Genomic DNA, 52515 nt, shown 5'->3' with positions numbered 1-52515 from the left:
GGGGCGTTAGCTCAGTTGGTAGAGCAGTTGACTTTTAATCAATTGGTCGCAGGTTCGAATCCTGCACGCCCCACCAAATTTAGACAAAGGCGCCTTCAAGGCGCCTTTGTTGTTTCTGCAATAGCAAATTCCTCACGACAATTCCCTCATAATTCGCTATCTTGTTTAGCATACAAAACAACTTTGGCCATTTCTGGCAAAACTCGCCGGAATAATGCTAATTTGGTTAAGTCAGGAAAACGAGAAAGCACTATGAGCGTAATGTTCGATCCAGAAACAGCTATTTATCCCTTCCCACCTAAACCACAGCCCTTAAACCCGGACGAAAAGCAATTCTACCGTGAGAAGATCAAGCGCCTGTTAAAAGAACGCAATGCTGTGATGGTGGCCCACTACTACACCGACCCTGAGATTCAGGCGCTAGCAGAAGAAACGGGCGGGTGCATCTCTGATTCACTCGAGATGGCGCGTTTTGGGGCTAATCATTCAGCATCTACGCTTTTGGTAGCGGGGGTGCGTTTCATGGGCGAAACCGCGAAAATCTTGAGCCCGGAAAAAACCATCCTGATGCCAACTCTGAATGCAGAGTGTTCATTGGATCTCGGTTGCCCCATTGAGGCGTTCAATGCTTTTTGCGATCAACATCCCGACCGTACTGTTGTGGTCTATGCTAATACTTCTGCGGCGGTGAAGGCGCGCGCGGATTGGGTGGTCACGTCAAGCATTGCAGTTGAATTAATTGAACATCTTGACAGTCTTGGCGAGAAAATTATTTGGGCACCGGATCGTCATCTTGGCAATTATGTACAAAAGCAGACGGGTGCTGACGTGTTGTGCTGGCAGGGCGCCTGCATCGTGCATGATGAGTTTAAAACCCAGGCATTGGCCCGTATGAAAGCCCTGTACCCTGATGCTGCGATTCTTGTACATCCTGAATCACCGCAAGCCGTGGTGGATTTGGCAGATGCTGTTGGGTCTACCAGCCAACTTATTGCGGCAGCGCAAACATTGCCGAATAAGCAACTGATTGTGGCGACCGACCGTGGCATTTTCTACAAAATGCAGCAGGCGTGTCCGGATAAAGAATTGTTCGAAGCACCGACAGCGGGTGAAGGTGCAACTTGCCGTACCTGTGCGCATTGCCCATGGATGGCGATGAACGGCCTCAAAGCTATCGCTGAGGGCCTCGAGCAGGGCGGAGCGGAACATGAGATTCATGTTGATGCTGCGCTGCGTGAGGGGGCTCTGGTGCCTTTAAATAGAATGTTAGGCTTTGCCGCCGAATTGCGACGCAACATAAAGGGCAACGCGTAAGGATTTTACGTTCAGGAGCTAATATGGATTTTTTTAGCACGCAGAATATTTTAGTCCACATCCCCATCGGAACGGGTGGATATGATTTATCGTGGATTGAAGCGATTGGAACCCTTGCGGGTTTGCTGTGTATCTGGTTGGCAAGTCTTGAGAAAATAAGCAATTACGCGTTCGGTTTAATTAACGTCACGCTTTTTGCGGTCATTTTCTTTCAAATCCAACTCTACGCGAGCCTGCTGTTGCAGCTGTTTTTCTTTGCAGCCAATATTTACGGTTGGTACGCGTGGTCGAGACAGACCAACGAACATCAGGCAGCTCTTCGTATTCGCTGGTTACCGCTACCCAAAGCGTTTGCCTGGATTGCGATTTGCGTTGGCGCAATTGGATTAATGACGGTATTTATTGACCCTGTATTCGCTTTCCTTACCCATACGGCGGTTTCGGTAATGCAGGCGCTGGGCCTCAATGTGACCATGCCAGAGCTTCAGCCAGATGCATTTCCATTCTGGGATTCCTGCATGATGGTGTTATCGATTGTGGCGATGATTCTAATGACCCGCAAATATGTCGAAAACTGGCTGCTGTGGGTCATTATTAACATGATTAGCGTGGTGATCTTTGCCTTGCAAGGCGTCTACGCGATGTCGCTGGAATATTTGATCCTGACGTTTATTGCGCTCAACGGTAGTCGGATGTGGATTAACAGTGCGCGCGAACACGGCTCACGCGCCTTGTCTTAATTAGTGATGGTGATGAGCATGGCCTTGGTGGTCATGCTCATTTAAATCGCAATCCTGACCGTGGCAAAGCTGATACTCCATTTGTACCGTGGCATGTTCAATCTGATATTCATCTTTTAGAAAATGGTGAATACGTTCCAGCAGAGCATCATGATCGTGTGGCGGCACCACCTGAACATGTAGCGTCATCAGTGGTTTTTCACCTACTAACCAGATGTGCACATGATGAACATTGCGCACTTCGGGAATCGTTCTGGTGAGTTTGCGTTTCAACACTGGAATATCAATGGCGTGAGGTGCACCTTCGAGAAGCTCATTGACGCTTTCTTTAAGTAAACTCCACGCACTGCGCAAAACCAGACATGACACCAGTACCGAAAGAATCGGGTCAATTGGCGTCCAGCCAGTCCACAGAATAATTAGCGCTGCTGCAATGGCGCCCACCGAACCTAACAAATCCCCCAGTACGTGCAGGGCGGCGGCGCGAACGTTAATATTCTTTTCTTCATTTCCGCGATGCAAAATCCAGAATGAAAACAGATTCGCTAGCAATCCGGCAAACGCGATAACCAGCATCGTCCGACCGGCGATAGGTTGCGGATGATAAAAACGGGCTACCGCTTCCCAGACAATTAAGACCGTAATAACCACCAGAGCAATCGCGTTCACAAAAGCAGCGAGTGTGGTCAGCCTCAACCAACCGAAGGTATGGCGAGCATTGGGTGGGCGACGGGCAAATTTTACTGCGAGTAAAGCAACCAGCAATGCCGCCGCGTCGGTCAGCATATGGCCTGCATCGGCAAGCAAGGCTAATGAGCCTGAAAGTACACCGCCAATGACTTCGGCCACCATAAAAGTCGCAGTGATGACAAACGCCCATAACAGACGTCTGGAGTTTGTATCGCTCGAGGAATGTTGATGTGTATGCGCCATGGTTTCTCAGTTTTGGAAACAATAATGCGCTAATTATAACCACTAACGCTGATTAACTTATTGAATAAAGCCCGTAAAAATAAAAAAGGAGAGCCTGAGCTCTCCTGGTTTCGAACCGGGCAATATTATTGCGATGTACCATCTACTTTCGTATCCACATCATCACCACTACCGGTTTCAACCTTTTTGTTAGTGTCAGGACATTTACCGTCTTTACACATCGAGTTTTTATGAATTTCATCTTTGCTCATGCCATCCCCCGTCATACCACTACTGCTGGTTGAGCCATTAGGGTGAAGCATTGTGCCGCCACTATTAATATTGCTGTTATCGACGCCTTTAGGTGCGATATTCTGATTTGCATCAGGGGCGACCTGTCCTGCTTCGGCACTTGCATTTGCCTGGCCGTTATTGGAACCGCCTGTCTCTGCGGCTATTGCAAGACTGCTTGTGGCGCAAAGGGTTGCTGTCAGGAAAAGTGCGGTTAATTTATTCATCTGAATGCTCCTGTTCTGGTCGTTATTGCTGGATAACTTCTTCCAACAGTGCACTTGTTTTATTCTGAGCGTGCGGCGTTTATCGGATAAACATGTCGGTGATAAAACCCAAGTCAGAATACAATTTTGCTAAATGACTACTTTTCAGTGTTAACAATTAAAAATTGTAGCGACAAATGGGTGTTTTACCATTTTTTGACGCCTTTTAGGCCGTTTTCAGGAATATTCTGCCTGAAGTGTAAAAGCCCGTTTACACTTCAGGCTTGAAGCGATAGATTGAAGGGATTGCAACTAAGTTAAATCTCAAGGCCATTTCCGGAAATCTCATGAATTATCAGAACGACGACTTACGCATCAAAGAAATCAACGAACTTCTACCTCCAGTAGCGTTGCTCGAAAAATTCCCCGCCACTGAAAAAGCAGCCGCAACGGTATCTGGCGCACGTAAAGCGATTCATAAAATTCTGAAAGGAAATGACGATCGCCTACTGGTAGTCATCGGCCCATGCTCTATTCACGATGTTAAGGCGGCGAAAGAGTACGGCGCGCGTTTACTGACTTTGCGTGAAGAATTGCAAGGTGAGCTGGAAATTGTTATGCGTGTTTACTTCGAAAAACCACGCACCACGGTTGGCTGGAAAGGGCTGATTAACGATCCGCATATGGACAGCAGCTACCAGATCAACGATGGCCTGCGTATCGCTCGTAAACTGTTGCTAGACATCAATGACTCAGGCCTGCCGGCAGCGGGTGAGTTCTTAGATATGATCACCCCGCAGTACCTGGCGGATCTGATGAGCTGGGGTGCCATTGGCGCACGTACTACAGAATCTCAGGTTCACCGCGAACTGGCATCAGGTTTGTCATGTCCGGTTGGCTTTAAAAATGGCACCGACGGCACGATGAAAGTGGCGATTGATGCGATAAATGCGGCTGGCGCGCCACACTGCTTCTTGTCTGTGACGAAGTGGGGCCATTCTGCCATTGTTAACACCAGCGGGAACGGTGACTGCCATATCATTCTGCGTGGTGGTAAAGAACCAAACTACAGTGCTGCTCACGTCGCACAAGTTAAGACTGATTTGCAGAAAGCAGGGCTACCAGCACAGGTTATGATCGACTTCAGCCATGCTAACAGCAGTAAGCAGTTTAAAAAGCAAATTGAAGTCTGTACCGATGTTTGCCAGCAAATCACGAGTGGCGACAAAGCCATTACTGGTGTGATGATTGAAAGTCACCTTGTTGAAGGCAATCAGAATCTTGAGAGTGGTGAGCCATTAGTTTATGGCAAGAGCGTGACTGATGCGTGTATCGGTTGGGAAGACACTGAAACTGTACTGCGCCAACTGGCAGAGGCAGTGAAAGCTCGTCGCGGGTAATCCATACGTGGCAACATAAAAAAGGCGTGGTTTTCACCACGCCTTTTTCACATCTAACGAATTACTTCGCTTTGCCCTGATTTGCTACCGCTGCGGCTTTTGCTGCAATTTCATCAGCATTGCCCAGATAGTAGCGTTTCAGAGGTTTGAAGTTCTCATCGAACTCATACACCAATGGCACGCCAGTTGGGATATTCAGTTCAAGAATTTCTTCTTCGCTCAGGTTATCAAGGAATTTAACCAGTGCACGCAAAGAGTTACCGTGAGCTGCAACAATCACGCGCTCGCCGCTTTTCATTCGTGGCAGAATGGTTTCGTTCCAGTAAGGAATCACGCGATCGATAGTCAGCGCCAGGCTTTCAGTTACCGGCAGCTCTTTATCGGTCAGGCTTGCATAACGTGGGTCATGGCCTGGGAAGCGTTCGTCATCACGAGTCAGTTCTGGAGGCGTGATAGCAAAGCCACGACGCCATTGTTTCACTTGCTCATCACCGTATTTTTCTGCGGTTTCCGATTTGTTCAGACCCTGCAGTGCACCGTAGTGACGCTCATTCAGCTTCCAGGATTTCTCAACTGGCAGCCAGGCCTGGTCCAATTCATCGAGGATATTCCACAGTGTATGGATGGCACGTTTCAGCACTGAAGTGTAAGCAAAGTCGAAGGAGTAGCCTTCATCTTTCAGCAACTTACCTGCAGCTTTTGCTTCAGTTTGACCTTTCTCAGACAGATCAACGTCATACCAACCGGTGAAGCGGTTTTCGTTGTTCCACTGGCTTTCACCGTGACGAACCAGAACCAGCTTAGTAACAGCCATAGTTTACTCCTTAATAAGCTTGCGATTAATGATAACGATTATCATTATATTGCCGCGAAGGGGCCAGCGGCAATGCTAAACGTTTAACATAGCGAAAAAGAGTGTGAAGTGTAAGGTGAGTGTGAATGGTTGTTATATTTTTGTCGCTAAATGGCGGGAAATCCAGCGATTTGAATAAGACTTGCCCTCCATAGAGGAGGGCAAGAAATTTATAGCGGAATGAACTCGTATTCCGTGACGCTCAAATATTCATCACCCGGCTGCAACCAGCAATCTGGCTGCGGCCATTCCGGATGATTTGGGCTGTCCGGTAGGAATTCACTTTCCAACGCCAGGCCTTGGTAAGCGTTGTAAGTACCTTGTTCCCTGGCAGGCGTTCCGTCCAGGTAGTTGCCGCTATAAAACTGCAATGCAGGGGCTGTGGTATAGACCGTCATTTGCAGTTTGTTATCGCTCGACCATACATGAGCTGCGGGTTGACTGGCATCGCCCTGCGTCTGCAACAAGAAAGCGTGGTCATAACCTTTCACTAACACTTGATCGTTATCGCGCAGGAAATCTGCGTCGATAGTCTTTGGCGTCCGGAAATCAAAACCAGTGCTGGACACATCTGCCAGCCCGGCTTGTGGAATACCATTACTGTCGACCGGCAGATAGCGGTCAGCGAAAAGTTGCAGGCGATGCTGGCGAATATCGTTTTGATTACCATCAAGATTGAAATAAGCATGATTGGTCAGATTCACCGGGCACGGTTTGCTGGTTCTGGCGCGGAACTCAACGGTAATGCAGTTATCTTCGGTTAGTGCATAACGTGCAGTCGCACGCAGCTCACCTGGGAAACCCTGGTCACCGTCCTGAGAATCGAGGGTATAAAGTACTTCTTGTTCGTTCTGGCGCACAATACGCCAGCGACGCTTGTCAAAACCATCTGGCCCACCGTGCAACTGATGCGCACCCTGATTCGCAGTCACGTTGATGGTAACGCCATTCCGCTCAAACTGGCTGTTCGCAATCCTGTTGGCGTAACGCCCAACTGTTGCACCCAGATAAGCGGCCTGATTCAGATAATCTTCCGGCGTTTCGCAGCCGAGCAGCGTTTCGCGAACGGTTCCGTCCTTCATCGGTACACGACAAGACAACAGAGTTGCGCCCCAGTCCATGACCGTGACAACCAACCCTGCGCTATTACGCAGGGTAGAAATGCGAAAGGGCTGCCCATCGGGTGCGAGCTGTGGAGTTTCTTTTAGCATTGGCCAGCACCCTCCGAAGCTTTGCATACATAGAAGGTTTCTTTGATGCCAGTTTTTGCTTCGTACTGCTTTTCGACCGCTTGCTTAACCACAGGCACTAAATCTTCTGGGATCAACGCAACGATACAGCCGCCAAAGCCGCCACCGGTCATACGCACGCCGCCTTTATCACCAATAGTCGCTTTAACGATTTCAACTAAGGTGTCGATTTGCGGCACCGTAATTTCGAAATCATCACGCATTGAAGCATGAGATTCAGCCATTAATACGCCCATACGTTGCAAATCGCCTTTTGCCAGTGCGTCTGAAGCTTCAACGGTGCGGATATTTTCGGTCAGCACATGACGCACGCGTTTCGCAACAATTGGGTCAAGTTCATGTGCCACGGCATTAAATTTGGACAGCTCAACATCACGCAGTGCTTTCTGAGTAAAGAAACGCGCGCCAGTTTCGCATTGCTGACGGCGAGTATTGTATTCACTGCCCACCAGAGTGCGTTTGAAGTTACTGTTGATGATGACAACGGCTACGCCTTTTGGCATTGAAACGGCTTTGGTGCCGAGCGTGCGGCAGTCGATTAGCAACGCGTGATCTTTTTTACCCAACGCTGAAATCAGCTGATCCATGATCCCGCAATTACAACCAACAAATTGGTTCTCTGCTTCCTGGCCGTTTAGGGCAATTTGCGAGCCATCAAGCGACAAGTGATAAAGTTTCTGGAACACGGTACCTACAGCCACTTCAAGCGATGCGGATGAGCTGAGCCCTGCACCTTGTGGTACGTTGCCGCTGATCACTAAATCTGCGCCGCCAAAGTTTTTATCGCGCTTTTGCAGATGTTTAACGACGCCACGAACATAGTTAGACCACTGTTGCGTATCGTGGCTCAGGATCGGTTTATCCAGCGAAAACTCGTCTGCTTGATTGTCATAATCAGCTGCAATAACGCGTACCATGCGGTCGCTACGTTTCGCGCAACTGATCACGGTTTGATAGTCGATAGCGCAAGGCAGTACAAAACCGTCATTGTAATCGGTGTGTTCGCCAATCAGATTAACGCGGCCCGGAGCCTGAATTGTGTGGGTTGCCGAATAACCAAACTGTTCGGCAAAGAGGTGTTGGGTTTTATCTTTCAGACTCATTTTTATTCTCCGGATTGGCGAAAGTGGATATCGGATACGGCACGCAAGCGTTCTGCGGCTTGCTCTGCGGTTAAATCGCGTTGGGTTTCAGCCAGCATTTCATAGCCGACCATGAATTTTCGCACAGTTGCACTTCGCAACAGTGGTGGATAGAAATGGGCATGCAATTGCCAGTGACTATTTTCTTCACCGTTAAACGGTGCGCCGTGCCAACCCATGGAATATGGGAATGAGCACTGGAAAAGGTTGTCGTAACGGCTAGTCAGTTTTTTCAGCGCCAGCGCCAAATCACTGCTTTGCTCTGAACTCAGATCGGTGATACGCAGGATATGTGTTTTTGGCAGCAGCAGTGTTTCGAACGGCCAGGCAGCCCAGTAAGGCACGACGGCAATCCAGTGCTCGGTTTCTACAACCGTGCGGCTGCCATCTTTGAGTTCGCGCCCAGCGTAATCAACCAGCATCTGCGAACCGTTTTCGGTAAAGTATTCACGCTGCAACACATCTTCACGCGCTACTTCGTTTGGCAGGAAACTGTTTGCCCACACCTGGCCGTGCGGATGCGGGTTAGAGCAACCCATTGCCGCGCCTTTATTTTCAAAAACTTGCACCCACGGATAGGTTTTCCCTAAATCTGCAGTCTGCTCTTGCCAGGTTTTAACCACTTCTTCCAACGCCGTTACGGAAAGCTGCGGCAGTGTTTTGCTATGGTCGGGTGAAAAACAGATAACCCGGCTGGTGCCACGCGCACTTTCACAACGTAAAAGTGGATCGCTGTTTTCAGGCGCATCAGGGGTGTCCGTCATCAGTGCGGCAAAGTCGTTAGTAAAAACAAATGTGCCGGTGTATTGCGGATTTTTATCGCCAGTTACGCGTGTATTGCCAGGGCACAAGAAACAATCTGGGTCATGCACCGGTAATGTCTCTTTTGAGGCTGTTTCCTGTGCCCCTTGCCACGGGCGCTTAGCGCGATGTGGGGATACCAGAATCCATTGCCCTGTCAGTGGGTTATAACGGCGATGTGGATGATCCACCGGGTTAAACTGCTCCATCACATTTCCTTAGTCTGGATAACCTTGAGGATGGCGAGACTGCCAGCGCCAGGTATCATCTGCCATTTCTTGCAGTGTACGGCTGACACGCCAGTTAAGTTCTTTGTCGGCTTTCGTGGCATCAGCCCAGTAAGCGGGAAGATCACCATCACGACGCGGGGCGAAGTGATAATTCACGGGTTTTCCGCAAGCGGCGCTAAAGGCGTTGATAACGTCAAGCACGCTGCTGCCGATACCTGCGCCGAGGTTATAAATATGCACGCCTGGTTTACCTTGTAGCGTTTGCATTGCTGCAACATGGCCATCGGCGAGATCCATAACGTGAATGTAGTCGCGTACGCCAGTGCCGTCTTTGGTTGGATAATCGTTACCAAAAACAGCCAGCGAATCACGACGCCCTACAGCAACCTGCGCGATGTAAGGCATCAGGTTGTTTGGAATACCTTGTGGATCTTCCCCCATATCCCCTGATGGATGAGCTCCCACCGGGTTGAAGTAACGAAGCAGCGCCACGCTCCAGTTTGGCTGGGCTTTTTGTAAGTCAGCCAGAATCTGTTCAACCATTAGCTTACTGTGGCCATATGGGCTTGCAGGTGTGCCGGTTGGAAAACTTTCCAGATAAGGGATTTGCGGTTGGTCACCATAAACGGTGGCGGAAGAACTGAAGATAAAATTGGTGACATTAGCTGCGCGCATGGCAGAAATCAGACGCAAAGTACCGACAACATTGTTGTCGTAGTATTCCAGTGGTTTGCTAACCGATTCACCAACTGCTTTGAGTCCAGCAAAATGGATAACGGCATCAATCTGGTGATCGTGGAAAATCTCGGCCAGCAGCGCTTCATCACGAATATCGCCGTCAATGAACAACGGATGCTTACCGCCAAGACGCTCAATCACCTGTAGCACACTACGCTTGCTGTTACACAGATTATCCAGAATGACGACGTCGTGGCCATTTTGCAGCAGTTGCACGCAGGTATGACTACCAATGTAACCGCTACCACCTGTTACCAATACTCTCATTTTTCGCTCCATTACGCGTATGGTATGTAATAAACATAGCATAACAGAGATGTCAAAAGTGTGACACGGGCTAAATTAGTGGAATCGCTTACACTAATGTTTCGGTAGCAGTTATCATCTGAAAATATGATTATAAAACAGAGCGTAGGGGGAGTGATGCTGCGGGTTGTCTGAAAATGGGTGCTGCCCTGAGCATCACATGAATGTCGGATGTTTGATTGGTGCTTTATTTGGCTTGCGGCAAGTCTTCAAACTGATAGCGATAAGCCTCGCCATCAGCTACAAAGGTTAGCCGTTTGGTGATGCACTCTGGCGCGTCTTCTGCATGGTGAGAGACAAACAGCAACTGGGTTTCCCCTTCGCCAATCAAAATATCAATGAAACGACGCACTAGCTGGCGATTTAGCGGGTCCAGCCCTTGCAGCGGTTCATCCAGAATCAACAGCGTTGGGTGTTTCACCAATGCACGTGCGATAAGTGCGATACGCTGCTGCCCCCATGAAAGACTGTGGAATGCTGCATCAGCAATAGCGTTGTTCATGCCGAGCATATTTAGCCATTCGCGGGCAAGTTTTTGCTGGCGGTCAGAAACAGCCTGGTAAATCCCAATCGAATCAAAATATCCAGACAAGATAACGTTTCGCACCGTGGTACTGACGCGGTAATCCAGATGCAAATTGCTGCTGACATAACCGATATGTTTTTTGATATCCCAGATGGTTTCACCACTGCCACGACGTCGACCAAATAGCGTCAGGTCGTTACTGTATCCTTGCGGATGGTCACCGGTTACCAGACTCAGTAATGTCGATTTACCTGCACCGTTTGGGCCAACGATTTGCCAGTGTTCACCGGGATTTACCGTCCATGAAAGCTTATGCAGAATAGGGCGGTCGTTATATTCCACCACGCCATCACGCAAGACGATGCGCGGCTGGTTTTCTGGCAGAGTGTAACGCGCACTTGGATCGTCTGCTTCAGGAAGCGCAACGCCCGCTAGTTTTTCGCTGTGAGCAAGTTGTGCAATCAGTGCCTGTTCGAGCAACGTTTGCTTCTCGCCAACTTCAATCAGCGCACAATCGGCTAGCACGCCAGCATGTTGTACAAAATCAGGAATTTCATCAAAGCGGTTAAGTACCAGCACGATGGTATAACCTTGCTTGCTCAGTTCACCCAATAAACAGGCCAACTGTTCGCGGGACTTCACATCCAGCCCGTCAAAGGGCTCATCAAAAATAAGCAAATCAGGATGTGGCATCAGTGCCTGGCAGAGCAAGGTTTTGCGTGTTTCACCAGTCGAAAGGTATTTAAAGCGACGGTTAAATAATGGAGTGATGCCAAAAAGTTCAGCTAATTGCTGGCAACGAGTTTCATTTTTGACTTCATCCTGAATAATTTCTGCGGTAGTGCGGCCAGTATCGTCTTCGTCAGGGCCCAATAAATCAGTGTTATTACGCTGCCATTCATCGCTGACTAACTTTTGCATTTGCTCAAATGATAAATGAGCGATGCGTGCAAACGTACACTGACATTCGCCTTTTTGCAGCGGCAGGGCACCGGCGAGCGCGCGGGCAAGGGCGGATTTCCCACTGCCGTTAGCACCCACAAACGCCCAGCTTTCACCGGCGTTAATCGTTAAATCATTGAGAGTAAGCGTTCGGGTGTCGCTTAGGTGAAATCTACCTTGCGAAATTTGCAACACAGACATATATCATCCCATTTTTTGCAGTGATTATTCACAGAGTTACGGATTGCCTGCGTTGTTGTCAATTCACAAAAAGGTTTTAGCACAGAGTGGCGATAATCACGCGGTCGGCATTGAAAAATGCTATGACTTCAGCACCTTCTACCAGCCCCTGGATTTCTACTACGCTATTCGGAACGGTGGCACACAGCGTTTGCCCGTCCGGCAATTGCACCAGAACTTCACTTTGTTCGGCACCTTGTTGAATATTGCTGATGGTGCCGGTGAGCTGGTTGTCTGCACCGCTGGCGCGCTGAGGATCCGTGGTGATTTCCACCCATGGCGCTTTAATCAGCACCAACACTTCTTTGCCTTCGCTCAGCCCCAGGCGTTCGGCACTTTGACGCGTAATTGCGGCTTGCAAACGCGTTGAACCATCAGCCAGTAAGATATCAACGTGTTGCTGAACTTTTTCACTATCGCGGTGCAGCACGGTGCCAAAAAGCTGGTTACGGGCACTGGTTTGCAGAGAGAAACGTGAAATTGCGGCGAGCAGGCTATCAAGTGGGAGCGCATCATCACGCAGCACATCAAACGCTTTTTGTTGGATTTGCGCTAACAGTTCATACAACTGGATGAGGCGTTCGCCATAGCGAGTAATCACCGCACCACCACCACCTTTGCCGCCCGTTGCACGCTCAACCAAAGTCTCATCGCTTAACTGATTCATCTCATTGATGGCATCCCAGGCGCTTTTATAGCTGATGCCTGCGAGCTTCGCACCCTGGCTAATTGAGCCGGTATGTTGTATTTGTTTAAGTAGCGCGATACGACGTGGGTCGGCGAACAGCCGCTGCTGGAGTTTCAGCGTCAGTAAAATTTCAGCTTGCATAACCTCTCCGCAATAATGAAAACGCCATTTTCCTCTATTGCGAGGGGTTGGGCAAATCGCACAAAAGGAGAGTGCGTTTTTCTGTCAGGTCGTTAGAATAGCTGCTCTCACTTTTGTTGGAGGCATCCATGTTAGAGTTATTGAAAAGCTTGGTGTTTGCCGTGATCATGGTGCCAATCGTTATGGCGGTGATCCTCGGTCTTATCTATGGATTGGGTGAAGTCTTTAACGTCTTCTCAAAAGTCGGTCATAACGACCAACCAAAACAAAACCATTGATTCTCTAGCGCCCGCTTATGCGGGCGTTGTTTTATGCTCTCCTCAAGAACACTCCCGCCAGTTTCATCCCACCACTTAGAAATGTAGCAAAGGTAGTACCGAAGGTATCTGTGACAGCAGGTAAAGCATCAGTCCGATTGAGCCACCAACCAGCGTGCCGTTAATGCGGATAAACTGTAAATCTTTGCCGATATTGAGTTCGATTTGCCGCGACATATCCTGTGCATCCCAGCTTTTGACCGTATCGCTAATATGGCGGGTCAGAAACGTGGCAAATTCCGGCGCGATTTTTTGCACGGCTTGTTCCAGATGCTCATTGAGTGAAGTACGCAGTGCACTATCCGCAACCAGTGTTTCCCCCAACCAAAGTCCTGCTTCCGCAATCCGTTGTTTCAATCGCGAGTTATCAGAATTGACGTCAACTTTCAGCCACTGGCGCAGATCGCCCCACAGTTCGCCAATATAGCGGTTGAAAGCCTCATCTTCTTTCAAATAGCTTTTAATACTGTCTGCCTTCTCGGCCATTTGTGGGGAATTTTTGAGATTATCAATTAGCTTTAATGTTGCACGATCAAAAGCCTGTCGAATCTGGTGGCCCTGGTCGTGGCTAACGTCGTCAAGAAACGAATTTACCGCATTGGAAACGAGTTCGGCGCTATGTTCACTTAGCCATTCCGTTGGCAGTACTTTAGCTTTGCGCGGGTGTTCCGTTTCCAACCAGCGTACGATTTGACGGGCGATAAAAGCACGAGTGCTTTCACGTTTCATCAGTATCAACATCTGTGCAATAACAGAATCGAGTAATTCCTGATGGCGATTGTTTTTGGTCAGACTTTCTAGCAACAGAGCGCTGGAATGCGTTAAATCGACTTTATCTATAGCCTTGTGAACGGCCTGGCGGATTAAACGCTGAATACTTGCATCGTCTGTCAGATCCAAAAATCCGCTCATCACCTGTAATAGATGTTGCCCGACTCGCTGGGCATTATCACGATTGCTAAACCACTTACCAATCATCTGTGCCGGTTCATTGCGACGAATTAAGGTAATCAGGGATTGCGTGTCGAGAAACTTCTCTTGTACAAAAACACCCAAATTTTCGCCAATTCTATCCTTGTTGCGCGGGATAATCGCTGTATGGCGGGATATAAAGGGAATCGGTACACGATGAAAGAGTGCTGCAACAGCAAACCAGTCAGCAAGTGCGCCCACCATGGCTGCTTCGGCGATAGCTTTTATACCGCTAACCCAAAACCCTGGTGGCAAAAAGAGGGTAGTCACAAACGTTACAGCAGCAATCAGCAGTAAGGAAAGCGCAAGGCGCTTGGTGCGCTTTAGTTCAGTCATTTTCTCCATCAGCTAAGCATAGAACGGCAAGCGCCGAAGCGGTAGGGTAAATTTGAGCTGCGATTCATCCGGTTCTGAGCTGAATATATTCCCGCTAATCCATGTTGATGTTTCGTCTAATTACAGCAAAGCAATCATTGAAGGGTATTTACGACAACTTCACGTCAATTTTTTTACGCCAACAAGAAGTAAAGTCATTAAATTTCCGAAAATAATCTTATCGAAAAGAAAATATTGCATTTGGCATTAAAGTAAATTGATGTGAGTAATATAGGGGTTAGTTTAACATTACAGCGAAGTCAACATGTTCCCATCACCTCATGACTATCTCTTTTATATATATGTTATGCTTCATTTTGTTTTTTTTGTGGTGATTTTTAGCCATCGGTGAGAGAGTAGACAATCCTCTGTAAACTATGATGTTTAGCTAGCTAATGGGATATTAAAAATAATAAATACTCCTTACTCAGTGTTTTTGTTCAATATTACTTAATGTAGCAATAATGAATTAACATTAATCTCCCTTGTCTCATGTAGCGAGAAATAATTACTTCATTATACATAATGGTAAGAGGTGCGAACTGGTACACGAGACAACCTCACTAAGGAAGCTTCACAGCAGACCGTTTGAATGACAATGGCTAAGAGATTGAATCAATGGTTATTGCAAGTACCTTGTAATTGGAGAGCATCCCATTGTAATGTGGAAAAATACACATTTTGCGCAATTTATTTAATTATTTTTACATTGTACTCTAGCCTATGGGCATGATTCCAAAGCGTTAATTAAATGAAAATAATGTTAAAATCTTTAGATGAAAATGATAGGTATGTAGTCATAACCTTAAACCATAAGAAATCTATCTTTGGTAGGAGGAAATTAAAATCTATTAGTGTATTTTTATCTGATCCCCCTACATCATTAGTTGAATATGCTTTCAGAGGTGCAGTTATAATAAATGACAATGAATTTGATTTGGTTTTTCATCATGATGATATTGTAACATTCTCTTTATTTAATCGTGAAACTATGAAGCATGTTTCTACCAACCCCGTATCAAAAGTAAACGATGAACAGTACCATAAAAGAGTATTACAGTAGTTTTTGAAGGTCGTGAAGTTGCTTTAGCCCCTGATTCAGGTGGTCGTTATAACCTTAATACTTTACATAAAACTTCGGGATATGTTGAGTCAAACAAACCGTCTAATTGGCTTCGTTTATACGCTGCATCTGTCACGGTGGAAGAATACTCGTTAGAAAAGATGTATCTTCAATGGGTATATGCACACTTTTCATAAACAAAAAGGTTAAACCGGAAAGATTTAACCCTTTGACTGATATAAAAATTTGAACAGTACGATAATAATTACATTATCTATCTCTGACACTTCATGACGGTGCGCTACGTGCTGACATCTGGCAAAGAATAGTGCTTTTTTAGTGATCGTTTGCAAAACAGCACCTCACTAAATGATTAACAAACAATCAATTGGCGATGAAACGTTTCTCATCTGTCAGCACTTGCAGCAATAAACCAAGTTGTGGCTTGGTTTCTTTAATGTTTTCACCACGCAAGTCGTACATTCGATAGTTGCCATTATTATCAAGCACCAACGTCATGGCTGGCAAAGTGATCGCAAGGCTGTTGTTATCTGCACCCACCACCCAGTTATTGCGGCGCGTTGCGGCAAACAGGTCTTCACCTTGTGAATATTCGTTTGCAGGGTTTTTAACATGCAGCAGGCGCTGCATCAGCGTCGTCATTACATCCTGATGGTCGGTAAGCTTCGAGATAGTCTGCGCCGGAGTCCCTGGCCAATGAATTACCAACGGTACTTGAATACGCGAGCGTGACCAGGCGAAAGAATCCTGCTCTTTACCAAGCGGGACACCATGGCCGGCGGTAATAATAACAACCGTATTTTTGAGCTTTCCGGAAGCGTCTAGTGCATCAAGCACGCGTTTGATTTGCTCATCAACGTTGCCCGCCGCACGGGCATAACGACGGGTAAAGGCTTGTTGATTGCTGTCTGCTGTGATGTTGGTGCCATTAAAGGCAACCCAGGAGAACCAGCGGTTATCCTCAGAAGCATACTGTGTCAGCCAGCTAATCCACTGTGTTGCTGTCTGCCCGTCAGACTGGCTTTGCGCTGAAGGTAAAGAGAAGTCTGACAACAAAGCCTGGCGATACATTGACGAGTCAAAACCATCGGAGGCGAAGAGCCCCAATTGATAGCCTTGCTGGTTCAATGCGGTAATCAACGCCGCAGGGATGCGGGCTGATAACACACCATCCATATAGGCAGGGGATATGCCGTAGAACAGGCCAAAGATGCCGTTGTCTGTTCCATTACCCGCGCTCATATGCTGTGTGAAGTTAATATTGCTGGTCGCGAATTGGCTTAAGTTCGGCAGATCTTTCTTCGCGCGTTCAGCATTCAAACCATCGACGGTAATCAGTAAGACATTATGGCCTGTGCCCATATCACGGAATTGCAGGTCACTAAGTGGATATTGCACCGACACGGCTTCAGGGTTGCCTTGCTCCACAAGACGGCGCTGATACTCTTTGGCATCGAGCAAGCCATGCTTCTCGAGGAATCGGCGGGCTGTCATCGGGTAGGATAGCGGCAGGTTGGCACGCTGCATTGTAATCGGACGATAGAAATTCGCATCAGCCCAGATGTACATAATATGGCTGCTGAAGAATGCGATGAAGAACAGTACGACGACTGGTCTCGCGTAGTGCCTACGGCGCCCCAAGCTGCGTAATTTCTGCCAACTCCAGGTCGCAAACAACATTTCAATTAATAGAATTACCGGCACGCTGATAAACATCAGCTGCCAGTCTCGCGCCATTTCACTCTGGTCGGGGTTAATCACCAGTTCCCAGACAATCGGATTAAGATGGAGATGGAAGCGAGTAAAGACTTCACTGTCGATAAGTAAAAGTGTCATGCCTGCGGTAGCAAGTGCTGCCGAGACAAAGCGCATCAACCGTTGCGACATCACAACGAACGTCAGTGGGAAGAGGATCAGCAAATAGGCAGAGAACACCACAAAGCTGAAATGGCCGATAACACTCAGCCAGGAATAAATACGACCCGTGAGCGTTGCCGGCCAATCAGCGACATACAGATAGCGGCTACCCAGCAGCGTTGCCAGCAGGATATTGAACAAGGCGAACCAATGTCCCCAGCTGACCATCTGGGAAACTTTTTCGCGGTAGCGCTGACGGTTAGTCACCATAACGTGTAACTACAATCCCTTAATGAGCTTTGTCTTCGCTCACGGAGGCTTGCAACGCCTCTGCGAATGAGCGAGCCAGCGAGCGGCGTTGAGCTGAAGCTACGCTGGTATTAATCAGGTTGGTGACCATATTTCCCAGTACCATCAGGGAAAGATCGGTAGGCGTTTGGTGCTTTTCCAGCACGCTAGCCAGTTCACTCAACAGTTCTTCGACGCGTTCGTCACTATAACGGGATATTTGTGGCATAAATTAACAATCAATTAGATTCAGGAAAGGGCGTTATCTTACCGTAGCAGGACCTATTTTTCTGCTTTTTTATCTTTCCCCTTCATACTTCCAGTTGCACGTGCGTTGGCTGCCTTCGCTCACCCGAATCACTTACTGGAGTAAGCTCATCGGGATTCCCTCAATTGCCGCCTTCTTGCAGCCTGAATTATTTAGGGGAGGTTGCACATGGCTTCTGGCAATGGTTGAATACCGCCGAGTCTAAAAGGAGAGTTTATCATGAGTCTGGATATCAACCAGATTGCCTTACACCAGTTGATCAAGCGCGGCGAACAGACCCTTGAAGTTGTGCTGCGCGATTCTCTGTTGGCAACGAATGGCGCCGTAGAAGAAATGATGGCCGAATTGCACCGTGTCTATAGTGCAAAAAATAAAGCATATGGTCTGTTCAGCGAAGAGAGTGAATTGGCAGATGCGTTGCGTTCGCAACGTAAAGGCAACGAGGATTTTCTGGAGTTCAGCCGTGCCGCGACCGGTCGTCTGCGTGATGAGCTGGCGAAATATCCCTTTGCTGATGGCGGCATCGTGCTGTTTTGCCAATATCGCTACCTGGCTGTGGAGTATTTGCTGGTGGCGGTGCTGAATAATTTAAGCAGCATGCGCGTTAACGAAGAGCTGGATATCAGTTCAACGCATCATCTGGATATCAATCATGCAGATATTGTGGCGCGAATTGATCTGACAGAATGGGAAACCAACCCGGAATCCACTCGCTACCTGACGTTCCTGAAAGGGCGAGTAGGGCGAAAAGTTTCTGATTTCTTTATGGATTTTCTTGGTGCCAGCGAAGGGTTGAACGCCAAAGCGCAAAACAAAGGTTTGTTGCAGGCGTTGGATGACTTCACGAATGAAGCACAGTTGGATAAAAACGAACGCCAGGCCGCGCGTCAGCAAGTTTATGCTTATTGCAACGAGCAGCTCCAGGCAGGAGAAGAAATCGAACTTTCTTCACTTGCTGATGAGTTACCGTGGGCTGTTGATGACAAAAACTTCCAGGAGTTCACTGCTGATAAAGGCTATGAGCTTGAAGAAAGCTTCCCGGCAGATCGCAGTACATTGCGCCAGTTAACCAAATTTTCCGGTAGTGGCGGTGGATTAACGATTAGCTTTGATTCCATGTTATTAGGCGAGCGCATTTTCTGGGATCCTGCGACCGATACGCTGACAATTAAAGGCACGCCACCTAATTTACGCGATCAGTTACAACGCCGAAGCTCCGGCAAATAAGCATAAAAAAACCCGCCGAAGCGGGTTTTTTTTCGAGCTAAATTCGCGATTAAGCGCGAACGAAGTCGATGTGGCTCAGTTTTGGCTTGAACGGGTGACGCTGAACAGCCTGAACTTTAACCTTAACTTCTGTACCGTCAACAACCAGAGTCAGAACTTCTTCGTAGAAACCAGGTTTTGCTTGCAGGTTCATTACGGAGTCATGGTCCAGTTCGATAGAGATCGCAGCTTCGGAACCACCATAGATGATTGCCGGGAATTTGTTAGCTGCACGCAGGCGGCGGCTCGCACCCTTGCCCTGCTCTTTGCGTTTTTCTACATTGATAGTAAACATTAACTGTTTCTCTCTTAAATACTCCTGTTACAGGCGACCCAGCAACAGGAAAAGTTTTCTGCTTTGCGGATGCAAAAGCGGGCGGGATTATAGCCATATCTGGCCCGGGCTTCAATGAAAAGAACCTTTAGCCGCGTAATTCATTCGCCCGACGGAAGCGGCCTTCATAATCAAATACCTTTTCACGCACGTTCCAGAAGTTGCCGTTCTTGCGTGCAACGACAAAATCAGGGTGACGAAGTGCCGATTGCTGTGCCACCACATCAGCGGCGTTTATCCAGCGCAGCGGTACACCTGGCGCTCGGCTATGTGGGCGAATAAATAGCTGTTCAAAAGCCATTCGCTGGGCAGGTGTTTGCAGCCGGAATCGTTCGCTCACATCTGCACCATCTTCATCGAAATAAGTAATCTTCAGCCAGTCACCTTTATCATCACCGCCGTGTTGCAGAGTCATTCCCCCACAACGTAGTACCAGCGCATCTTTCAATTTCAGCGCGGCTTTTAGCATATCGTCAGGATCGACCAGAACGTGATCGCACTGATGGCAGCGTCGTGCAGCAATATCATTTTCAGCGTTACATTGCGGGCAGTTTTTAAAGCGGAAGCGGAAATCACACTGTTCTCGAGTGCCATCGTCATCTTCAAACCAGCCCTGGCAGCGGCGGCCAAAGTGCTCAATCAACGTACCATCGCTGGTGGTTTTTCCCCAGAAGGTGTTGGCAAAACCACAGGAAGGGCAAAAAACCTGTACTGGCACATTATCGCTTTTGCCCTTCGCCGCTCCGACTTCGGGAGTGAACAAGTCATGAGGGTTGCCCGCGTAATCCAGAATCAAACAATCTTTCTTGCCCGGAGCCAGGCGCAAACCCCGCCCGATAATTTGCTGATAAAGGCTGACGGATTCGGTTGGGCGTAAAATTGCAATGAGATCAACATGGGGCGCGTCAAAGCCGGTGGTGAGTACTGAAACGTTAACCAGAAAACGGAATTGCTGATTTTTGAACGCTTCAATTAATGTATCGCGTGCGGGCCCTGGTGTGTCGGCGGTAATTAATGCCGCATCAGTTGCGGGGAGCAGGGCAGTGACTTCTTTGGCGTGCTCAACGGTTGCGGCAAAAATCATCACGCCACGTCTGTCGGCTGCAAACTCAACTATCTGGCTGATGATGTGCGGAGTAATGCGCTTTTGTTGTTTTAGCTCGCGGTTAAGATCCGCTTCGCTAAACAAGCCGTTAGATTGTGGCTGAAGGCGGCTGAAGTCGTACTGCACTACGGGCATATCCAGCCGTTCTGGAGGCGTGAGATAGCCGTGTTTGATCATGTAGCGCAGCGGTAATTCGTAGATGCAATCACGAAACAGGGCATTTTCGTTGCCACGCACCATGCCGTGATAATGGAAATGATAAATCCAACCTTTGCCAAGGCGGTATGGTGTGGCGGTCAGCCCCAGCAAACGCAGTTTAGGGTTGGTGGTGCGCAAATGAGTAAGAATTTGCTGATACTGGCTATCGTCGGCATCACCAATACGGTGGCATTCATCGACAATCAACAGTGAAAACTCACCGTGGAATCTCTCAAGATTGCGGGCCACGGACTGTACGCTCCCGAAAACCACTTTGCCGTGGCTCTCTTTACGTTGCAGGCCCGCCGCGAAAATATCGGCTTCAAGGCCTAGCGCACAGTATTTAGCATGGTTTTGCGCGACTAATTCTTTGACGTGTGCGAGCACTAATACACGCCCACGGGCCACGCGAGCGAGTTCTGCAATCACCAGACTTTTTCCAGCACCGGTAGGCAACACAATCACCGCGGGTGTGATGTGTTTGCGGAAATAGTGCAGGGTAGCGTCCACAGCTTCTTGTTGGTAAGGGCGTAAAGTAAAAGACATCGGTACTCAGACTCGGGAAATAACGCACTCAATTATGCCATGAATCACGTTTTACCTTGAGAGAGTTTTTGTTGCCGCTATACTGGCAAACTAATTAACAGGCAAACGATTTTTACCTTATAAAACGGGCTTATGCCCTGTCAGCCATTTTGTGCTGGCACCTCTTTGAAACAGGCAATACTTAATGCGACTCGATAAATTTATCTCTCAGCAGCTTGGCGTGAGCCGTGCTATCTCTGGCCGTGAAATCCGTGCTAGCCGTGTCACCATTGATGGTGAAGTGGTGCGTGATGCCGCTTTCAAGCTTACTCCTGAACATCAGGTTGAATTTGATGGCAGAAGCCTGACTCAGCAAATTGGCCCGCGCTACTTTATGCTTAACAAGCCGCAGGGTTACGTTTGCTCCACCGAAGACCCGGATCATCCAACGGTGCTCTATTTCCTCGATGTGCCAATGGCGCACAAACTGCATGCCGCAGGGCGTCTGGATATCGACACCACCGGTCTGGTGTTGATGACCGATGATGGCCAGTGGTCACATCGTATTACCTCGCCTCGCCATCATTGCGAAAAAACGTATCTGGTGTCGCTTGAGAACCCAATCTCCGATGACACAGCAGAACAATTCGCCGCGGGTGTTCAACTGCATAATGAAAAAGACCTGACGCTGCCTGCGACTCTGCAAGTTATTACTCCGCTTGAAGTGCGTCTGACCATCAGCGAAGGGCGTTACCACCAGGTAAAACGCATGTTCGCTGCTGTGGGTAACCATGTTGTTGGTTTGCACCGTGAGCGCATTGGTGCCATTGCCATGGATGCGGATCTCGCACCAGGTGAATATCGTCCATTAACCGAAGAAGAAATTGCCAGTGTTGGCATGCCGCCACGTTAATTCCGGGAGGAAGAGTTGAGTAGCAAGCAAAACTCGTCTATTGGCATTGTGGTGATACTTGGCCTGCTGGCCATGTTAATGCCGTTATCAATAGATATGTACTTGCCGGCACTGCCGGTAATCGCCTCAGAATTTGGCGTGCCAGCAGGCAGCGCTCAAATGACGTTGAGTACCTATATTCTCGGCTTTGCAATTGGCCAGCTATTTTATGGCCCGATGGCAGACAGTATTGGCCGTAAGCCGGTGGTACTCGGGGGAACACTCGTTTTTGCTGCGGCGGCCATTGCTTGCGCCTTCTCACAAACCATTGATCACCTGATTGCAATGCGCTTTCTGCATGGCCTTTCTGCGGCGGCTGCAAGCGTGGTGATTAATGCCTTGATGCGCGATATTTATCCAAAAGAAGAGTTCTCGCGCATGATGTCGTTTGTCATGCTGATAACCACTATTGCTCCGCTTGTCGCGCCCATGGTCGGTGGTGCGGTGTTGGTGTGGTTTAGCTGGCACGCAATTTTTTGGATACTGGCGCTTGCTGCGCTGCTCGCATCGGCGATGATTTTCTTCCTGATTCATGAAACGCTACCGGTTGAACGTCGGCAGAAGTTTCATTTGCGAACCACGATAGGAAACTTCGCAACCCTGTTCCGCCACAAACGAGTGTTGAGTTACATGCTGGCGAGCGGGTTTAGCTTTGCGGCAATGTTCTCGTTTTTGAGCGCTGGGCCGTTTGTTTACATCGAGCTAAACCACGTTGCACCTCAGCATTTCGGTTACTACTTCGCGCTGAATATTGTGTTCTTGATCGTGATGACGCTAATCAACAGCCGTTTTGTGCGTCACTTTGGCCCGCTGGTGATGTTCCGCTTCGGTCTATTTGTACAGTTTGCCATGGCAATCTGGCTGGTGGTAAGCACCGGGCTGGATCTCGGTTTTTGGTCGATGGTGCTGGGGATTGCGGTGTTCGTCGGTTGTGTTTCGATGGTGTCGTCTAATGCGATGGCTGTCATTCTTGATGAATTCCCTCACATGGCAGGGACGGCGTCTTCATTGGCTGGCACATTCCGCTTCGGTATCGGGGCATTAACAGGAGCGTTGTTATCTATCGCCACTTTTAACTCTGCGTGGCCAATGATTTGGTCAATTGCGGTGTGCGCAACGTGCTCTATCGTTTTCTATCTCTACGCCAGTCGCCCTCGATTAGCCGCTAAATAATCCTAAAGTACTAAAACGGGCATCGCCAGATGCCCGTTCGTTAATCCAAATCAACGAAATTCCTCCATGAACGCCTACAATTTGTTTCTCAAATGTAAACGCATCAACAACAAAAAGTCACATTCTTGTAGTTAAAAAGGTTGAGTTAGATCGTGGAAAGCGTTACATATAGCGCCGAAACGTGTGCAGCACCACAAAATTAAAACGTTAAATATGAAATGGTAGACAAATAATTACAACGGATGTAAGCGGTTTCCAGAGTGTTTACACACAAAACATCAACATTGTGTTAACCTTTGTGTAAACTGTTTGTGAAATAATTTTGGATTTTCCCGGGGATACCACAGTGAATACGTTACAACTTTCCATCGTTCATCGCTTACCGCATCGCTATCGTTGGCTGGCGGGTTTTGCTGGTTCCAGAGTTGAACCGATTCCGCAAAATGGGCAGAGCGCTGAAAATTGCTTAGTTGGCCTGAAATTGTTAAGTGATAATAATAGCGATTCAGCGTGGCCGACCATGCATAAGCTAAGCCAGGCATTGCGAGATATAGAAGTAGATTCTTCTGTCGTGGAATGTGAAGGCGAGCCGTGCCTGTTTGTTAATCGTCAGGATGAACTGGCAGCCACCTGCCGGCTTAAAAATTTTGGCGTAGCGATTGCTGAGTCGTTCTCCAGCACAAATCCTTTTTGATTTTTAAGCCTGCTTGTCAGGCAAGCGCAAGTAACTGGCGTGTGTATTCCGCCTGTGGCGCTGAAAAGATCTGTTGGCATGCCCCTTGCTCTACTACTTCTCCCTGCCGCAATACCACGACCTGATGGCATAACGACTTCACGACTCGCAAGTCATGGCTGATAAAAATATAGGCCAGCTGATGCTTTTCTTGTAACGACTTTAGCAACGCAAGTATTTGCGCTTGCACTGAACGGTCGAGCGAAGAGGTCGGTTCATCAAGAATAATCAATTCAGGTTGTAAAATGAGCGCCCTGGCAATAGCGATGCGCTGTCTTTGCCCACCAGAAAACTCCGCCGGATAACGGTGCATTGTTTGCGGATCTAATCCCACTTCCTGCATTGCCACGACAACTTTTTGCTCGCGTTCAGTCGCGCTTAAAGCAGGTTGATGGACGCGCAGACCTTCTTCAATTATCTGTAAAACATCCAGACGCGGATTCAACGACGAATTCGGATCCTGGAAAACCACCTGAATACGATGACGCAGCGGCAGCAGCTTTTTGCGATTGAGCTGATGGAGCGGCTTCCCGTCGAACCAAATCTCACCGCTGGAATGAATAAGGCGTAACAGTGCAAGCCCGGTAGTGCTTTTACCGGAGCCCGATTCTCCAACCAGACCGATACTTTCACCAGCACGCAGCGTAAAGCTCAGATCTTTTATCCCGTAGTTGTAGCCAATCGTTTTTTTCAGCAATCCACGGCGAATAGGGAAGGCGACTTGTAAATCCTGAACGGTTAATAACGGTGTACTGGTCTCATCAATCGGGCGTGGGCTACCCGCAGGCTCTGCGGCCAGTAACTGTTGCGTGTAAGGGTGCTGAGGGGCTGATAACAATAAGTGCGTTGAGTTTTGTTCGACACATTTACCGTGTCGCATCACCGCCACGTTATCAGCCAGTTTTTTGACGATATTCAGGTTGTGGGTAATAAACAGCAGCCCCATGTTCAATTCTTGTTTGAGCTCTTTGAGCAATTGCAGAATTTGCGCCTGCACCGTGACATCCAGTGCGGTCGTGGGCTCATCGGCAATCAGCAATTCAGGGCGCGTCAGTAACGCCATCGCAATCATTACGCGCTGGCGTTCGCCACCAGAAAGTTGGTGTGGGAAATCAGTTAAACGGTTTGCAGCATTACGAATGCCTACTCTGTCCAGACACGTCAGCATTTCCGCTCGTGCAGCTTCCCGGCGCATTCCACGATGCAGTGATAACACTTCATAAAGCTGTTTTTCGATATTGTGCAGTGGGTTTAGCGAAACCATCGGCTCCTGAAAAATCATCGCGATTTTATTGCCGCGTACGCTGCGCAGCGTGCGCTCAGGAGCATGTAGCAACTCCAGACCTTTAAAGAATATTTCACCTGCGGGATAAACAACTGGGGGGGAGGGAAGTAAGCGCAGCACAGATAACGCCGTAACACTTTTCCCTGAGCCTGATTCACCGACTAGCGCCAGCGTTTCACCTGAGTTCACTTCAAGCGATAAATCATCCACGACTTGCCGAACGGTGTCGCCGCTACGGAAAGCTACGGACAAATGTTTGATGGAAAGCAGTGGTGTTGTCATATCAGTGCGCCTTGCTGGGATCGAAGGCGTCGCGCACTGCTTCGCCGATAAAAATGAGTAACGTCAGCAATATTGCCAGCGAGAGAAAGGCTGTGATACCTAGCCAGGGTGCCTGAAGGTTATTTTTACCTTGCAGCAGCAGTTCGCCCAGCGACGGCGAACCCAGCGGCAAGCCAAAACCAAGGAAATCGAGCGAGGTGAGGGTGGTAATCGACCCGCAAAGAATAAATGGCAGGAATGTCAGAGTGGCGACCATGGCATTTGGCAGCATATGACGGGTCATTATCGACCAGTCGCTTACGCCCATTGCCTGTGCGGCACGAATGTAATCGAAGTTTCGGGTACGCAGAAACTCAGCGCGTACCACGCCCACCAGACTCATCCATCCAAACAGCACTGTGATGCCTAACAGCCACCAAAAATTCGGCTGGATAACGCTTGAAAGTAGGATAATCAAGAATAGTGTTGGCATTCCTGACCAGACTTCGATAAACCGTTGTCCCCAAAGATCCACGCGCCCACCGTAATAACCTTGTACTGCGCCCGCGAGTATTCCAATAACGCTCGAAAATAGCGTCAGCATTAGACCGAAGAGAATAGAAATACGCGTACCGTACAGGATCCGTGCCAGTACATCGCCCCCATTAGCATCGGTTCCTAACCAGTTCTGGCTGCTTGGTGGTGAAGGGAAGGGAACGGTAGTGGCAAAGTTAATCGAATTATAGCCAAAGCGTATAGGGGCCCACAGCACCCAGCCTTTTTGGCTAAGACGTTGCGCAAGCCACGGATCCTGATAATCGGCAGGCGTTGCCAAAGGGCCGCCAAAATCACTCTCGCTGTAATTAGCAATAAACGGAAAATAGAGGCGTTCTTGATAATGCACGATCAGCGGACGATCGTTGGCAATCAGTTCAGAACCGAGGCTCATCAAAAAAAGAACGGCGAAAATCCACAGCGACCAATAACCGCGTTTGTTGTGACGAAAACGCGCCCAACGGGCCTGATTAACTGGACTGAAGTGATTCATCCCCGGCCCTCAAAATCAATACGCGGATCAACCAGCGTGTAAGTAATGTCGCTCAAAATATTCAGCAGCAACCCAATCAGGGTAAAGATGTACAGCGTGCCAAACATCACCGGATAGTCGCGTGAAATGGTCGAGTCATAACCCAACAGGCCCAGTCCGTTAAGTGAGAACATCACTTCAATCAGCAACGAGCCGGTAAAAAACATACTGATGAACGTGGCAGGAAAACCAGCAATCACCAGTAGCATGGCGTTACGGAACACATGGCGATAGAGAATTTTCTTTTCATCCAGCCCTTTGGCACGTGCGGTGACCACGTATTGTTTGCGAACTTCATCGAGAAATGAGTTTTTCGTCAGCATAGTCAACGTCGCAAAGCCGCCCACTACGGTGGCCAGCACTGGTAAAGTAATATGCCAGAGATAATCAATGATTTTACCGTACCACGGCAGCGTATCGAAATTAGTCGACACCAGACCGCGTAGAGGGAACCAATCCAGATAACTGCCGCCGGCAAATAATACAATCAGCAAGATGGCGAACAGGAACGCGGGGATAGCGTATCCAATGATAATAAAAGTGCTGCTCCAGATATCAAAACTGCTGCCATTGCTGACGGCTTTTCGTATACCAAGCGGGATCGACACCATGTAGATAATCAAGGTGCTCCATAAGCCAATCGAAATTGAAACCGGCAGGCTTTCTTTAATCAGATGCAAAACCGAGGCGCTACGAAACAGGCTCTCGCCGAAGTCAAAACGCAGATAATCGCCAAGCATTTTGAAATAGCGTTCATGAAGGGGTTTGTCAAAACCGTAACGGTGAGTGATTTCCGCAATCACTTCCGGGTCGAGACCGCGTGCGCCACGGTACTGGCTGTCACCCACGTTACCCACGCCCACTCGTGCATGGCCGCTTCCCATTGTATCGGTAGCCATGCCAGGGACACCCGCACCATGGCCGAACTGTATCGCTGCAATCGCCTGATCAACAGGCCCGCCAGGGGCTATCTGTACGATGAAAAAATTGATGGTGATAATCGCCCACAAAGTAGGGATTATCAGCAGCAAGCGTCGTAATAGATAACTTCCCATAGAATCCCTTAACGCCGGTTTTCGGGTAATAGAGCAGCTTTGTTTACGTCATACCACCAGGTATCAAACCCTGTGGTGTACAACGGATGAATCGCTGGTTTGGAAAATTTATTCCACCAGGCGAAGCGGTCTGCGGCCATGTACCACATTGGAATCATGTAATAATTCCACGTCAACACTCGGTCCAGCGCGCGGCCTAATGGTAACAGTTTTTGCTTATCCCCTTGATTAGCCAAAATCTGAGAGACCAATTTGTCGATAATCGGGCTTTTCACGCCAGGTGCATTATAGGTGGAGTCCACGTATTCAGAGGCCCATGCAATTTGTACATCGGCACTGGGATAGGGCATGGCGCTGTAAAGCGTAGGCATCATGTCGTAATCACGTTTGCGCAGGCGATTGGTGAGCTGCGAGTTATCGACCTGACGAACCTCCATTGTGATACCTAACCGTTCAAGGTTGTGCTGGAAAGGCAGAACCCACTGCGTATTACCTGTGGTACCAATCAGCAACTCGAAAGTAAACGGTTTACCCGTTTTAACGTTGATTAGCTTCTGGTCTTTTAATTCCCATCCGGCTTCTTTTAACAGCGTTAGCGCTTTGAGCAGATTGTCCCGGTCAAAACCATTACCGCTGGATTTTGGTGGGTTATAGATGGTGGTGAAGACTTCTGGTGGTAAATCCTTTTTCATTGGCCCTAATAGCGTAAGTTCAGCAGCATTGGGATAGTCACGAGCGGCATATTCTGTATTCTGGAAGTAGCTGTTTGCCCGACTGTAAGCCCCATAAAACAGCGCTTTATTCATCCATTCAAAATCAAAGGCCAGGCCAATGGCTTCACGTACTTTCCGGTCTTCAAAGATGGGACGCTGGATATTAAACGCCAGCCAGCGTGCATCTTGTGCGGCATCGTTTGGCTGTTCTTCTTTTACGATGAAATGATTAGCAAAGTTCTTACCGATATAACGCGTAGCCCAGTTCTTAGCGGATGCTTCGTTGCGGAAATCGAACGCGCCGGCTTTGAAGGCTTCAAAGGCGACGTTATCGTCGAGATAATAGTCATAACGAATGGAATCAAAATTCCAGCGGCCACGGTTTACCGGCAAATTAGCAGCCCAGTAGTCTCTGACGCGTGAATAAGTTATGTACTGCCCCATGCGCCATGCTGTTATTTTGTAAGGGCCACTTGCTGTAGGTGGAGCCGAAAGGGGATCGCTAAGTTTATGGTCTTTCCAGAATTTTTCAGGGAACACTGGCAGTGAGAATAACCCCAACATACGTTCTTTACTGGGTTCCACCAGTTCGATTCGAACCGTTAAAGGCGCGATCGCTTTCACTTTTGCCCCTTTATAAATCAGGCGAAACTGTGGCACACCTTCGGTCATAAATTTATTGAAGGTGAAAGCGACGTCGCTTGCTTTAATGGGCGTCCCGTCATGAAAACGGGCTCGTGGGTTAATTTCTATTTCAGCCCACGCAAAGTTGCTTGGGTAACGCGCCATTTCACCGATCAGAGGGTAGTAGCTTCCTGGTTCATCATCTGAGGTAGTAAACAGCGAGTCATATAGGGTTTCGGTTCGCACACCTGGGTTGCCGCGCAGGGCATAACGATTGAAGTTATCAAAAGTGCCAATTGCCGAAAGCGTGATATCACCACCCTTTGGTGCTGCGGGATTGACGTAATCAAACTGAGTGAAGTTGATGGCGTATTTAGGTTCCCCTAAAACGGCAAAGGAATAACTTTCCTTGATGTTTTCAGCCTGGCTACTGGCAGAAATCAGGCAAAGGCTCAGCAGAGCAAGGGCGCGAGCAAACATCGTATGGGTCAATCCTTGTAACATCATGATGGTAAATCATAAGTTATACCCGCCATACTTCAAGCTGCATCTTCGTTGGCGGTTTTCACCTAAGCTCGTCGTATTCTTTTTGCTGGCCTTCCCACACCTTCAATTGCTCAAGGGTTAACGGGCGTGCGAAGTAGTAACCTTGCAAGTAGTTTACCCCCTGGTCAATCAGCCATTTGGCCTGTTCAGGTGTTTCCACACCTTCTGCAACGGTTGTCATACTGAGCTTACGCGCAAGCGTAAGCACGGCGTCCAATACCGGAGAAGTGACAGTTTCGAGGCCAATGGAATTAACAAAGCCGCGATCAATCTTGAGATAGTCCAGCTTGAAGCGTTCCAGATAAATAAGCGCGCTGTGCCCGGTACCAAAATCATCAACAGCAATTTCATACCCTTGCTCATGCATCCAGGTAAAAAGGCTACTGGCCTCGTTTTCCTTAACCATATCGCGTTCTGTAATTTCAAAGATCAGTTGGAAATGATTAGGGGGTAACGAAGCGGCAAAAGCGAGAATATCCTCTTTGAAGGTGGGCGAGTGCAAATGGCTGGGAGCCAGATTGACACCCAACCTGGCTCCTGGAGGTAAAGCATGCTGGAGCCTTTTGGCGTCACGAGCAATCAGTGCAAACAAATGGCGGGTGAGGGGAACGATCAATTGCTGAGCTTCTGCAAAAGCAATAAACGCATCGGGGGGAATTGACCCGGCAATTGGGTGGTTCCAGCGCATTAATACTTCAGCCCCGGACATTTTTAAATTTTCAGCATCCACGACGGGCTGATAGACGACGTCAAACTGGTCACGTTTAATGCCGGTCAATATCTCTTTGCCCGAGCGCACACGCACCGTCAGAAAATAAGCACATAGGGCTCCACAGAGGATGCCAAAGACCAACCCGGTCAATATGGATAGTTGAATGTCTTCAGTAGGCCAGGTTTTGCCATAAAGCGCTATTTTGATGGGATAACCCGGAATGGAGACGACGCGAGTAGGATGAGGGGGAAGCTCTGACACATTCATCACATTATTGGATATCGTTGTTAGCGCTTTATCGCTCGCGATAATTGCCAGAGATACCATATCGCTCCGGCGGGTGGTGAATAATAAATAAGGTGTGAGATTAACATTCAGGGTGGCGAAAATCCCCTGGCCTTCTATCACAGGGTTTTTAAACCATGCTGCAATTGTTGGTTTGCCTGGCATCATCGGTGTTCCTTGCATGATATCAAGGTCAACATTTTCATTGGTGTTGATATCAGGAACTAACTGGTGCATGCCCATCAACATACTTCCGGTTGCCGAAGAGCAGTAGGCCTCACCGCCACGCACTAATATAAAGGCACGGACGTTGGCATTAAAGGCGGCGCGCGAAGTCAGCTCAGCTGAGACTTGATGGCAATCAGAAAGGGTTAACGGTTGAATGCTGGCTGCAGTGGACTGAAGGTCCTCAAAAAAGGTGCTGAGATACTTACGTACATCTTCAGTGAGTGTGTCATAACCCGTTTCACGCTTACTGTGAAGGGTCAGGCTGGTGATTCCACCTATCAGTAACGCAGCAAGAATGGCCGTCAAAATACTGAAGGCGGCAATCTGCCGGACAGAGGTGAAATAACGTGAAAAAATATTTTTCGAAAACATGGATGAGTGGTTCCTGCAGGCGCAAGAGACTTATTGTTTATATGCGTTTTTTTGGACTATAACGCAAAAACTGTCGCTGCGTCATAGAGTTTAGAACAGAAACTACAATCATTTTATAATTGTTTAACTGACTAAAACTTAAGCAATAAAAAACGCTGCATAAGCAGCGTTTCTTGTCTCGTCATATTGCTGTCTTGCAGAACAGCCAAGGGAGTAACCATCTGCAAGATTTGCATTAACTGCGGCTCAGTACACGTCGCGCTTCGTTGTAACGCTTTTTCCAGTACGGTTCGTCCATGTTTGAAATCGTCACACCACTGCTGGTGGAAGCATGTACAAACTGATTATTGCCGATGTAGATACCAACATGTCGACCCGTTGAACCTGCGCGGAACAGAACTAAATCGCCAGTACGTAATTTACTACGTGAAATCGATTTACCTGAATCCTGCTGTTCAGACGTTGAACGAGGCAACTCTAAACCAAATTGTTCGCGGAATGTACGCTGCACGAATGCAGAACAATCAATACCGCTTCTATTACTGCCGCCAAGACGATAACGAACGCCTTTCCAACTTGCATATTGATCCATAAGACGTGATTTCACATCTACATTACGGACCATCTCTTCGAATTCATCCTGAGAAGCTTGCAGTAAAAAACCATCTTTATTGCCTACTGCATGCGTCTCAGAATGCATATTTGCGGTGTTTGTCGAACTACATGCTGACAGCATTACTGCCACAGCAACGGCGGGAATTACCCGCAAGATATATCTCAAAATAGGTTGAGACTTGACCATTATGTTTGTTATCCCTTGATGTCCTTAACGATAAATATCGTTATATAAAAATACCAACTCGACGAGACTAATTACCTGAGCGCCTTGAAACAATTGCCAATGAGCAAAACTGTGGTTTGTCGCACAAAATAATTCACACAACAAATGGAGCTGCCTCAACGCAGAACGAACCGAGGTTACCCTATCAACACAGGCATGGCGAGCGGTTTTATCTGAAATTTTATAAGAAATTGTGATGTTAAAAGCCAAAAAGTAATATTGCACAGTCGTTAACCAGAGCTGTTGCTTATCTGTTCAGGTACTTCATTTATCTGAGGAAGATGGAAGGTTGAAAATTAAACAAATGCTCGTAAGGTGAAAAAAAACAGAGATCGTTTCCGATCTCTGATGGTTTGCGTTAAATCATGTTTATTTGATGTTAGTTAATTGTTCTTTTTATGCGCGGTAAATAACGATCAAGTAGATTAATTAACCCATTACTTAATGGGGTTAATAGCGCCCACGGCAAACAAACAAGCACAATTGATAACGAACCGACGAAGATATCAGTAAACCAATGTGCGCCAATCATCATGCGCGGCATGATGAAAATCAGGAAAATAATAATCGCAATACCAAACGCTTTTTTGCCGAAATAGCGCAGCATGAAGCCGGCGAAAATCAGCAACATTAATCCATGGTCACCTGGGAAACTGTCCATAGATGCATCCTTTGTAGGGAAATGCAGCAATTCGCTGACACGATAAATATCGGTGAAATACAGCGTTGGGCTAACGTGAGATTCGGGAATTAAATGACCGAGTTGGTTAATAACAATTGCGCAAAATAGCATCACAATACCCATGCTGAACATGCGTCGGCGGCCTGTTGCTGACTCTTTGCGCCAGTACCCGAAAAACAGTGCCCCCATTGTTATAAGCGAAATGCCATCGAACACGCGATTATTCGTCACGGCAACCAGCACCAGGAAGGTGTAGTTTTTTGCCAGCTCGCGGTTAAAGTAATGAAAGATGTTGGAATCGAGCGTAAACCATAGGTCATGCCCATCAGGCAGATACCAACTGAAAAACAGTGCTAACCCTAGCGCGTTCAGCAACAGGATTAGAGGTAGTCGAATATTATTCATACAAAATCACAAGCTTTTTTAACAAAGGCGAAAGGGTAGACTTACAAACTTAAACGAAGTTTCAACAGTGAGTTTTGCAACGTATTCCAGTCTACTTCACTACTATGAATTAACTCTATGCGGCTATCTGGCGGCGCGACGTTTTGTGTTTCAATATGGAAATCAAGACCCTGGCGATTAATGCGAACTAAACCTTCCGCAATGCGCAGCACACCTTTAACTCGGTCGACTGGCGCAAGTCTTGCCCATTCCAAAATTCCAACTGTGTCAAATTGAGTGTCGGCATCAAAAATCCAACCGCAACCGAAATAACCCTGGCCACTGTTAATACTGCGTCGCCAGCGTTGGTGCTCGGGCAGGCTTAATGCCGCAAGTCCACGTGTAGCGGCATGGCTGTGGTTATGATCGGGGCTGGAGGGTAATTCGCGCAGATTTTGACGCGGTTTGTCGAGGAGGCTGATATCGATATCGCCGTTGTGTGCGGTGATAATTTCGCGTCCGGCACCTTCAAGTTGTTGCCAGTCGGCCAGAGCCTGGCTGCTCTCTTCGCTTGAGCGGTCTTCTTTATTAGCAATGATGATATCGGCACTGGCGAGTTGATCGCGGAAGTTATCATTATTCACGACCCGCTCATCAAGCAACTGGCGAGGGTCCAGCAAACAAAGCGTGGCGTTGAGTTCAATCCATGGCTGGTAAATGGCGGCGGTTAGCATATCGAGGATTTGTTTCGGGTGGCCCAATCCGGTCGGTTCGATGAGCAGGCGGTCAGGTTTACCCTGGCGGAGCAAAGTATTCAGGCCAACCTGCATCGGCAACCCATTAACACAACACATGCAACCGCCGGGGATTTCTTTTAATAATGCACCGCTGTCGGCGAGCAATGCGCCATCAATCCCGACTTCACCAAATTCGTTGACTAGCACAGCCCATTTTTCATGCTCAGGTTTATTGGCCAGCAGATGCAAAATGGTGGTGGTTTTTCCGCTACCGAGAAAACCGGTAATCAGGTTGGTTTTAGTCACAAGCGCTCCGGATTGTTGTATTTACTCCCCTCTATCCTGAACAACATTTGCCTAAATTTGAAGCCTAAGCGTGCTCACACCCTTGCGATGCACGCTTAAAAGCATTGATCGTTAAATTAAGCAGTAAGTTTTGCGACTGCCGCACATGCACCATTGCTACATAACTCATTCCATGCAGTAGTCACTCGCTCCACAAATTGTTCATTTGCAGGCAGGTCGCTGCCAAAGATTTCATGCAGACTGAGTAGGGTAGACACACGTTCTTCAGGAGTGCTGTTGTCGACCAACGTTTTGATTTTTCCCGCCAGCGGGTCGCGAACATCTATCTCGTTGCCTGCGTCATCGGTACCGCTGACATAGCGCATCCACCCGGCAATTCCCAGAGCAAGGCAAGGCCACTCGTCGCCCTGTTGCAGATGCCAACGAACGCTCTCCAGCATGCGCTGCGGCAGTTTCTGGCTGCCGTCCATCGCGATTTGCCAGGTACGATGTTTCAGGGCAGGGTTATCAAAACGCTCAAGCAAATTATGGGCATACTGCTGAAAATCCACCCCGGTAACGCGCAGCGTTGGCGCTTGTTCCTGCATCATCAAACGGTGTGCGGCTTTGCGGAAATTCGCGTCAGCCATGCAATCATTAATATGTTGGTGGCCCGCGAGGTAGCCGAGATAGGCAAGGAATGAGTGACTACCGTTGAGCATACGCAACTTCATTTGCTCCCACGGCATCACGTCGTCGACCATTTCGACCCCAACTTCTTCCCATGCTGGACGACCTGCGACGAAGTTATCCTCAATCACCCATTGGATAAACGGCTCACCTGAAATTGCACATTGATCTTCAACACCCAATGTATCAGTGATTTCTTGTAAAGACTCAGGCGTTGCGGCAGGCACAATTCTGTCGACCATGGTGCTTGGGAAGGTCACATGCTCACGAATCCAGTCGGCTAATTCCTGGCTACGTGTTTCAGCCATGCCTATCACTGCATTGCGCACTACATGGCCGTTGTCGGGAATGTTGTCGCATGAAAGTACGGTAAACGGGCGCAGCCCACGTTCGCGTCGGCGATTGAGTGCTTCTACCAGGATACCTGGCGCAGAATGCGGCTCAGTTGGATTTTGCAAATCGTGAATAATTCGTTCGTTATTGTTGTCGAGCTTGCCAGTCGCAGGATCGATGCAATATCCCTTTTCAGTCACAGTAAGGGAGACTATTGCCACCTGCGGTTCGCAGAATTTCTCTATAATGGCATCAAGGCCATCAAGCTTTGCATTCAGGCATTCGTTCACCGCCCCGACAATAATCGCCTGATTACCCTCACGACCTTTTTCCAGCACGGTATATAAATGATCTTGTGCACGTAACGCGCTCATTAACTTGTCACCGCTGAACAAGCTAATTTCGCAAATACCCCAGTCTCCCCCTAACTTATTGAGCACCCGATCGGTCAGCAGCGCCTGGTGTGCACGATGAAATGCACCAAAGCCAAAATGGACGATACGAGTTTTTAACGCCTGGCGATCATAGCGTGGCTGCTGAACACTGGCGGGGAGCGTGACTGAAGCAATTGTTTTCATAAATGCAAATCCTGGTTAACGAATTAGTAACATTGTGCAGTCTAAAGTTATATGACAACAAATAAAATTGGTGTGCTGCCTTTATCCCTTTAATGTGAGCTGGATCAACCAATGTCATCGCAAAATTTGACCATAAAGAAGTTTGCGGTATGGTAGTCGTCAATACAGCATTATCGAATTGGTATGACAACTTAACTGAGGAACTGTCGATGGAACAAACATGGCGTTGGTATGGCCCGAAAGACCCGGTCTCTCTGGATGATGTGCGTCAGGCGGGCGCGACCGGTGTCGTTACTGCTCTGCATCACATCCCAAATGGTGAAGTCTGGCCAGTCGCTGATATCAAAGAGCGCCAGGCTGTGTTGGCAGCAAAAGGTCTGACCTGGTCTGTGGTCGAAAGTATTCCGGTACACGAAGAAATTAAAACTCATTCCGGCGACTACGATAAGCATATTGCAAACTACCAACAAAGCATTCGTAACCTCGCTGAATGTGGCATCGACACCGTGTGCTACAACTTCATGCCGATTCTGGACTGGACGCGAACCGATCTGGAATACGAATTACCAGATGGTTCAAAAGCGCTGCGTTTCGACCAAATTGCTTTTGCGGCATTTGAGCTGCATATCCTTAAGCGCAAAGGTGCTGAGGCGGATTACAGCGAAGAAGAACAGCGTCAGGCACTGGACTATTTCAACAATATGTCCGATGCCCAAAAAGAGAAACTGACACGTAATATCATCGCGGGTTTACCAGGTGCCGAAGAGGGTTACACCCTTGACCAGTTCCGTGCACGCCTGGCGGAATATGACGGCATCAGTAAAGATAATCTTCGCGAAAACATGGCTTACTTCCTGCGCGCAATTGTTGCAGTAGCAGAAGAAGTTGGCGTTCGCCTGGCTGTTCATCCGGATGATCCACCGCGCCCAATCCTCGGCCTACCGCGCATCGTTTCTACCATTGAAGATATGCAATGGCTGAAAGAAACCGTCGACAGTATTTATAACGGCTTCACCATGTGTACCGGTTCCTATGGCGTTCGTGCGGATAACGACCTGGTGCGGATGATTGAAACCTTCGGCGACCGCATTCACTTTACCCATCTGCGCGCAACGTGCCGCGAAGAAAACCCGAAAACCTTCCATGAAGGCGCACACCTGCAAGGCGATGTGAACATGGTTGCGGTAGTGAAAGCGATTCTGACAGAAGAGCAACGTCGTAAAAATCGCGGTGATTTGCGTCCGATTCCAATGCGTCCGGACCACGGCCACCAAATGCTGGACGATCTGCACAAGAAAACCAACCCAGGTTATTCTGCGATTGGTCGCCTGAAAGGTCTGGCTGAAGTCCGCGGTGTGGAACTGGCGCTGAAACAAATGATGTTCCCGGATTTGCTGAAGTAATTTGAAAACAGGCGGGTGCGTTCACCCGCCTGTTTTTGTCGGTTACTTATATAAAGCCAGGTTGCCCGTCAATTTGGTTATTTTTTTCTTAGGGCCGATGAGTCCAATCGCTACCAATTCAATACGTTCGCTACTTGCCGAAGAAATTCGCTCCCCGTATTCATCATAGGTTTTACACGATTGTGCCAGCGCACTGAATGGCATCGCGTAAAACTCATCATCTTGCTCAGCAATATCTAACAATTCATGCACATAACTGCCTGGGGCCAGTAAAACGGGTAGCGGGGCGTAAACCACGCCTGGATAATTCACGGCATCTTTACTTTGCATGTCCGGCCCAACGAGATTTTCGACCATACGGCCAAAGCTAATGCCGATGACGCTCGCAGCATTGATGGCAAGGCCAGCCCTTAGATTTTTGTCAATAATGATAGTACAGCGGTGTTGGCTGGCATCAAATTGCATGATTAATCCTTATCTATTTTAGGCTTAACATAATGAATTTATTGGGAATGAGCAGTTATTATGCATCAGTCTTAAAGAAAATTGCTGTCTATATTGCTTGATAAATAGACGGATTTAGGCAGGATTTACCTCTCTGTGCAATTTTAAGAAAAGGATCTGCCCTTTATGACGCTCAGCCCGACAGATATAAAGATTCTGACGCTATTGCAAGATGACGCACGCATGACCAACCAGACTCTAGCCGATACGATAGGCCTCTCTGCCTCGCCTTGCTGGCGCAAAGTTCGCAAGCTGGAAGAGGATGAGGTGATTCAAGGCTATCGTGCGGTGCTTAACCGCAAGAAAATCGGCCTGGGTGTCATGGTGTTTGTTCGCGTAGTGATAGACAGCCACAGCGAGGCCGAGGCGAAAAAATTTGAAGAGGAAGTCACTGCCCTGGAGGATGTGGTTGCGTGCTATAGCATCGGTGGTGATGCGGATTTTCTGTTGCAGGTCGTCGCGCGCGATTTGGATTCCTACGCGGATTTTGCGATGTCGGTGATTCGTCGTTTAGCGGGTATCAAAGAGATGCAAAGTATGTTTGTGCTTAAGGAAATTAAGCCACAGGTCAGCTATCCCGTTAAAAAGCCGTTATAACCTGGAGATAAAAAACGCTCCCTCGGGAGCGTTTACGTTTTCTTAGTCTGCGCGACCCATAGAACGCTTTTCAGCGATATGAATACGGATCTTTTCGCCAGTGACCATATATTCTGGAACCTGAATCACCAGGCCAGTAGACATGGTTGCAGGTTTGGTACGGGAGCTTGCTGACGCGCCTTTGATGCCAGGTGCGGTTTCAACAATTTCCAAATCTACAGTCTGCGGCAACTCAAGCGCCAACAGTTGACCATCCCAGGTCAGAACCTGCATGTCAGGCATGCCGCCTTCAGGAATGAATTGCAGCTCTTCTTCAATCTGATCTTTGGTGAAGATATACGGGGTGTAATCTTCTTTATCCATGAACACGTACTCGTTGCCATCGATGTACGAGAAATCAACGTAACGGCGGGTCAGGGTGATGGTATCGACGATATCGTCGCCTTTGAAGCGCTCTTCAACTTTCTGGCCGGTACGGACATCAGAAAAACGCATTTTATACAGCGTTGCTGCGCCACGGGCGCTCGGCGCCTGAATATCAATGTCTTTAACAATCAGTAGTTTGCCATTGTAATTCAGTACCATACCTTTTTTGATTTCGTTAGCTCTGGCCATCGATGTTTCCTGTGAAAAATTGAGGAGCGAAAATATTGCGACAAATTACTCGCGAGGCGCATTTCAGGCAAGCGGATTTCATCGCTGATAATGGATAAATCGACATGGTAAAGCCGCGCCGCTACTGCTACAGTCCGGTTCCTTGTCAGCCCACCGGAGTATTGTTGATGGACTGTCGTTCCGATTGCGGCGCGTGTTGCACTGCGCCATCTGTATCAAGCCCGATCCCTGGCATGCCAAATGGCAAACCGGCGAATACAAAATGTGTTCAGCTTGCAGATAACAACATGTGCAAGATATTCACATCCCCCCTACGCCCGAAGGTTTGCGCGAGCTTGCAGGCCAGCCGCGAAATGTGTGGCACCACGCGCCAGCAGGCGATGGATTATCTTATTTATCTCGAAGCTGCGACATCACCTTAAACATCTTTGATTTTCACGATGCAATAAGCCGTGATAGCAATCATCCCCAGCGCGATATAAAACACTGTGTGGTAGTTCCAGATTTCAGCCACCACACCCGCCATTGACCCGGCGATAATCCAGCCTGCACGTGTTGTATTAGTATATAGCGTGGTAGCCGCACCAGCCTGACCAGGCATTAAATCCTGAAAATACAGCATGCCGATACCAGCCAAAATGCCGATAAAAATCGCGTTCAGTAGTTGCAGACCCAGCAGCATGATTTCGTTATGTAACGTCAGCATCCCAATGTAAAACAACAAGCCCGCTACCGCCGCTATGCGCATCAGGAAGCGCTTACCAAAGCGTTTGGCATAGTAACCGGCAATTAGCATTGTTGGGATTTCCAGCCCAGCCGCCGTCCCCATCATCACGCCCGCTAGTTTTTCCGGAAGATGTAATTCATTGATGATGTATAGCGGCATATTAATGATGTAGAGGCTGTTACAGCCCCACATCATGGTGCAGGCAACAAACAGCAGCAGGGCATCACGGCGATTGCGTCGTGGCGCTTCTAACGTGGTTGTTTTACTGGACACCTCTTTGCGCATTGATGGCAACAGCATTCGCACCATCACGCTGCAAACCACAAAGGCAAACGCCGCGCTCAAATACATGGTGGTAAAGCCAAAGCCCAGAGCCAGTGCGTAGGCGATGGGTGGGCCAATGACCCAGGCAAGTGAAACTTGTGCACGCAGAATGGAGCTGAACATCACGGCTTCGCGGCCTGTACGGTCAGCATGTTCGCGCGCCAGGGCAAACATTTGCGGGTTGGCGGTCGAGCCAAAGCTACTCAGGAATACGCCGACAAACAGCAATACAAAGTAGTTACGGTTCCACGCAAACAGCACGCAGGCTAGTGCGCCCAATAAGCAGCAGACAAAAATAAGCGATTTACGATCGCCTTTCCTGTCAGAGCGACCAGCAAGAAACTGGCTAACCAAAATACCGATGACTGCACTGCCGGTGAAAAAGAAACCCACCATCGCTGGACGTACATGGACTTCTTCAGTCAGAAACAGGCTCAGAGTCGGGGTTTGTAATGCACCCGCAATACCGGTTAAAAAAGCTACAATCAAAAAGGCAGAAGAAGTTAAATCAAGAGGTTTACGGGTTGCTGCTATGGGGGTGTTTTGCATGCGCTCTGCGTCGATAATCAATGAACGCGCGGAGTTTACGCGCCTTGTCAGCAAATAAACAGTTGTTCAAATCAAAAGCACCCCAAAAAGTTAAAACGCCGTTCCTGTTAAGGTTTAGCAAAAGCTGAAGTTTCTAAATTGTGTGCTGAACGTAATGCAATACGGCTCACTTTTCCCGCCTCGTTAGCGGTAAAAATGTGCGTAACCTCTAAATTCTGGTAACGGAATCACAACATTTCTTGCCTGAATCGCGAGGAATCCTCACACTCATTGAAACGTTTCAGCGTCGTCTTATTTGATATCAGGAGTGGGATGGCGCATTTTTTCTCATTATAGCTGAATCGTTTCAATTCAGCGGAGAGGAGAACCATGTTCCAGTTATCAGTGCAGGATATTCATCCGGGCGTTAGCGCCGGAAATAAAGAGGAAGCCATACGTCAGGTTGCCACTGCGCTCGCGCAGGCCGGGAACGTCAGTATTGGCTACGTTGAAGGTATGTTGGCCCGTGAGCTGCAAACCTCCACTTATCTTGGCAATGGTATTGCCATTCCACATGGCACCACAGATACCCGTGATCTGGTGCTGAAAACCGGTGTTCAGGTGTTTCAGTTCCCGCAGGGTATTGAGTGGGGCGAAGGCCAAAAAGCCTATGTCGTCATTGGTATTGCTGCGCGCTCTGACGAGCATCTGGGTTTACTGCGTCAGCTGACACATGTGCTCAGCGATGACGCAGTGGCTGAACAACTCAAAACTGCAACTTCAGCAGAAGAGCTGCGTGCTTTGCTGATGGGCGAAAAACAATCTGCATCTTTGCTGTTTGATAACTCATTATTGGCATTGGATGTGACTGCAACTGACTTGATGACGCTGCAAGCCTTAAACGCCGGGCGCATTAAGCAGGCCGGAGCGGCAGATACTGCATTTGTCAGCCACGTTGTTTCCAACAAACCACTTTATCTTGGCCAGGGCATCTGGCTGAACGACAGCACCGAAGGCAACCTCGCCAGTGCTGTGGCTATCAGCCGTCCTGCTGCTGTGTTTGAAGCTGAAGGCCAGCCGGTATCTATGCTGATGACGGTTGCTGTGGTCGATGACCAACCTTTGCAAGTTCTTAATCGTCTTAGCGATATGCTGATTAGCAACACGGCTGACCGTTTGCTGAACGCAGATGCGCCAGCATTGCTGACGCTGCTGACAACGGACGTTGAACCTGCACAAAACAGCCTGAGCGCGGAATTCCAGATTCGAAACGAACATGGTCTGCACGCACGTCCAGGTACTGTGCTGGTGAACACCATAAAACAATTTAATAGTGAGATTACCGTGACAAACCTAGATGGTACTGGCAAACCAGCCAATGGCCGCAGCCTGATGAAAGTCGTCGCTCTGGGCGTGAAGAAAGGCCATCACCTGCGTTTCACAGCGGTGGGTGAAGATGCTGAACAGGCGCTGAATGCCATTGGTGAAGCGGTAGCAGCCGGTCTGGGCGAGGGGGCAGCATGAGTCGTCGCGTTGCAACAATCACACTAAATCCGGCTTATGATCTCGTCGGTTACACCCCGGAAGTTGAACGAGGTGAAGTTAACCTGGTTCGTACTACCGGCCTGCACGCAGCTGGGAAAGGGATCAATGTTGCCAAGGTGCTCAAAGATCTTGGTATCGATGTCACCGTTGGCGGCTTCCTGGGTAAAGACAATCAGGACGGTTTTCAGCAATTGTTCAGCGAACTGGGTATTGCCAACCGCTTCCAGGTGGTGCAGGGACGTACCCGCATCAACGTTAAGCTGACTGAAAAAGATGGTGAAGTTACCGACTTCAACTTTTCTGGTTTTGAAGTAACCCCATCTGACTGGGAACGATTTGTCGCTGATTCCTTGAGCTGGCTCGGCCAGTTTGACATGGTCTGCGTAAGCGGCAGTTTGCCTTCAGGCGTTTCCCCTGAAGCCTTCACCGACTGGATGACGCGTCTGCGTAGCCAATGCCCATGCATCATTTTCGACAGCAGCCGCGAAGCGTTAGTCGCCGGGCTGAAAGCCGCTCCATGGTTAGTAAAACCAAACCGCCGCGAGCTGGAAATCTGGGCGGGTCGCAAGCTTCCAGAAATGAAAGATATAATTGAAGCCGCTCACGCACTGCGTGAACAGGGAATTGCGCATGTGGTGATTTCGCTGGGTGCTGAAGGTGCGCTTTGGGTTAACGCTTCTGGTGAATGGATTGCGAAACCTCCGTTTTGCGAAGTCGTCAGTACCGTTGGGGCAGGGGATTCTATGGTCGGCGGGCTTATTTATGGCCTGTTAATGCGTGAATCCAGCGAACATACCTTACGTCTTGCAACCGCAGTTGCGGCGCTGGCGGTAAGCCAGAGCAATGTCGGTATCACCGATCGCACTCAACTGGCAGCCATGATGGCTCGTGTTGATCTGCAACCGTTTAACTGATTCAGGAGAGGAACAATGAAAACGCTGCTGATTATCGAACCTGGCCTCGGGCAAGCTCGCGCATACCTTGCGAAAACGCTGCTGGGTTCTGCCGCTCTAAAAGCGCGCTTGCAGATTATCGACAACCCGAATGATGCCGAAATGGCTATCGTAGTGGGTAGCGCCATTCCTGCTGATAGCTCGCTTAATGGCAAGAAAGTATTTCTGGGTGATATCGACCGTGCCGTTCAGCACCCGGAGCTTTTTTTAGGTGAAGCGAAAGATAAAGCGAAGCCTTATACCGCTCCGGTCAGTACTGCCCCAGTCGCCGTGGCAAAAGGGCCAAAGCGTGTTGTCGCCATAACGGCTTGCCCGACTGGCGTCGCGCATACGTTTATGGCGGCGGAAGCCATTGAAACCGAAGCTAAAAAACGCGGCTGGTGGGTAAAAGTTGAAACACGTGGTTCAGTGGGTGCGGGCAATGCCATCACACCAGAAGAAGTCGCGGAAGCGGATTTGGTGATTGTTGCGGCTGATATCGAAGTGGACCTGGCGAAGTTTGCTGGCAAACCGATGTATCGTACCTCAACGGGTCTGGCGCTGAAGAAAACTGCGCAAGAGCTGGATAAAGCGGTTGTTGAAGCGACACCTTTTGAAGCAACAGGGCAAAGCGCTGTTAACGCTAAAGAAGGCAAAAAAGAGGCAGCGGGTGCCTATCGCCATCTGTTAACCGGCGTTTCATATATGCTGCCGATGGTTGTTGCAGGTGGCCTGTGTATCGCGCTTTCGTTCGCTTTTGGTATTGAAGCGTTTAAAGAGCCGGGCACACTGGCTGCGGCGTTGATGCAAATCGGTGGGGGCTCAGCTTTTGCTCTGATGGTTCCGGTTCTTGCCGGTTACATCGCGTTCTCAATTGCTGACCGCCCAGGTCTGACGCCGGGTCTTATTGGCGGTATGTTAGCGGTTAGCACCGGGTCTGGTTTTATCGGCGGTATTATTGCGGGTTTCCTCGCAGGCTATATTGCGAAGATGATCAGTACCAGGCTGAAACTGCCATCAAGTATGGAAGCGCTGAAACCGATCCTTATCATTCCACTGTTCTCAAGCCTGGTTGTGGGTCTGGCGATGATTTACCTGATCGGTACGCCGGTTGCTAAAATCCTCGAAGGTTTGACTCACTGGCTGCAAACCATGGGCACGGCGAACGCGGTACTGTTGGGCGCAATTCTCGGTGGCATGATGTGTACTGACATGGGAGGGCCGGTGAACAAAGCGGCTTACGCATTTGGTGTCGGCTTACTCAGCACCCAAACTTACGCACCAATGGCCGCCATTATGGCTGCAGGTATGGTACCACCGCTGGCAATGGGACTGGCGACAATTGTCGCGCGTCGTAAGTTCGACAAAGCACAGCAAGAAGGCGGCAAAGCAGCTTTAGTTCTGGGCCTGTGCTTTATCACCGAAGGGGCCATCCCGTTTGCTGCTCGTGACCCAATGCGTGTTCTGCCTAGCTGTATTATTGGTGGGGCGGTGACTGGCGCAATCTCCATGGCTGTTGGTGCCAAGCTAATGGCTCCACATGGCGGCTTGTTCGTGTTGTTAATCCCTGGTGCAATTACACCGGTTCTGGGTTATCTGATTGCGATAGTTGTTGGGACGTTGTTGGCAGGTTTGTCTTATGCCTTCCTCAAGCGTCCGGAAGTGGAAGTTGCAGTAAAAACGGCTTAAGTTAACGCATATATTCAGGGCAGAGATTTCTCTGCCCTTTTATACCCATCATCCTTGCAGCTCGAGTTATTTAAGATATTTAGTTAATGTAATAAGTCAGTAAAATTATTCTCAGGATCCATCTCAAGTGCCAGCGCCATTAATCTCTTCTTATCTTTAATTCCATAACCCATTTTTTGTTTTAACAGCAGACCATCTCGAGTAAATTGTGCTATCACAAATAGCAGGTGACGATAGCTGACACCCATATATTCCGCAGCCTGTGTGTGTTTTTCGCTATACAGATCACTATGCTGCGTCAGTAAAATAAAAGCCGCCAGGCGGTTAATCAGCGGGAATGATTGGTTTTGGGTGAGTGAGACAATATTTCGGTAATTCTTATGGCTTAACGCTACACAAAGTTTGCGCAGGAATTTGGCATCGTTTAATAACTGGGGCCGATATTGCTTCATGGGCAGCGCCAGGCACCAGCACTCTTCAATAGCCTGGACAGCGCGCGGTTCATGATCGGTATCGACTAATTCAATTTCACCGATAAAGCAGGGTGCACCAAAAAAATCAATCAGTGAGACTCGTCCATTGGGTAACGTGGCATAGAGCTTGGCTCGCCCACGAACCAGATAGAACAGGTATCCTGGTTGATTTCCCTCCCGCACAATGTAGTCTCCGGCTGCGATATGTAGCAACCGGGTATCGCGTATAACATCAACAGAGAAGCATTCTTTATAACCAGAATTGCTAATCAGTTGCTGTCTGAGATCGTCATTTTGGATTTCTTTCACAATAGTTTTCCGGTATGAGATTTCTCATATTCAGCATACGTTTTCTGTCGTTATGATTCAATCATCGACCAGACCTAATCATCTTTGGTGAACCTAAAATAACGTAACAGCGAACAAGGGAAATAAGATATGGAAACAAGAAAGATTATTCTGGATTGCGATCCAGGTCATGATGATGCCATTGCTATAATGATGGCGGCGAAACATCCGGCGATTGAATTACTGGGTATAACCATTGTTGCTGGAAACCAAACGCTGGATAAAACATTAATTAATGGATTAAATGTCTGTCAGCAACTGAATATTAATGCTCCTGTTTATGCCGGGATGCCACAGCCAATTATGCGACAGCAGATTGTTGCGGATAATATTCATGGCGAATCAGGTCTGGATGGGCCGGTATTTGCACCGTTAACCCGTAAAGCAGAAAGTACTCATGCAGTTAAATATATTATCGATACGCTGATGGCAAGCGACGGCGATATTACATTGGTGCCGGTAGGGCCATTGACCAACATTGCGGTGGCAATGCGTATGCAGCCCGCCATCCTGCCAAAAATCCGTGAAATAGTCCTGATGGGCGGGGCATACGGCACAGGTAACTTTACCCCATCGGCAGAGTTCAATATTTTCGCCGACCCTGAGGCGGCTCGTGTTGTCTTCACCTCTGGCGTGCCACTGGTGATGATGGGGCTTGATTTGACTAACCAAACCGTCTGCACCGCTGATGTCATTACCCGTATGGAAAAGGTAGGTGGCCCCGCCGGCCAGTTGTTCAGCGACATCATGAATTTTACCCTCAAAACGCAATATGAGAACTACGGCCTGGCGGGTGGCCCAGTGCATGACGCGACCTGTATTGGCTATCTCATTAATCCTCAGGGCATCAAAACACAGGACATGTATGTGGAGGTCGATGTAAACAGTGGCCCGTGCTATGGCCGTACTGTCTGTGATGAATTGGGTGTTCTGGGAAAACCGGTAAATGTAAAAGTCGGTATGGCTATCGATACCGGCTGGTTCTGGGATTTGGTGGAAGAGTGTGTGCGCAAGTACATCTAATCCAACACCGACGTATTAGTGGCAGCATTAGGTAACTGCCCAAACCTGATGGGCAGTAAGCGGTCGCCCATAACGAGTTCAGACCTGGCATGGCGGGAAATCATTATGGATGTAATGAGAAGTGTTCTGGGTATGGCTGTATTACTGGCGATAGCTTTTTTGCTGTCAGTAAATAAAAAACGCATTAGCCTACGTACGGTAGGGGCGGCGCTGGTGCTGCAAATCGCCATCGGCGGTGTAATGCTCTATTTCCCTCCAGGGAAATGGCTGGCCGAACAAGCCGCGTTGGGCGTGCATAAAGTCATGACCTACAGCGATGCCGGTAGCGCGTTTATTTTTGGTTCGTTGGTGGGGCCAAGAATGGACCAGGTATTTGATGGTGCTGGATTTGTGTTTGCCTTTCGTGTGCTACCGGCAATTATTTTTATTACCGCGTTGGTGAGCTTGCTTTATTACGTCGGTGTGATGGGGGGACTTATCCGTATTCTTGGCGGTATTTTCCAGAAAGCACTGAACATCAGTAAGATCGAATCTTTTGTTGCGGTCACTACCATTTTTCTTGGACAGAATGAAATCCCAGCGATAGTAAAACCCTTTATCGACCGCCTCAATCGCAATGAACTGTTTACCGCAATTTGTAGCGGGATGGCCTCTATTGCTGGATCAACAATGATTGGTTACGCCGGGCTGGGTGTGCCAATTGATTATCTGCTGGCAGCTTCATTGATGGCTATCCCCGGGGGGATTCTGTTTGCTCGAATGCTGAGCCCGGCAACGGAAGAAACACAGGTTACTTTTGAGAATCTGTCGTTCACCGAGACACCGCCGAAAAGCATTATTGAAGCTGCAGCAAGTGGGGCGATGACCGGACTGAAAATCGCAGCAGGCGTGGCGACGGTCGTGATGGCATTTGTCGCCATTATCGCACTGATTAATGGCGTTATAGGTGGTGTTGGCGGCTGGTTTGGTTTTGGTCACGCCACACTGGAAGGGATCTTTGGCTATCTGCTTGCGCCACTGGCCTGGTTAATGGGCGTAGACTGGAGTGATGCGACACTGGCTGGAAGCTTGATTGGACAGAAACTGGCGATAAACGAATTTGTCGCGTACCTCCATTTCTCTCCGTATCTGCAAACTGGCGGTACACTTGATGTGAAGACGATCGCTATCATCTCGTTTGCGCTGTGCGGGTTTGCAAACTTTGGTTCTATCGGGGTGGTGGTTGGGGCGTTTTCTGCCGTTGCGCCCCAGCGTGCGCCAGAAATCGCTCAACTGGGAATAAGGGCACTGGCTGCGGCTACGCTCTCTAATCTGATGAGTGCCACCATCGCCGGTTTCTTTATCGGTCTGGCCTGACAGAAATGCGCGCCAGTGGTGACTGGCGCGTTATTCCGTCATTGTGGAGTTAGCCGTTATATAATACGGGGTTATGCGACGGCTTTTTCTGTTTGCTGAGCTTTCAGCCAGGCAATTTCTTCAGCCCAAATATCCGGATTGGTCGTCTCCAGAATCAACGGGATCCCGTCAAAGCGGTTGTCGCGCATAATCCAGCTAAATGGCGTGTGGCCAATATTGCCTTCTCCCAAGCTGTTATGGCGGTCTACCCGGCTAGCAAAGGCACTTTTCGCGTCGTTAAGATGCATGCCGCGCAAATATTTGAACCCAACAATTCTGTCAAATTCAGCAAAAGTCTGTTCGCAGTCAGCCTCGGTACGCAGGTCATAACCCGCCGCAAAGGCGTGGCAGGTATCAATACAAACACCTACGCGAGACTTATCTTCTACGCCATCAATGATCGCTGCCAGATGTTCAAAGTGGAAACCGAGATTGCTACCCTGGCCTGCCGTGTTTTCAATCACTGCCGTCACACCTTCGGTTTTATCCAGCGCGATGTTTATCGACTGCGCGATAAGGGCCAGGCACTCTTCTTCGGGAATTTGTTTCAAGTGGCTGCCAGGATGGAAGTTCAGCAGCGTCAGACCCAACTGCATGCAGCGTTCCATCTCATCAATAAAGGCTTCGCGGGATTTTTCCAACGCTTCTTCAACGGGATGACCGAGGTTAATCAGATAGCTGTCGTGGGGGAGGATTTGGCCTGGACCGTAATTATACTTTTCACAGGCGCGTTTGAAATTACTGATAACTTCGTCGGTAAGCGGTGCTGCACGCCACTGACGTTGGTTTTTGGTGAACAGGGCAAAAGCAGTGGCTTCCAGCTCGTATGCACGAATTGCAGCATTTTCCAGACCACCAGAGGCACTGACGTGTGCGCCAATAAACTTCATCATTCTTTCTCCTGTCAAAACCCGCTACCGGGAAACCGACCATGATAGCGGGTTAGACAGTATTTTACCGTTCCAAATTATGCCATCAGGTGATGAATACCGAGGTTAATTGCACCACCGCCAACAATCAGCCAGATAAACAGCACCAGCGCCATCAACAGTGGACGTACACCGGCTTTTTTCAGCGCACTGAAATGAGTGGTTAAACCCAACGCCGCCATCGCCATGGCTAGCAAGAAAGTATCCAAAGTAATCAAAGCATTGACAGCCCAGGCTGGCAGCAGGTGCAGCGAGTTAAACATCGCCACCACAATAAACAGCACTGCAAACCATGGAATAGTAATTTTACTTTTCTGCGCTTCGCCTGCGGGAGCCAGCTGTTTAACACGAGCTGCCAGGAAAATCAGGAACGGAGCCAACATCATAACGCGCAGCATTTTAGCAATGACTGCCGCATTTTCAGTTTCAGGGCTAATCGCATGCCCCGCAGCAACTACTTGCGCGACTTCATGCATGGTTGAACCGGTGTAGATACCAAAGGCTTCCGGTGTAAACCACTGTGTTACGTACGGATAAATCATTGGATAAATGAAGATAGCCAGCGTACCGAAAATGACTACCGTCGCAACGGCAACTGTGACTTTACTGGCCTCCGCCTTAACCACAGGCTCTGTTGCCAGAATCGCTGCCGCACCGCAAATACTACTACCGGCACCGATTAACCAACTGGTTTGCTTATCCAGACCAAAGACTTTCTGGCCGAGCCAGCAGGCAAGGGCAAAAGTGCTACATAATGTCAGGGCGTCGATGATGACACCGCTGGCACCGACATCAGCAATTTGCGAAAACGTCAGTCGGAAGCCATAAAGAATGATGCCCAGGCGCAACAAATGTTGTTTGGCAAAGAGCACGCCACCATCGCAGTGCTTCCAGATTTTCGGGTAGAGCGTGTTGCCAATCACCATCCCACACAAAATAGCGAGTGTTAACGCACCCAAGCCGAAGCCTGCAACGGAGGGAATGTTACCCAACCATAGCGCCAATGCTGTAATGCCGCCTGCAAGCAGCAGTCCTGGCAGGAAATGCCACAATGTATGTCGACGAGTGGGAATTGATAACGTAGCCATAACCTTCTCCTTTTTGTTGGCATAAGGATAAGGCCAGCTGGCTTAAAAATAAAATTGATTATATATTTATAATCAATCTGAATAAGTGTTAAGGCGCATCCACCATGCATATCACGCTACGGCAACTTGAAGTTTTCGCCGAAGTTCTTAAAAGCGGGTCGACTACTCAGGCGTCGCAGATGCTGGCGCTATCGCAGTCTGCGGTGAGTGCGGCATTGTCCGACCTGGAAGGACAGTTGGGCGTGCAATTGTTTGACCGGGTAGGCAAGCGCCTGGTGGTCAACGAACATGGCCGCTTGTTATACCCGCGCGTGGTGGGTTTGCTGGAACAGGCGACGGAAGTCGAACAACTCTTTAAAGAAGACAACGGAGCCATCCGCGTTTATGCCAGCAGTACTATTGGCAACTATATCCTGCCGGAAATGATTGCCCACTACCGCCGTGACTTTCCCTCACTTCCGCTGGATATGAGTGTCGGTAATAGCCAGGATGTGATTAATGCGGTGGCTGATTTCCGTGTCGATATCGGCCTGATTGAAGGCCCGAGCCATATGACTGAGCTGGTTACAGAGCCGTGGTTGGAAGATGAGCTGGTGGTTTTTGCTCCTCCAGACGCGCCTTTATTGCAAAAACCGGTCACGTTGCAAAGCCTGGCAGAACAGCCGTGGATCTTACGTGAAAAAGGTTCCGGTACGCGTGAAATTGTCGATTACCTACTGCTTTCGCATTTGCCGCAGTTCCATCTTGGTATGGAATTGGGGAATTCAGAGGCGATTAAACATGCCGTGCGTCATGGTCTTGGCATTAGCTGTCTGTCGCGCAGAGTCATTGCAGAACAACTGGAAACCGGATCTCTGGTGGTAGTGCCTGTTCCACTGCCGCGTTTGGTGCGCACGTTGTACCGTATTCATCATCGTCAAAAACATATTTCCAACGCATTGCTGCGCTTTTTGAAGTATTGCGAAGCGTAGGGGCGTAAGCATAAAGGTTAATTAATGAAAACAGCCTGACTGTTTTCGTTAATTTAATGTTGGTTGTTTGGTGTGTTAAGACATTAAATTTTTTTATAATCAATATACCGTATTTAAACAACTTTGATTTTAAACTTAATAGCTCTATTAAAAATACAATAAGTTACAAATAATAAAGGCTGTGATTTTTTGTTGCTGGTTTTATTTATGCACTGTTTATAAATCGCAACTTAGTATGGTATTTTTAAATTCAGAGTTTCTAAAATGAGCAATCTATTGATTACCGGAACCACTGGCTTCCTGGGTGGTGCTGTATTAGCGCGAGCGCTTTCTGACTCTTCGATTGACTCATTTCTATTGTTGGTGAGAGCAAACTCTCCCGAAGAAGGTGTCATTCGAGTCAGAAACAATCTTGCTAAGTTTGGATGCAGTGAAGCCTTACTTAATAAAATTAATGAAGAAAATATATTGCTTGGTGATTTGGCAACGTCAGAAGATTTTTTGGATGATGCCCGGCTTCCTTATATCACTCATGTGATCAACTCCGCCGCTGTTGCTTCATTTGGCGATAATGCGTTGATCTGGAAAGTGAACGTAGAAGGGACACTGAAATTCGTAAAGAGAATGGCGGATGTTCAGGGTTTGGTTCGCTTTGTACACGTGGGAACAGCGATGTCATGCGTTCCAGAAGCGGGAACGCTGGTGACTGAAAGCATGACGCGTAAACCAGAAGAAGAACATTTGGTGCAATATACGTGGTCTAAATCTACCATTGAACAATTGATTATAGAGCACTGCCCGCAACTACCATTGGTGATTGCTCGTCCTTCAATCGTGGTGGGGCACAGCGAAGAAGGTTGCCGTCCATCCAGCAGCATTTTTTGGGTATTCCGCATGGTGCTGATGCTCGGTAAATTCATGTGTTCAATGGATGATAAAATAGATGTTATCCCAGTGGACTACTGTGCCGAAGCGCTGTTGTTATTAACGAAACGCCCAGGGCTTACTGAAAAGGTTTATCACATATCGGCTGGTGATACCGGAAGCACGCCGTTTGTCGAAATAGATAAGGCAATGGCTGTGGCGCTCAATCAAAAACCTATCTATTCAACTTACCAGCAGGTGGATTACAGCGAACTGGTAAAAGATCGTAGAGATTTCAAAACAATTTACGGCCCATGCAATGAAAGGTTAATGCTAAAAGCAATGCGTTTGTATGGCGAGTTTTCGATGTTGAATGTGCGTTTTTCAAATAAAAAGCTGCTTGATTTAGGTATGTCACCGCCACCACGTTTCGTTGATTACATCAACCGTTGCGTGGAAACGACACGCGATGCCACCATTCCCGAATTAATGAAAGTCGATTTTAAATAGCAGCCACTGCGTTATATGCCCGGGAAGGGACTCCCATCTCTCATTCAAACTCCTTCAAAAACCGTTCACCATCCCCTGTCATAAGTGCATTACTTATAATTCACCTCCGATCATGAAGCTGTCTTATAACAGCGCATTTCTACTATAAGTATCAGACTGGTTTGCTACAATCTCGCCTCATTTTT

Annotated in this window: 48 protein-coding genes and 1 tRNA gene; 20 read left to right on the top strand and 29 right to left on the bottom strand. The window is 48.5% G+C overall.

Annotation, left to right across the window (positions count from 1 at the left end; genetic code table 11):
- The 3 genes from FH968_RS13385 to pnuC all read left to right on the top strand — a co-directional run bounded on the left by FH968_RS13385 (position 1) and on the right by pnuC (position 2054).
- Positions 1 to 76: transfer RNA gene (locus tag FH968_RS13385), tRNA-Lys, on the top strand.
- A 176-nt stretch (positions 77 to 252) separates the two neighbouring features.
- Positions 253 to 1314 (top strand): quinolinate synthase NadA, encoded by a 1062-nt coding sequence (gene nadA, locus FH968_RS24180; protein ID WP_139880320.1) that lies wholly within the window; start codon positions 253 to 255, stop codon positions 1312 to 1314.
- Between the two features lie 23 nt (positions 1315 to 1337).
- Positions 1338 to 2054, top strand: coding sequence for a nicotinamide riboside transporter PnuC (gene pnuC, locus FH968_RS13375; protein ID WP_139880319.1), 717 nt, complete (start codon positions 1338 to 1340; stop codon positions 2052 to 2054).
- On the opposite strand, the gene zitB is transcribed toward pnuC, so the two are convergent.
- Entirely contained in the window at positions 2055 to 2987 is a 933-nt protein-coding gene (zitB, locus tag FH968_RS13370; RefSeq protein WP_139880318.1) for a CDF family zinc transporter ZitB, read from the bottom strand.
- A gap of 125 nt (positions 2988 to 3112) precedes the next feature.
- A complete protein-coding gene (locus FH968_RS13365) occupies positions 3113 to 3490 on the bottom strand; it encodes a YbgS-like family protein (RefSeq protein ID WP_139880328.1) in 378 nt (125 codons plus the stop codon).
- Between the two features lie 320 nt (positions 3491 to 3810).
- Between FH968_RS13365 and aroG the strand changes: the two genes are divergently transcribed.
- The gene (aroG, locus tag FH968_RS13360) at positions 3811 to 4863 is read left to right on the top strand and encodes a 3-deoxy-7-phosphoheptulonate synthase AroG (protein WP_139880317.1); all 1053 of its coding nucleotides are present in this window, start codon (positions 3811 to 3813) and stop codon (positions 4861 to 4863) included.
- Positions 4864 to 4924: 61 nt separating this feature from the next.
- On the opposite strand, the gene gpmA is transcribed toward aroG, so the two are convergent.
- The 7 genes from gpmA to modE all read right to left on the bottom strand — a co-directional run bounded on the left by gpmA (position 4925) and on the right by modE (position 12720).
- Entirely contained in the window at positions 4925 to 5677 is a 753-nt protein-coding gene (gene gpmA, locus FH968_RS13355) for a 2,3-diphosphoglycerate-dependent phosphoglycerate mutase (RefSeq protein ID WP_139880316.1), read from the bottom strand.
- Between the two features lie 209 nt (positions 5678 to 5886).
- Entirely contained in the window at positions 5887 to 6927 is a 1041-nt protein-coding gene (gene galM / locus FH968_RS13350; RefSeq protein WP_139880315.1) for a galactose-1-epimerase, read from the bottom strand.
- On the bottom strand, positions 6921 to 8069 hold the full coding sequence (galK, locus tag FH968_RS13345; RefSeq protein WP_139880314.1) for a galactokinase: 1149 nt from the start codon (positions 8067 to 8069) through the stop codon (positions 6921 to 6923). Before galK ends, galM begins: the two co-directional genes overlap by 7 nt.
- A gap of 2 nt (positions 8070 to 8071) precedes the next feature.
- On the bottom strand, positions 8072 to 9118 hold the full coding sequence (gene galT, locus FH968_RS13340; protein WP_139880312.1) for a galactose-1-phosphate uridylyltransferase: 1047 nt from the start codon (positions 9116 to 9118) through the stop codon (positions 8072 to 8074).
- A 9-nt stretch (positions 9119 to 9127) separates the two neighbouring features.
- Positions 9128 to 10144: a UDP-glucose 4-epimerase GalE gene (gene galE, locus FH968_RS13335; protein WP_139880310.1), complete on the bottom strand. Its 1017-nt coding sequence runs from the start codon at positions 10142 to 10144 to the stop codon at positions 9128 to 9130.
- 226 nt (positions 10145 to 10370) lie between these two features.
- The gene (gene modF / locus FH968_RS13330; protein WP_139880308.1) at positions 10371 to 11852 is read right to left on the bottom strand and encodes a molybdate ABC transporter ATP-binding protein ModF; all 1482 of its coding nucleotides are present in this window, start codon (positions 11850 to 11852) and stop codon (positions 10371 to 10373) included.
- A 76-nt stretch (positions 11853 to 11928) separates the two neighbouring features.
- Positions 11929 to 12720 (bottom strand): molybdenum-dependent transcriptional regulator, encoded by a 792-nt coding sequence (gene modE / locus FH968_RS13325; RefSeq protein ID WP_139880306.1) that lies wholly within the window; start codon positions 12718 to 12720, stop codon positions 11929 to 11931.
- A gap of 128 nt (positions 12721 to 12848) precedes the next feature.
- On the opposite strand from modE, the gene FH968_RS13320 reads away from it, so the two are divergent.
- A complete protein-coding gene (locus tag FH968_RS13320; RefSeq protein ID WP_064559799.1) occupies positions 12849 to 12998 on the top strand; it encodes an AcrZ family multidrug efflux pump-associated protein in 150 nt (49 codons plus the stop codon).
- Positions 12999 to 13073: 75 nt separating this feature from the next.
- On the opposite strand, the gene FH968_RS13315 is transcribed toward FH968_RS13320, so the two are convergent.
- Positions 13074 to 14354: a DUF445 domain-containing protein gene (locus tag FH968_RS13315; RefSeq protein ID WP_139880303.1), complete on the bottom strand. Its 1281-nt coding sequence runs from the start codon at positions 14352 to 14354 to the stop codon at positions 13074 to 13076.
- Positions 14355 to 15135: 781 nt separating this feature from the next.
- On the opposite strand from FH968_RS13315, the gene FH968_RS13310 reads away from it, so the two are divergent.
- Positions 15136 to 15447: a hypothetical protein gene (locus FH968_RS13310; RefSeq protein WP_139880301.1), complete on the top strand. Its 312-nt coding sequence runs from the start codon at positions 15136 to 15138 to the stop codon at positions 15445 to 15447.
- Positions 15448 to 15831: 384 nt separating this feature from the next.
- Here FH968_RS13310 and yejM read toward each other — a convergent pair whose 3' ends face one another.
- Together yejM and FH968_RS13300 are read right to left on the bottom strand one after the other, a co-directional pair.
- Positions 15832 to 17595: an LPS biosynthesis-modulating metalloenzyme YejM gene (yejM, locus tag FH968_RS13305; protein WP_139880299.1), complete on the bottom strand. Its 1764-nt coding sequence runs from the start codon at positions 17593 to 17595 to the stop codon at positions 15832 to 15834.
- 19 nt (positions 17596 to 17614) lie between these two features.
- Entirely contained in the window at positions 17615 to 17842 is a 228-nt protein-coding gene (locus FH968_RS13300; RefSeq protein ID WP_034458713.1) for a YejL family protein, read from the bottom strand.
- A 258-nt stretch (positions 17843 to 18100) separates the two neighbouring features.
- On the opposite strand from FH968_RS13300, the gene yejK reads away from it, so the two are divergent.
- Complete coding sequence (gene yejK / locus FH968_RS13295) at positions 18101 to 19108, top strand: nucleoid-associated protein YejK (protein WP_139880297.1); 1008 nt, start codon at positions 18101 to 18103, stop codon at positions 19106 to 19108.
- Positions 19109 to 19157: 49 nt separating this feature from the next.
- Here the strand turns inward: yejK and rplY are convergent, their stop codons facing one another.
- Positions 19158 to 19442: a 50S ribosomal protein L25 gene (rplY, locus tag FH968_RS13290; RefSeq protein ID WP_139880295.1), complete on the bottom strand. Its 285-nt coding sequence runs from the start codon at positions 19440 to 19442 to the stop codon at positions 19158 to 19160.
- A gap of 127 nt (positions 19443 to 19569) precedes the next feature.
- Positions 19570 to 21330, bottom strand: a complete 1761-nt coding sequence (locus tag FH968_RS13285) for a DEAD/DEAH box helicase (protein ID WP_139880293.1) — start codon at positions 21328 to 21330, stop codon at positions 19570 to 19572.
- Between the two features lie 184 nt (positions 21331 to 21514).
- Between FH968_RS13285 and rsuA the strand changes: the two genes are divergently transcribed.
- The 3 genes from rsuA (at position 21515) to FH968_RS13270 (ending at position 24128) form a co-directional block, all read left to right on the top strand.
- Positions 21515 to 22222: a 16S rRNA pseudouridine(516) synthase RsuA gene (gene rsuA, locus FH968_RS13280; protein WP_139880291.1), complete on the top strand. Its 708-nt coding sequence runs from the start codon at positions 21515 to 21517 to the stop codon at positions 22220 to 22222.
- A gap of 15 nt (positions 22223 to 22237) precedes the next feature.
- Positions 22238 to 23434 carry a Bcr/CflA family multidrug efflux MFS transporter gene (locus tag FH968_RS13275; protein WP_139880289.1) on the top strand — a complete coding sequence of 399 codons (1197 nt, stop codon included), beginning with the start codon at positions 22238 to 22240 and terminating at the stop codon, positions 23432 to 23434.
- A gap of 346 nt (positions 23435 to 23780) precedes the next feature.
- Positions 23781 to 24128: a YejG family protein gene (locus FH968_RS13270; protein WP_139880287.1), complete on the top strand. Its 348-nt coding sequence runs from the start codon at positions 23781 to 23783 to the stop codon at positions 24126 to 24128.
- Between the two features lie 16 nt (positions 24129 to 24144).
- Here FH968_RS13270 and yejF read toward each other — a convergent pair whose 3' ends face one another.
- From yejF to FH968_RS13225, 9 genes are all read right to left on the bottom strand, one after another.
- A complete protein-coding gene (gene yejF, locus FH968_RS13265; protein WP_139880285.1) occupies positions 24145 to 25734 on the bottom strand; it encodes a microcin C ABC transporter ATP-binding protein YejF in 1590 nt (529 codons plus the stop codon).
- Between the two features lies 1 nt (position 25735).
- Positions 25736 to 26761, bottom strand: a complete 1026-nt coding sequence (locus FH968_RS13260) for a microcin C ABC transporter permease (protein WP_139880283.1) — start codon at positions 26759 to 26761, stop codon at positions 25736 to 25738.
- Positions 26758 to 27855, bottom strand: a complete 1098-nt coding sequence (locus FH968_RS13255; RefSeq protein WP_139880281.1) for a microcin C ABC transporter permease YejB — start codon at positions 27853 to 27855, stop codon at positions 26758 to 26760. Before FH968_RS13255 ends, FH968_RS13260 begins: the two co-directional genes overlap by 4 nt.
- 8 nt (positions 27856 to 27863) lie before the next feature.
- Positions 27864 to 29672, bottom strand: a complete 1809-nt coding sequence (locus tag FH968_RS13250; RefSeq protein ID WP_139880279.1) for an extracellular solute-binding protein — start codon at positions 29670 to 29672, stop codon at positions 27864 to 27866.
- Between the two features lie 85 nt (positions 29673 to 29757).
- Complete coding sequence (locus FH968_RS13245) at positions 29758 to 31335, bottom strand: cyclic di-GMP phosphodiesterase (protein ID WP_139880277.1); 1578 nt, start codon at positions 31333 to 31335, stop codon at positions 29758 to 29760.
- 235 nt (positions 31336 to 31570) lie between these two features.
- The gene (gene mepS, locus FH968_RS13240; RefSeq protein ID WP_139880275.1) at positions 31571 to 32137 is read right to left on the bottom strand and encodes a bifunctional murein DD-endopeptidase/murein LD-carboxypeptidase; all 567 of its coding nucleotides are present in this window, start codon (positions 32135 to 32137) and stop codon (positions 31571 to 31573) included.
- Positions 32138 to 32555: 418 nt separating this feature from the next.
- On the bottom strand, positions 32556 to 33263 hold the full coding sequence (locus FH968_RS13235; protein ID WP_139880273.1) for a phosphatase PAP2 family protein: 708 nt from the start codon (positions 33261 to 33263) through the stop codon (positions 32556 to 32558).
- Positions 33264 to 33304: 41 nt separating this feature from the next.
- Entirely contained in the window at positions 33305 to 34285 is a 981-nt protein-coding gene (locus FH968_RS13230) for a GTP-binding protein (RefSeq protein ID WP_139880271.1), read from the bottom strand.
- A 116-nt stretch (positions 34286 to 34401) separates the two neighbouring features.
- A complete protein-coding gene (locus FH968_RS13225) occupies positions 34402 to 35865 on the bottom strand; it encodes a mannitol dehydrogenase family protein (RefSeq protein WP_139880268.1) in 1464 nt (487 codons plus the stop codon).
- A gap of 209 nt (positions 35866 to 36074) precedes the next feature.
- Between FH968_RS13225 and uxuA the strand changes: the two genes are divergently transcribed.
- A complete protein-coding gene (gene uxuA, locus FH968_RS13220; protein WP_139880266.1) occupies positions 36075 to 37268 on the top strand; it encodes a mannonate dehydratase in 1194 nt (397 codons plus the stop codon).
- A 42-nt stretch (positions 37269 to 37310) separates the two neighbouring features.
- Here uxuA and FH968_RS13215 read toward each other — a convergent pair whose 3' ends face one another.
- Positions 37311 to 37733: a DUF2000 domain-containing protein gene (locus tag FH968_RS13215; RefSeq protein ID WP_139880264.1), complete on the bottom strand. Its 423-nt coding sequence runs from the start codon at positions 37731 to 37733 to the stop codon at positions 37311 to 37313.
- Between the two features lie 165 nt (positions 37734 to 37898).
- Here FH968_RS13215 and FH968_RS13210 point away from each other — a divergent pair, with 165 nt between their 5' ends.
- On the top strand, positions 37899 to 38369 hold the full coding sequence (locus tag FH968_RS13210; RefSeq protein WP_139880262.1) for an Lrp/AsnC family transcriptional regulator: 471 nt from the start codon (positions 37899 to 37901) through the stop codon (positions 38367 to 38369).
- Positions 38370 to 38411: 42 nt separating this feature from the next.
- Here FH968_RS13210 and yeiP read toward each other — a convergent pair whose 3' ends face one another.
- The gene (yeiP, locus tag FH968_RS13205) at positions 38412 to 38984 is read right to left on the bottom strand and encodes an elongation factor P-like protein YeiP (protein WP_139880259.1); all 573 of its coding nucleotides are present in this window, start codon (positions 38982 to 38984) and stop codon (positions 38412 to 38414) included.
- Between the two features lie 167 nt (positions 38985 to 39151).
- Here yeiP and FH968_RS13200 point away from each other — a divergent pair, with 167 nt between their 5' ends.
- Positions 39152 to 39406, top strand: coding sequence for a YkgJ family cysteine cluster protein (locus FH968_RS13200; RefSeq protein ID WP_139880327.1), 255 nt, complete (start codon positions 39152 to 39154; stop codon positions 39404 to 39406).
- Here the strand turns inward: FH968_RS13200 and setB are convergent.
- Positions 39403 to 40584 carry a sugar efflux transporter SetB gene (gene setB, locus FH968_RS13195; protein WP_139880257.1) on the bottom strand — a complete coding sequence of 394 codons (1182 nt, stop codon included), beginning with the start codon at positions 40582 to 40584 and terminating at the stop codon, positions 39403 to 39405. The two genes, FH968_RS13200 and setB, sit on opposite strands and share 4 nt — an antisense overlap.
- Positions 40585 to 40953: 369 nt before the next feature.
- Here setB and fruB point away from each other — a divergent pair, with 369 nt between their 5' ends.
- From fruB to fruA, 3 genes are read left to right on the top strand one after another with little or no spacing between them, the layout of a single operon-like run.
- Positions 40954 to 42087, top strand: a complete 1134-nt coding sequence (fruB, locus tag FH968_RS13190; protein WP_139880255.1) for a fused PTS fructose transporter subunit IIA/HPr protein — start codon at positions 40954 to 40956, stop codon at positions 42085 to 42087.
- Positions 42084 to 43022 (top strand): 1-phosphofructokinase, encoded by a 939-nt coding sequence (gene fruK / locus FH968_RS13185; protein WP_139880253.1) that lies wholly within the window; start codon positions 42084 to 42086, stop codon positions 43020 to 43022. Before fruB ends, fruK begins: the two co-directional genes overlap by 4 nt.
- Before the next feature lie 15 nt (positions 43023 to 43037).
- Entirely contained in the window at positions 43038 to 44729 is a 1692-nt protein-coding gene (gene fruA, locus FH968_RS13180) for a PTS fructose transporter subunit IIBC (protein ID WP_139880251.1), read from the top strand.
- 83 nt (positions 44730 to 44812) lie between these two features.
- Here the strand turns inward: fruA and FH968_RS13175 are convergent, their stop codons facing one another.
- The gene (locus tag FH968_RS13175; RefSeq protein WP_139880249.1) at positions 44813 to 45511 is read right to left on the bottom strand and encodes a transcriptional regulator YeiL; all 699 of its coding nucleotides are present in this window, start codon (positions 45509 to 45511) and stop codon (positions 44813 to 44815) included.
- A gap of 129 nt (positions 45512 to 45640) precedes the next feature.
- On the opposite strand from FH968_RS13175, the gene rihB reads away from it, so the two are divergent.
- Positions 45641 to 46573 (top strand): ribosylpyrimidine nucleosidase, encoded by a 933-nt coding sequence (rihB, locus tag FH968_RS13170; protein ID WP_139880247.1) that lies wholly within the window; start codon positions 45641 to 45643, stop codon positions 46571 to 46573.
- A gap of 105 nt (positions 46574 to 46678) precedes the next feature.
- On the top strand, positions 46679 to 47929 hold the full coding sequence (locus FH968_RS13165) for a NupC/NupG family nucleoside CNT transporter (RefSeq protein WP_139880244.1): 1251 nt from the start codon (positions 46679 to 46681) through the stop codon (positions 47927 to 47929).
- A 71-nt stretch (positions 47930 to 48000) separates the two neighbouring features.
- Here the strand turns inward: FH968_RS13165 and nfo are convergent, their stop codons facing one another.
- On the bottom strand, positions 48001 to 48858 hold the full coding sequence (gene nfo, locus FH968_RS13160) for a deoxyribonuclease IV (protein WP_139880326.1): 858 nt from the start codon (positions 48856 to 48858) through the stop codon (positions 48001 to 48003).
- A gap of 77 nt (positions 48859 to 48935) precedes the next feature.
- Positions 48936 to 49985, bottom strand: coding sequence for a YeiH family protein (locus FH968_RS13155; protein WP_139880242.1), 1050 nt, complete (start codon positions 49983 to 49985; stop codon positions 48936 to 48938).
- Between the two features lie 104 nt (positions 49986 to 50089).
- On the opposite strand from FH968_RS13155, the gene yieE reads away from it, so the two are divergent.
- Both yieE and FH968_RS13145 read left to right on the top strand, forming a co-directional pair.
- Positions 50090 to 50956 carry a DNA-binding transcriptional regulator YeiE gene (yieE, locus tag FH968_RS13150; RefSeq protein WP_139880240.1) on the top strand — a complete coding sequence of 289 codons (867 nt, stop codon included), beginning with the start codon at positions 50090 to 50092 and terminating at the stop codon, positions 50954 to 50956.
- 264 nt (positions 50957 to 51220) lie between these two features.
- Positions 51221 to 52330: an SDR family oxidoreductase gene (locus tag FH968_RS13145; protein WP_139880238.1), complete on the top strand. Its 1110-nt coding sequence runs from the start codon at positions 51221 to 51223 to the stop codon at positions 52328 to 52330.
- The last annotated feature ends 185 nt before the right edge of the window (positions 52331 to 52515 follow it).

It is taken from the genome of Buttiauxella sp. B2, from assembly GCF_006376615.1.
Classification (GTDB): Bacteria; Pseudomonadota; Gammaproteobacteria; order Enterobacterales; family Enterobacteriaceae; genus Buttiauxella.
The sequence above is the reverse complement of the archived record's forward strand: the minus strand, read 5'-3'. Positions and strand labels throughout refer to the sequence as shown.

Coding starts and splice junctions, on each gene's coding strand:
- aroG (WP_139880317.1), top strand. CDS start 3,811: ATGAATTATCAGAACGACGACTTACGCATCAAAGAAATCAACGAACTT.
- rihB (WP_139880247.1), top strand. CDS start 45,641: ATGGAAACAAGAAAGATTATTCTGGATTGCGATCCAGGTCATGATGAT.
- FH968_RS13285 (WP_139880293.1), bottom strand. CDS start 21,330: ATGTCTTTTACTTTACGCCCTTACCAACAAGAAGCTGTGGACGCTACC.
- setB (WP_139880257.1), bottom strand. CDS start 40,584: ATGCAAAACACCCCCATAGCAGCAACCCGTAAACCTCTTGATTTAACT.
- FH968_RS13315 (WP_139880303.1), bottom strand. CDS start 14,354: ATGGAGAAAATGACTGAACTAAAGCGCACCAAGCGCCTTGCGCTTTCC.
- galK (WP_139880314.1), bottom strand. CDS start 8,069: ATGAGTCTGAAAGATAAAACCCAACACCTCTTTGCCGAACAGTTTGGT.
- FH968_RS13225 (WP_139880268.1), bottom strand. CDS start 35,865: ATGAAAACAATTGCTTCAGTCACGCTCCCCGCCAGTGTTCAGCAGCCA.
- gpmA (WP_139880316.1), bottom strand. CDS start 5,677: ATGGCTGTTACTAAGCTGGTTCTGGTTCGTCACGGTGAAAGCCAGTGG.
- FH968_RS13310 (WP_139880301.1), top strand. CDS start 15,136: ATGAAAATAATGTTAAAATCTTTAGATGAAAATGATAGGTATGTAGTC.
- galE (WP_139880310.1), bottom strand. CDS start 10,144: ATGAGAGTATTGGTAACAGGTGGTAGCGGTTACATTGGTAGTCATACC.
- FH968_RS13255 (WP_139880281.1), bottom strand. CDS start 27,855: ATGGGAAGTTATCTATTACGACGCTTGCTGCTGATAATCCCTACTTTG.
- FH968_RS13165 (WP_139880244.1), top strand. CDS start 46,679: ATGGATGTAATGAGAAGTGTTCTGGGTATGGCTGTATTACTGGCGATA.
- FH968_RS13215 (WP_139880264.1), bottom strand. CDS start 37,733: ATGCAATTTGATGCCAGCCAACACCGCTGTACTATCATTATTGACAAA.
- FH968_RS13155 (WP_139880242.1), bottom strand. CDS start 49,985: ATGGCTACGTTATCAATTCCCACTCGTCGACATACATTGTGGCATTTC.
- FH968_RS13200 (WP_139880327.1), top strand. CDS start 39,152: ATGGACTGTCGTTCCGATTGCGGCGCGTGTTGCACTGCGCCATCTGTA.
- FH968_RS13320 (WP_064559799.1), top strand. CDS start 12,849: ATGTTAGAGTTATTGAAAAGCTTGGTGTTTGCCGTGATCATGGTGCCA.
- FH968_RS13210 (WP_139880262.1), top strand. CDS start 37,899: ATGACGCTCAGCCCGACAGATATAAAGATTCTGACGCTATTGCAAGAT.
- nfo (WP_139880326.1), bottom strand. CDS start 48,858: ATGAAGTTTATTGGCGCACACGTCAGTGCCTCTGGTGGTCTGGAAAAT.
- yejM (WP_139880299.1), bottom strand. CDS start 17,595: ATGGTGACTAACCGTCAGCGCTACCGCGAAAAAGTTTCCCAGATGGTC.
- nadA (WP_139880320.1), top strand. CDS start 253: ATGAGCGTAATGTTCGATCCAGAAACAGCTATTTATCCCTTCCCACCT.
- FH968_RS13260 (WP_139880283.1), bottom strand. CDS start 26,761: ATGAATCACTTCAGTCCAGTTAATCAGGCCCGTTGGGCGCGTTTTCGT.
- mepS (WP_139880275.1), bottom strand. CDS start 32,137: ATGGTCAAGTCTCAACCTATTTTGAGATATATCTTGCGGGTAATTCCC.
- FH968_RS13145 (WP_139880238.1), top strand. CDS start 51,221: ATGAGCAATCTATTGATTACCGGAACCACTGGCTTCCTGGGTGGTGCT.
- yejK (WP_139880297.1), top strand. CDS start 18,101: ATGAGTCTGGATATCAACCAGATTGCCTTACACCAGTTGATCAAGCGC.
- FH968_RS13300 (WP_034458713.1), bottom strand. CDS start 17,842: ATGCCACAAATATCCCGTTATAGTGACGAACGCGTCGAAGAACTGTTG.
- fruB (WP_139880255.1), top strand. CDS start 40,954: ATGTTCCAGTTATCAGTGCAGGATATTCATCCGGGCGTTAGCGCCGGA.
- fruA (WP_139880251.1), top strand. CDS start 43,038: ATGAAAACGCTGCTGATTATCGAACCTGGCCTCGGGCAAGCTCGCGCA.
- pnuC (WP_139880319.1), top strand. CDS start 1,338: ATGGATTTTTTTAGCACGCAGAATATTTTAGTCCACATCCCCATCGGA.
- modF (WP_139880308.1), bottom strand. CDS start 11,852: ATGTCTGTGTTGCAAATTTCGCAAGGTAGATTTCACCTAAGCGACACC.
- zitB (WP_139880318.1), bottom strand. CDS start 2,987: ATGGCGCATACACATCAACATTCCTCGAGCGATACAAACTCCAGACGT.
- modE (WP_139880306.1), bottom strand. CDS start 12,720: ATGCAAGCTGAAATTTTACTGACGCTGAAACTCCAGCAGCGGCTGTTC.
- rplY (WP_139880295.1), bottom strand. CDS start 19,442: ATGTTTACTATCAATGTAGAAAAACGCAAAGAGCAGGGCAAGGGTGCG.
- uxuA (WP_139880266.1), top strand. CDS start 36,075: ATGGAACAAACATGGCGTTGGTATGGCCCGAAAGACCCGGTCTCTCTG.
- yieE (WP_139880240.1), top strand. CDS start 50,090: ATGCATATCACGCTACGGCAACTTGAAGTTTTCGCCGAAGTTCTTAAA.
- FH968_RS13250 (WP_139880279.1), bottom strand. CDS start 29,672: ATGTTTGCTCGCGCCCTTGCTCTGCTGAGCCTTTGCCTGATTTCTGCC.
- galM (WP_139880315.1), bottom strand. CDS start 6,927: ATGCTAAAAGAAACTCCACAGCTCGCACCCGATGGGCAGCCCTTTCGC.
- galT (WP_139880312.1), bottom strand. CDS start 9,118: ATGGAGCAGTTTAACCCGGTGGATCATCCACATCGCCGTTATAACCCA.
- yeiP (WP_139880259.1), bottom strand. CDS start 38,984: ATGGCCAGAGCTAACGAAATCAAAAAAGGTATGGTACTGAATTACAAT.
- rsuA (WP_139880291.1), top strand. CDS start 21,515: ATGCGACTCGATAAATTTATCTCTCAGCAGCTTGGCGTGAGCCGTGCT.
- yejF (WP_139880285.1), bottom strand. CDS start 25,734: ATGACAACACCACTGCTTTCCATCAAACATTTGTCCGTAGCTTTCCGT.
- FH968_RS13245 (WP_139880277.1), bottom strand. CDS start 31,335: ATGTTTTCGAAAAATATTTTTTCACGTTATTTCACCTCTGTCCGGCAG.
- FH968_RS13235 (WP_139880273.1), bottom strand. CDS start 33,263: ATGAATAATATTCGACTACCTCTAATCCTGTTGCTGAACGCGCTAGGG.
- fruK (WP_139880253.1), top strand. CDS start 42,084: ATGAGTCGTCGCGTTGCAACAATCACACTAAATCCGGCTTATGATCTC.